The 57,100-nt window shown below is 58.4% G+C and carries 54 protein-coding genes, 1 tRNA gene and 1 pseudogene (1 of these 56 cut by a window edge); 32 read left to right on the top strand and 24 right to left on the bottom strand.

Annotation, left to right across the window (positions count from 1 at the left end; genetic code table 11):
- Both ABRP64_RS04750 and ABRP64_RS04745 read right to left on the bottom strand, forming a co-directional pair.
- A protein-coding gene (locus tag ABRP64_RS04750; RefSeq protein WP_284851803.1) for a MogA/MoaB family molybdenum cofactor biosynthesis protein crosses the window boundary here: on the bottom strand, nt 1–135 show its beginning. The gene continues 474 nt to the left of window position 1, outside the view; the window shows 135 of its 609 coding nt (coding positions 1–135); it begins with the start codon at nt 133–135; its stop codon lies beyond the left edge, outside the window.
- 61 nt (nt 136–196) lie between these two features.
- Nucleotides 197–1,699, bottom strand: a complete 1,503-nt coding sequence (locus ABRP64_RS04745; protein WP_349865632.1) for a S1C family serine protease — start codon at nt 1,697–1,699, stop codon at nt 197–199.
- A 315-nt stretch (nt 1,700–2,014) separates the two neighbouring features.
- Between ABRP64_RS04745 and ABRP64_RS04740 the strand changes: the two are divergent.
- Nucleotides 2,015–3,389 (top strand): annotated as a pseudogene (locus ABRP64_RS04740) (MFS transporter).
- Between the two features lie 173 nt (nt 3,390–3,562).
- Here the strand turns inward: ABRP64_RS04740 and rpmF are convergent.
- Both rpmF and ABRP64_RS04730 read right to left on the bottom strand, forming a co-directional pair.
- On the bottom strand, nt 3,563–3,736 hold the full coding sequence (gene rpmF / locus ABRP64_RS04735; RefSeq protein ID WP_005279913.1) for a 50S ribosomal protein L32: 174 nt from the start codon (nt 3,734–3,736) through the stop codon (nt 3,563–3,565).
- 15 nt (nt 3,737–3,751) lie between these two features.
- Nucleotides 3,752–4,021 carry a type B 50S ribosomal protein L31 gene (locus tag ABRP64_RS04730; protein ID WP_005279912.1) on the bottom strand — a complete coding sequence of 90 codons (270 nt, stop codon included), beginning with the start codon at nt 4,019–4,021 and terminating at the stop codon, nt 3,752–3,754.
- Nucleotides 4,022–4,537: 516 nt separating this feature from the next.
- On the opposite strand from ABRP64_RS04730, the gene rpmB reads away from it, so the two are divergent.
- The 6 genes from rpmB to ABRP64_RS04700 all read left to right on the top strand — a co-directional run bounded on the left by rpmB (nt 4,538) and on the right by ABRP64_RS04700 (nt 7,467).
- The gene (gene rpmB, locus ABRP64_RS04725; protein WP_005279911.1) at nt 4,538–4,774 is read left to right on the top strand and encodes a 50S ribosomal protein L28; all 237 of its coding nucleotides are present in this window, start codon (nt 4,538–4,540) and stop codon (nt 4,772–4,774) included.
- 2 nt (nt 4,775–4,776) lie between these two features.
- Nucleotides 4,777–4,941 carry a 50S ribosomal protein L33 gene (gene rpmG, locus ABRP64_RS04720; RefSeq protein ID WP_023025964.1) on the top strand — a complete coding sequence of 55 codons (165 nt, stop codon included), beginning with the start codon at nt 4,777–4,779 and terminating at the stop codon, nt 4,939–4,941.
- A gap of 3 nt (nt 4,942–4,944) precedes the next feature.
- Nucleotides 4,945–5,250: a 30S ribosomal protein S14 gene (gene rpsN / locus ABRP64_RS04715; protein WP_005279906.1), complete on the top strand. Its 306-nt coding sequence runs from the start codon at nt 4,945–4,947 to the stop codon at nt 5,248–5,250.
- 15 nt (nt 5,251–5,265) lie between these two features.
- Complete coding sequence (rpsR, locus tag ABRP64_RS04710) at nt 5,266–5,520, top strand: 30S ribosomal protein S18 (RefSeq protein WP_005279904.1); 255 nt, start codon at nt 5,266–5,268, stop codon at nt 5,518–5,520.
- Between the two features lie 332 nt (nt 5,521–5,852).
- Nucleotides 5,853–6,635: a putative nucleotidyltransferase substrate binding domain-containing protein gene (locus tag ABRP64_RS04705; protein ID WP_349865630.1), complete on the top strand. Its 783-nt coding sequence runs from the start codon at nt 5,853–5,855 to the stop codon at nt 6,633–6,635.
- A 112-nt stretch (nt 6,636–6,747) separates the two neighbouring features.
- Nucleotides 6,748–7,467 (top strand): TetR/AcrR family transcriptional regulator, encoded by a 720-nt coding sequence (locus tag ABRP64_RS04700; RefSeq protein WP_284851800.1) that lies wholly within the window; start codon nt 6,748–6,750, stop codon nt 7,465–7,467.
- An 80-nt stretch (nt 7,468–7,547) separates the two neighbouring features.
- On the opposite strand, the gene ABRP64_RS04695 is transcribed toward ABRP64_RS04700, so the two are convergent.
- Genes ABRP64_RS04695 through ABRP64_RS04675 form a run of 5 tightly spaced genes read right to left on the bottom strand, consistent with a single transcriptional unit; the run spans nt 7,548 to nt 13,182 of the window.
- Nucleotides 7,548–8,159: a hypothetical protein gene (locus ABRP64_RS04695; RefSeq protein WP_284851799.1), complete on the bottom strand. Its 612-nt coding sequence runs from the start codon at nt 8,157–8,159 to the stop codon at nt 7,548–7,550.
- Nucleotides 8,160–8,191: 32 nt separating this feature from the next.
- Entirely contained in the window at nt 8,192–9,172 is a 981-nt protein-coding gene (locus tag ABRP64_RS04690; protein WP_284851798.1) for a hypothetical protein, read from the bottom strand.
- Nucleotides 9,173–9,203: 31 nt separating this feature from the next.
- Nucleotides 9,204–10,736, bottom strand: a complete 1,533-nt coding sequence (gene purH, locus ABRP64_RS04685) for a bifunctional phosphoribosylaminoimidazolecarboxamide formyltransferase/IMP cyclohydrolase (protein WP_349865627.1) — start codon at nt 10,734–10,736, stop codon at nt 9,204–9,206.
- Between the two features lie 27 nt (nt 10,737–10,763).
- Nucleotides 10,764–11,372, bottom strand: coding sequence for a phosphoribosylglycinamide formyltransferase (gene purN / locus ABRP64_RS04680; protein WP_349865652.1), 609 nt, complete (start codon nt 11,370–11,372; stop codon nt 10,764–10,766).
- Nucleotides 11,373–11,394: 22 nt separating this feature from the next.
- Nucleotides 11,395–13,182 carry a cell division protein PerM gene (locus ABRP64_RS04675; RefSeq protein WP_284783441.1) on the bottom strand — a complete coding sequence of 596 codons (1,788 nt, stop codon included), beginning with the start codon at nt 13,180–13,182 and terminating at the stop codon, nt 11,395–11,397.
- A 517-nt stretch (nt 13,183–13,699) separates the two neighbouring features.
- Here ABRP64_RS04675 and ABRP64_RS04670 point away from each other — a divergent pair.
- The 4 genes from ABRP64_RS04670 to ABRP64_RS04655 all read left to right on the top strand — a co-directional run bounded on the left by ABRP64_RS04670 (nt 13,700) and on the right by ABRP64_RS04655 (nt 17,526).
- Complete coding sequence (locus tag ABRP64_RS04670) at nt 13,700–14,455, top strand: M23 family metallopeptidase (RefSeq protein WP_284770605.1); 756 nt, start codon at nt 13,700–13,702, stop codon at nt 14,453–14,455.
- 247 nt (nt 14,456–14,702) lie between these two features.
- Nucleotides 14,703–15,578, top strand: a complete 876-nt coding sequence (locus tag ABRP64_RS04665) for a histidine-type phosphatase (RefSeq protein ID WP_349865626.1) — start codon at nt 14,703–14,705, stop codon at nt 15,576–15,578.
- 15 nt (nt 15,579–15,593) lie between these two features.
- On the top strand, nt 15,594–16,343 hold the full coding sequence (locus ABRP64_RS04660) for a histidine-type phosphatase (RefSeq protein WP_349865624.1): 750 nt from the start codon (nt 15,594–15,596) through the stop codon (nt 16,341–16,343).
- Nucleotides 16,344–16,767: 424 nt separating this feature from the next.
- Nucleotides 16,768–17,526: a M23 family metallopeptidase gene (locus ABRP64_RS04655; RefSeq protein ID WP_349865622.1), complete on the top strand. Its 759-nt coding sequence runs from the start codon at nt 16,768–16,770 to the stop codon at nt 17,524–17,526.
- On the opposite strand, the gene pcrA is transcribed toward ABRP64_RS04655, so the two are convergent.
- The gene (gene pcrA, locus ABRP64_RS04650; protein WP_284783438.1) at nt 17,523–20,054 is read right to left on the bottom strand and encodes a DNA helicase PcrA; all 2,532 of its coding nucleotides are present in this window, start codon (nt 20,052–20,054) and stop codon (nt 17,523–17,525) included. The two genes, ABRP64_RS04655 and pcrA, sit on opposite strands and share 4 nt — an antisense overlap.
- 118 nt (nt 20,055–20,172) lie before the next feature.
- On the opposite strand from pcrA, the gene ABRP64_RS04645 reads away from it, so the two are divergent.
- The 3 genes from ABRP64_RS04645 (at nt 20,173) to pgi (ending at nt 23,643) form a co-directional block, all read left to right on the top strand.
- Nucleotides 20,173–20,496 (top strand): chorismate mutase, encoded by a 324-nt coding sequence (locus tag ABRP64_RS04645; protein WP_005279891.1) that lies wholly within the window; start codon nt 20,173–20,175, stop codon nt 20,494–20,496.
- Between the two features lie 65 nt (nt 20,497–20,561).
- Nucleotides 20,562–21,908: a Na+/H+ antiporter family protein gene (locus ABRP64_RS04640; protein WP_349865620.1), complete on the top strand. Its 1,347-nt coding sequence runs from the start codon at nt 20,562–20,564 to the stop codon at nt 21,906–21,908.
- Nucleotides 21,909–22,005: 97 nt separating this feature from the next.
- Entirely contained in the window at nt 22,006–23,643 is a 1,638-nt protein-coding gene (gene pgi, locus ABRP64_RS04635) for a glucose-6-phosphate isomerase (RefSeq protein WP_284783432.1), read from the top strand.
- A 203-nt stretch (nt 23,644–23,846) separates the two neighbouring features.
- Here pgi and ABRP64_RS04630 read toward each other — a convergent pair whose 3' ends face one another.
- The 3 genes from ABRP64_RS04630 to ABRP64_RS04620 all read right to left on the bottom strand — a co-directional run bounded on the left by ABRP64_RS04630 (nt 23,847) and on the right by ABRP64_RS04620 (nt 30,110).
- Nucleotides 23,847–24,272 carry a YccF domain-containing protein gene (locus ABRP64_RS04630; protein WP_349865618.1) on the bottom strand — a complete coding sequence of 142 codons (426 nt, stop codon included), beginning with the start codon at nt 24,270–24,272 and terminating at the stop codon, nt 23,847–23,849.
- Nucleotides 24,273–24,307: 35 nt separating this feature from the next.
- On the bottom strand, nt 24,308–25,114 hold the full coding sequence (locus ABRP64_RS04625) for a DNA-formamidopyrimidine glycosylase family protein (RefSeq protein WP_284783429.1): 807 nt from the start codon (nt 25,112–25,114) through the stop codon (nt 24,308–24,310).
- Between the two features lie 70 nt (nt 25,115–25,184).
- A complete protein-coding gene (locus ABRP64_RS04620) occupies nt 25,185–30,110 on the bottom strand; it encodes an Lhr family ATP-dependent helicase (protein WP_349865617.1) in 4,926 nt (1,641 codons plus the stop codon).
- Between the two features lie 35 nt (nt 30,111–30,145).
- Between ABRP64_RS04620 and ABRP64_RS04615 the strand changes: the two genes are divergently transcribed.
- On the top strand, nt 30,146–30,904 hold the full coding sequence (locus tag ABRP64_RS04615) for a 3'(2'),5'-bisphosphate nucleotidase CysQ (RefSeq protein ID WP_284770596.1): 759 nt from the start codon (nt 30,146–30,148) through the stop codon (nt 30,902–30,904).
- Here ABRP64_RS04615 and ABRP64_RS04610 read toward each other — a convergent pair.
- Entirely contained in the window at nt 30,901–31,569 is a 669-nt protein-coding gene (locus tag ABRP64_RS04610; RefSeq protein ID WP_284785401.1) for a TetR/AcrR family transcriptional regulator, read from the bottom strand. The two genes, ABRP64_RS04615 and ABRP64_RS04610, sit on opposite strands and share 4 nt — an antisense overlap.
- Nucleotides 31,570–31,676: 107 nt before the next feature.
- Here ABRP64_RS04610 and ABRP64_RS04605 point away from each other — a divergent pair, with 107 nt between their 5' ends.
- The 11 genes from ABRP64_RS04605 (at nt 31,677) to ABRP64_RS04555 (ending at nt 41,714) form a co-directional block, all read left to right on the top strand.
- Entirely contained in the window at nt 31,677–32,570 is an 894-nt protein-coding gene (locus tag ABRP64_RS04605) for a Rossmann-fold NAD(P)-binding domain-containing protein (RefSeq protein WP_284785399.1), read from the top strand.
- A gap of 48 nt (nt 32,571–32,618) precedes the next feature.
- A complete protein-coding gene (locus ABRP64_RS04600; RefSeq protein WP_349865614.1) occupies nt 32,619–33,446 on the top strand; it encodes a thymidylate synthase in 828 nt (275 codons plus the stop codon).
- Nucleotides 33,446–33,976 (top strand): dihydrofolate reductase, encoded by a 531-nt coding sequence (locus ABRP64_RS04595; RefSeq protein ID WP_349865612.1) that lies wholly within the window; start codon nt 33,446–33,448, stop codon nt 33,974–33,976. Before ABRP64_RS04600 ends, ABRP64_RS04595 begins: the two co-directional genes overlap by 1 nt.
- Entirely contained in the window at nt 33,976–34,257 is a 282-nt protein-coding gene (locus ABRP64_RS04590; protein ID WP_005281926.1) for a glutaredoxin domain-containing protein, read from the top strand. Before ABRP64_RS04595 ends, ABRP64_RS04590 begins: the two co-directional genes overlap by 1 nt.
- A gap of 114 nt (nt 34,258–34,371) precedes the next feature.
- A tRNA-Arg gene (locus tag ABRP64_RS04585) sits at nt 34,372–34,447 on the top strand.
- A gap of 112 nt (nt 34,448–34,559) precedes the next feature.
- Entirely contained in the window at nt 34,560–35,162 is a 603-nt protein-coding gene (locus tag ABRP64_RS04580; RefSeq protein WP_349865610.1) for a DJ-1/PfpI family protein, read from the top strand.
- A 207-nt stretch (nt 35,163–35,369) separates the two neighbouring features.
- The gene (locus ABRP64_RS04575; protein WP_284785647.1) at nt 35,370–36,005 is read left to right on the top strand and encodes an MptD family putative ECF transporter S component; all 636 of its coding nucleotides are present in this window, start codon (nt 35,370–35,372) and stop codon (nt 36,003–36,005) included.
- Nucleotides 36,002–36,727 carry an energy-coupling factor transporter transmembrane component T family protein gene (locus ABRP64_RS04570; protein ID WP_349865608.1) on the top strand — a complete coding sequence of 242 codons (726 nt, stop codon included), beginning with the start codon at nt 36,002–36,004 and terminating at the stop codon, nt 36,725–36,727. The genes ABRP64_RS04575 and ABRP64_RS04570 overlap by 4 nt, the downstream gene beginning before the upstream one ends.
- On the top strand, nt 36,724–38,193 hold the full coding sequence (locus ABRP64_RS04565) for an ABC transporter ATP-binding protein (RefSeq protein WP_349865606.1): 1,470 nt from the start codon (nt 36,724–36,726) through the stop codon (nt 38,191–38,193). Before ABRP64_RS04570 ends, ABRP64_RS04565 begins: the two co-directional genes overlap by 4 nt.
- A gap of 7 nt (nt 38,194–38,200) precedes the next feature.
- On the top strand, nt 38,201–39,949 hold the full coding sequence (locus ABRP64_RS04560) for an ABC transporter ATP-binding protein (RefSeq protein WP_349865605.1): 1,749 nt from the start codon (nt 38,201–38,203) through the stop codon (nt 39,947–39,949).
- The gene (locus ABRP64_RS04555) at nt 39,942–41,714 is read left to right on the top strand and encodes an ABC transporter ATP-binding protein (protein WP_349865604.1); all 1,773 of its coding nucleotides are present in this window, start codon (nt 39,942–39,944) and stop codon (nt 41,712–41,714) included. The genes ABRP64_RS04560 and ABRP64_RS04555 overlap by 8 nt, the downstream gene beginning before the upstream one ends.
- 144 nt (nt 41,715–41,858) lie before the next feature.
- Here the strand turns inward: ABRP64_RS04555 and ABRP64_RS04550 are convergent, their stop codons facing one another.
- The 4 genes from ABRP64_RS04550 to ABRP64_RS04535 form a co-directional block, all read right to left on the bottom strand.
- Nucleotides 41,859–42,179 carry a hypothetical protein gene (locus ABRP64_RS04550; protein ID WP_284609596.1) on the bottom strand — a complete coding sequence of 107 codons (321 nt, stop codon included), beginning with the start codon at nt 42,177–42,179 and terminating at the stop codon, nt 41,859–41,861.
- 316 nt (nt 42,180–42,495) lie between these two features.
- Complete coding sequence (locus tag ABRP64_RS04545) at nt 42,496–42,768, bottom strand: hypothetical protein (protein WP_349865603.1); 273 nt, start codon at nt 42,766–42,768, stop codon at nt 42,496–42,498.
- 2 nt (nt 42,769–42,770) lie between these two features.
- Entirely contained in the window at nt 42,771–43,217 is a 447-nt protein-coding gene (locus ABRP64_RS04540; RefSeq protein WP_284609597.1) for a DUF2871 domain-containing protein, read from the bottom strand.
- A gap of 201 nt (nt 43,218–43,418) precedes the next feature.
- Nucleotides 43,419–43,649 carry a hypothetical protein gene (locus ABRP64_RS04535; protein WP_349865602.1) on the bottom strand — a complete coding sequence of 77 codons (231 nt, stop codon included), beginning with the start codon at nt 43,647–43,649 and terminating at the stop codon, nt 43,419–43,421.
- A gap of 724 nt (nt 43,650–44,373) precedes the next feature.
- Between ABRP64_RS04535 and ABRP64_RS04530 the strand changes: the two genes are divergently transcribed.
- Nucleotides 44,374–44,676: a malonyl-CoA-ACP transacylase gene (locus ABRP64_RS04530; protein WP_284770581.1), complete on the top strand. Its 303-nt coding sequence runs from the start codon at nt 44,374–44,376 to the stop codon at nt 44,674–44,676.
- A 701-nt stretch (nt 44,677–45,377) separates the two neighbouring features.
- On the opposite strand, the gene ABRP64_RS04525 is transcribed toward ABRP64_RS04530, so the two are convergent.
- Nucleotides 45,378–45,716: a P-II family nitrogen regulator gene (locus ABRP64_RS04525; RefSeq protein ID WP_284609876.1), complete on the bottom strand. Its 339-nt coding sequence runs from the start codon at nt 45,714–45,716 to the stop codon at nt 45,378–45,380.
- A 27-nt stretch (nt 45,717–45,743) separates the two neighbouring features.
- A complete protein-coding gene (locus ABRP64_RS04520; RefSeq protein ID WP_284770580.1) occupies nt 45,744–47,066 on the bottom strand; it encodes an ammonium transporter in 1,323 nt (440 codons plus the stop codon).
- A 309-nt stretch (nt 47,067–47,375) separates the two neighbouring features.
- On the opposite strand from ABRP64_RS04520, the gene ABRP64_RS04515 reads away from it, so the two are divergent.
- From ABRP64_RS04515 to ABRP64_RS04495, 5 genes are all read left to right on the top strand, one after another.
- Complete coding sequence (locus ABRP64_RS04515; RefSeq protein WP_284770579.1) at nt 47,376–48,407, top strand: ABC transporter substrate-binding protein; 1,032 nt, start codon at nt 47,376–47,378, stop codon at nt 48,405–48,407.
- Between the two features lie 6 nt (nt 48,408–48,413).
- Nucleotides 48,414–50,030 (top strand): ABC transporter permease, encoded by a 1,617-nt coding sequence (locus ABRP64_RS04510; protein WP_349865601.1) that lies wholly within the window; start codon nt 48,414–48,416, stop codon nt 50,028–50,030.
- A 2-nt stretch (nt 50,031–50,032) separates the two neighbouring features.
- Nucleotides 50,033–51,061, top strand: a complete 1,029-nt coding sequence (locus ABRP64_RS04505; RefSeq protein WP_349865600.1) for an ABC transporter ATP-binding protein — start codon at nt 50,033–50,035, stop codon at nt 51,059–51,061.
- An 88-nt stretch (nt 51,062–51,149) separates the two neighbouring features.
- Nucleotides 51,150–51,578: an OsmC family protein gene (locus ABRP64_RS04500; protein ID WP_284770576.1), complete on the top strand. Its 429-nt coding sequence runs from the start codon at nt 51,150–51,152 to the stop codon at nt 51,576–51,578.
- 78 nt (nt 51,579–51,656) lie between these two features.
- Complete coding sequence (locus ABRP64_RS04495) at nt 51,657–52,562, top strand: DUF1906 domain-containing protein (RefSeq protein WP_349865650.1); 906 nt, start codon at nt 51,657–51,659, stop codon at nt 52,560–52,562.
- Between the two features lie 2 nt (nt 52,563–52,564).
- Here ABRP64_RS04495 and ABRP64_RS04490 read toward each other — a convergent pair whose 3' ends face one another.
- The 4 genes from ABRP64_RS04490 to ABRP64_RS04475 all read right to left on the bottom strand — a co-directional run bounded on the left by ABRP64_RS04490 (nt 52,565) and on the right by ABRP64_RS04475 (nt 56,770).
- Entirely contained in the window at nt 52,565–53,494 is a 930-nt protein-coding gene (locus ABRP64_RS04490; RefSeq protein WP_349865599.1) for a hypothetical protein, read from the bottom strand.
- Between the two features lie 39 nt (nt 53,495–53,533).
- A complete protein-coding gene (locus ABRP64_RS04485; protein ID WP_349865598.1) occupies nt 53,534–55,177 on the bottom strand; it encodes a monocarboxylic acid transporter in 1,644 nt (547 codons plus the stop codon).
- On the bottom strand, nt 55,178–55,525 hold the full coding sequence (locus ABRP64_RS04480; protein ID WP_284770573.1) for a DUF485 domain-containing protein: 348 nt from the start codon (nt 55,523–55,525) through the stop codon (nt 55,178–55,180). It lies immediately after the preceding gene.
- 291 nt (nt 55,526–55,816) lie between these two features.
- Complete coding sequence (locus ABRP64_RS04475) at nt 55,817–56,770, bottom strand: hypothetical protein (protein WP_349865596.1); 954 nt, start codon at nt 56,768–56,770, stop codon at nt 55,817–55,819.
- Nucleotides 56,771–57,100 lie beyond the last annotated feature (330 nt).

Here is a 57,100-nt window from a genome sequence, read left to right as displayed (position 1 = left end):
CGCCGCCAACCGGTCCTCTTTCTCACTGGCCAAGAGGTAGGCATCATCCGGCTCCGCCACATCCTGCAAAGCGTCTGTGGAAGCCGAATCCTCCAAACTGGTGGAGTCGGTCAAGTCGTGCTGGGAGTCTGCCATTTTTCTCCTTCAAAGAAACATCGGGGGCGCAATGCGGACACGGCGCGGGCTGCATTTTAATCTACTCGCCTGTCAGGGTTACCTCTACCTGACGAGTATCATCCGAATTTCCATCGGATACTTCCAAGGTGACGGTCGCACCGAAGTCCTGGGAACGCGCGGCTGCGATAAGCGCATCGGCGTTTTCAATCAGCCGGTCATTGACGCGGGTGACGATATCGCCCTGCTTCAAACCTGCTTGATCCGCTGGTCCCCCTGGCTCGACCTCTGCAATGCGCGCGCCATTTCCGTCATCGCGCGCCAGGACCTTAACCCCCAAGGTGGGGTGGGTTACGTGGCCTTTATTGATGAGCTCATCAGCCATGCGCTTGGCAAAGTTGGAAGGAATGGCAAACCCGAGGCCGATAGATCCGCCCTCACCCGAGGTTTTATCGGACAACGACGCAATCATCGAGTTCATACCAACGATATTGCCCTCCATGTCCACCAAGGGACCACCGGAATTGCCGGGGTTGACGGCGGCGTCGGTCTGGATGGCATCGATAAGCGAGGACTCGCCACCCTGCTGAGACGCGCGCACCGGGCGGTTCTTCGCGGATACGATGCCGGAGGTCACCGTGGCATTAAGCCCGAGGGGCGAGCCGACGGCGACTACCTCTTGGCCAACCGCTACCGCATCCGAGTCACCGAATTGGAGGTGTGGCAAGTCGTGCACGTCCTTGATCTTGATGATGGCAACATCCGTATTGGCATCGGAAGCCACGAGATCGGCTTCGTGCTTGCTGCCATCGTTCAAGGTCACCTGCATAATGCCGCCCTGCTCTGCACCGGCGATGACGTGGTGGTTGGTCAACACATAACCATCAGAAGAAATGATGGAACCGGAACCTTCCGCAGCCGAGGTCCGAGTAGCGGTCTGAATGGATACCACGGCCGGCAAAACCTTGGCAGAAACCGCTTCCACCGAGCCTTCCTCCGGCTCCTTGCCCATGCTGTTGGCGGCCGGTTTACTATTGAGCGCCTCATTGACCACGGACGTGCCGCTGCTGGATTGATTCTTTCCCACGACCACGCCGGTAATGGAGCCTACAGCGATTGCCGCTACCGCAGCGATTGCCATCGCGGCACCCAGCCCGATCTTCTTTTCCTGCTTTGGCTGCGGCGGCAATGGCGTTACCCCAGGCACGGGCAGCTGGCCGGGTTGATTATTCGCAGGCCCCTGCTGGGAATACTCGCCTTGCTGGGTAGCGAAGCTAGAAGTTTCATGCTGCCCGTGGGTAGCACCCGGCTGAGCGCCGCCAAAGAGGCGATTGCTGGGCGGGGTGTGCTGCGCGTGCTGCGGCGCCTCGTTACCGTGTGGGGAGGCTTGTGCCTCCTGCTCGTTGATGCGCGGCTGGTTCCAGCCTTGGGAATAGGTTCCGTTGGAATACGCGGATCCAGTATCCTGTTGCCCTCCGCGCGGCTGGTTATACGGCGCCTGCCCATTGTTCGCGCCGTTGGGTTCCTGCGGGACACCGTGCGACTGACCATTATTGCCGCGGTTGTCATCATTCCTCATGTTCATAGGAACACTATGCCTCGCTTCACTTAGTCACAACTTAAACTACTCTGCCAACCTACTAGAAGTTCCTGTGAAGTTACTGTAGGCAATAAGCTGGTCAAACTCACCACACCTGTCGCCTCCCCTGCGTTCGCACTCGACTCCACCATCACCCCGTTAGACATCCTCCCACCCCGCGGCGCACCGCTGTGAACAGAATCACCGAAGAATAAAATCGATCCATAGTTATGTTAGCGCACTTTTATATTTAACTTAAGGTTAGCCTTACTTTAACCTTAAGTTCAATCTTTTTCATCTTTCCAACCCAAGGAGTATGCAGTGCTGACATGGCTCAAATCTCCCCGCCCACGCCCTCAATTACCTAAAGAGGACGTTGATAAGAAATTCCCCCGGCCTTCGTTTCCAAGTCTTCATGGGAATCTTCCTGGGTTACGCGGGCTTTTACCTCATCCGCAACAACATCTCCACGATCGCGCCGCTGCTGCTGGAAGATAACGGGAGCATCGACAAGCCTGCAATCGGCATCATTAGTAACGCCGTGTTGATTTCTTATGGCTTATCCAAATTCTTTTCCGCCATACTCGCGGACCAGTCCAATGCGCGTTACTTCCTGCCCATCGGACTGAGTCTATCCGCACTGATGAACCTGATAGTCGGCTTCGTCCCGTGGGTCTCAGCATCCGTCGGCGTCTTTGCCACCGTCATGTTCCTCAATGGTTGGTTCCAAGGCATGGGGCACCCACCATGCGGCCGCGTCATCGTGCAATGGTTCTCCACATCCGAGCGCGGTTGGAAAGGATCGCTGTGGAATACCTCGCACAATGTGGGCGCAGGCGTACTACCGCTGCTGGTAGGCGTCGGCTTGGCAATGACCGGCAATCAATGGCAGGTAGCCTTTTGGCTCCCCGCCGTCGCGGCGCTGATCATCGCAGCCTTAGCCTTCCTGCTCATTCGCGATAATCCGCCTTCAGAAGGACTGCCGACGGTCGATGAATGGCGCGATGATCCTGCCAAGGTTGCAGACATCAAGCGGCAAGAAGGCGATGGAATTTCTACCAAGGACCTGATTTTCAAATACGTCCTGCGCAACCGCATCATTGTGCTCCTGGCCATTGCCAATGTATTTGTTTACGCACTGCGCTACGGCGTGCTCAACTGGATTACGACGTACCTCGCCGAAGTCCACCACATGAACATCAATTCCGGTTTGATCGCCTTCGGCGCCTTCGAGCTCGCAGGCCTCCTGGGCACCATTCTCTGCGGTTGGATGTCCGATAAGCTCTTCCACGGCAACCGCTCTAAGGTCATCTTGATCTTTATCTTGGCTACGGGCTTGTCCATCGCCGGCTACTGGCTGGCACCAGTGGGCACCCCGTTCGCGGTTATGGTTACCTTCATCGCACTCATCGGTGCCTTCATCTACGGTCCGGTTGGCCTCATCGGTTTGCAGGCCCTCGACCTCTCCCCGCGCAATGTGGCAAGTACCGCTTCCGGTTTTACGGGACTTTTCGGCTACCTGCTCGGTGCCACGCTCGCCTCGACCGGTGTGGGCTACCTGGTCAAGTACGCCGGTTGGAATGTCACCTTCATGGTCTTCCTGCTCTTTACCATCCTCGTTTTGGCCATCTTCCTCTTTATTAATAAGGAAGAAGTCCGCCTCACCGAGGAGCGCAAGGCCGCCCTCGAGGCATAGGCCTTCGGCTTAGGAGAACGCACTGTGGCTGCGCGTTCCCCGCACCACCTGCCGCCCACCCCGGGCCTGCAGGTGCTTTTTGATGCCCCCTAGAATCTAAGCGGGTCTAAAACATCGCAACCCCCTCGCAGTCACTAATAAGCAACCGGGAGGGGGCGAGGATGAAAGCAGGCTTAGAACTGCTCTACGTCAACCAGGCCGAGCTTAGCGGCCTTGACCAGACGGCGCGGGATGCGCACGGTCTGACCGTCAATGGTGACTTCCTGGAGGGCGACGTTGTCAGCCTTCCACTGGGAACGACGTGCGTGGGTATTCGCACGGGACTTCTTAAACTTAGGAGTTGCCATTTTCTCTTCTTCTCCTTACGCGTTCTTCTTCTTGCGGCGAGCCATAGCACCGAAGCGCTGGTTGAAGCGCTCGACACGGCCAGCGGTATCCATAACGCGCTGTGCACCAGTCCAGAACGGGTGGGACTCAGCAGTAACGTCAACGACGATGAGCGGGTACTCGTTGCCGTCTTCCCACTCAACGGTGCGAGAAGAGGTAGCGGTGGACTTGGTCAAAAAGGAGTGACCGGTACCAGCATCACGGAAGACCACTGGGTGGTAATCCGGGTGGATGTCTTTCTTCATATATATTCCCTCAGGGTTGGACTACGGGTCGGTTCCGCACACTGGATTGCTATGCCGGTACGGATCGTGCCCGAGTTGGGATGTACAGTTACAGCTCGCCCGGCGCCACAAAGCGCGCCGGCCGATAACCTGAATTATCCTACATTCCACGGCCATATATACGAAATTGCTCGCCTGTGGCAACCACAGTCGCCACAGGCACACATATGCGCCCCTTTCGTTATAGTAAGGCCTCATACCTCCCCAATGCTTTGGGCGCTGTCGCTTGATCATCGGCAGAAAGCCGACACCTTTATACGTAGGGGCATCGCAGCAGCGATTAGGTATATCGCGAGTAAGGCTGTAAGATTTGCTCTTGCTGTTGTCAAAACATACGTATTACGCCCCGTCTACTGGTTTTTGACGACGATGCCGCACCTGCTCACACCTCACTTTTTGAGCACTGCCACCCTCACACGGCAGTCGGCACGTAGTCGTTTATAGCCACGATGTGGGCGGCTAGGAGAAAGAAGACCCATGTCGGCTATTTGCCAGGTAACGGGCCGCAAGCCGGAATTCGGCAAGCAGGTCTCGCACTCGCACCGCCGCACTTCGCGCCGTTGGAACCCCAACGTGCAGCGTCGTCGCTACTACCTGCCCTCTGAGGGCCGTACCATTACTCTGAATGTTTCCACCAAGGGTATGAAGATCATTGACCGCGACGGCATCGAGTCCGTTGTTGCCAAGATCCGCGCACGTGGGGAGAAGATTTAAGTATGGCACGTAACGATATTCGCCCAATCATCAAGCTGAAGTCCACTGCGGGCACCGGTTACACCTACGTGACCCGTAAGAACAAGCGCAATAACCCGGATCGCATCTCCCTGAAGAAGTTCGATCCGATCGCCCGCAAGCACGTCGAATTCCGCGAGGAGCGATAATTCATGGCTAAGAAGTCCAAGATCGCTAAGAACGAGCAGCGCAAGGAAATCGTCGCCCGCTACGCGGAGCGTCGCGCTGAGCTCAAGAAGATCATCAAGAACCCGAACACCCCGGATGAGGAGCGTTTGGAGGCTCAGTTCGAGCTGAACCGCCAGCCTCGTGACGCTTCCCCAGCCCGCGTTCGTAACCGCGACGCAGCCGATGGCCGCCCACGCGGTTACCTCCGCAAGTTCGGCCTGTCCCGTGTCCGTATGCGCGGCATGGCTCACCGTGGTGAGCTGCCGGGCGTTCGCAAGTCCAGCTGGTAAAGGGGTAATTGCACAATGGCTAATAAGCGCAATAACCAAAAGAAGTTCCGTATGGAGCAGAGCCGTCGCCCGAAGAAGAACCCTTTGAAGGCTGAGGGCATTGAGAAGGTGGACTACAAGGACACCAAGACTCTGCGTCTATTCATCTCGGATCGCCACAAGATCCGTTCCCGTCGCGTCACCGGCTTGACCCCGCAGCAGCAGCGTCAGGTTGCTACCGCAGTCAAGAACGCACGCGAAATGGCTCTCCTGCCGTTCACCACCCGCTAAACAGTAGCTGGGTATCAACAGCGCACTTTTGCCGCTGGCAAGTGTGACACGGTAAAAGATCCATAAACTTTCGCCGCTCCGCCTTTCGAGGTGAGGCGGCGAAAGTCGTTTTAGAGGTCTAGTTTCGCGCTACACCGCAAGCGCCACACCCTCGTTCCAGCACCAGCAGGAAAGCTCCGCCACGGACGCCCAGAGTTCCGGACACGGCGTACCCGCCGCACGCTCCCCCGAGCGCTACTGCGATATCGCATAAGTGTTACATTTATAGCAATCCTGCGCCGCACAATTTTTAGATGCGCACCGCTTTGCAATGAGTGAAAGGCAGTGACTGTATGGGCCTGCATCAATCCCTTCTCGATCTTTCGGAGCTTGCTCCCCATTGCCAGTCCCGGGCAACTGCTCGCGGCTTATTGGCAGAGGCGCAAGATGTCTTACGCAATGCGGTAGCACACCAAGACGATGAGATTGAATTAGCAAACTGGTTTTCGCGGCTGCTGACGGACATCGTGCGCGCACCAGGCGTGGACGCGGATATCCGGTTGACCGGCGCGGCGGCGCGCGGGGATCAGCTTCCCAGCATGCCCATCGAGTGGATGGGAGAAGACAGCGACTTGGAGTCCGTCTTTCGCGATGTGGGTCTAGAGGCGCACCAAGCAGCCGATTCCATGGCAGCGCGCGTCGATGCCGGTCTGCCTTTAGGCCGCGGCGGCGAGCAGGCTTTGCTGGAGGAGGCGTTGTCCCAGCGTCCGCCGTTGCTTCAGCGCGTCGGCGGTTTGCCCGATCGCAGCGCGGCCGTGGACATTAAGTCCATGTTGTTGTCCCCCATCGCCGCCATTGCACGGTGGGCGGCACCGAGCCCGCGCCCCACGGTCGATCGCCTTGCCATTGGCCAAGAGCGCGGGATGCTCACCGCGGAGGACGCAGAGACCTTGGATCTTGCGTGGCGCACAGGGTATTCGGTAGAAATGCGGCGCTGGTTCGACAACGTGCACGGCCGCGAATCCACGCTGCAGGATCTCCCGCCGCTGGAGCGCACGGCTTATGGCACGGCCTGCCGCATGGTATCTGCGACCTTCGAGTCCATCTCCCAACGCACCGCGGATGGCGCACATTAGAATCGCCACAAAGTTTTTGTGGCTACGCATGCGGTCCGCGCCGGCGGGCTGCAGGGCTGTAGAGTTGTTGAGTAAAAGCATTTTCTGCTGAGAGAAAGGAGGCGTCCGCCGCATGTCAGGAAACGTCGGTAGGCCGCGTAAACATAGCCCCCGCCGCAGAGGCAATAGCGCCCGGGAAGAGATTTTGGACGCCTCCTCAGAGTTATTTACCACCCAGGGCTTTGCCACGACGTCGACCCACCAGATCGCGGACGCGGTGGGCATCCGGCAGGCATCGCTGTACTACCACTTTCCCTCCAAGACGGAGATTTTCCTCGCGCTGCTAAATTCCACCATTGAGCCCTCGCTGGAGTTAGCCGATGAGCTGGTGGATTCTGATGCCGAGCCCGAGCAGCGCCTGTGGTCGTTGGTCGCCGCGGAATCGCGCCTGTTGCTCACCAGCGGTTGGAACGTCGGCCGGTTGTACCAGTTGCCGGTGGCCAATTCGCCGGAGTTTTCGGAGTATCACAGCTCCCGCGAGCGGCTGCAGAACCACTTCCGCACCACCGCCGCTGCCATTGTGGGCGATGCGGATCCCCGCATCGAGTTGCCCTTCCACATCGCGCTGTCGGTCATCGAGATGCGCCCCAATAACGGCACGCCTCCTTATGCCGCGGCCCAGTCGGTTCCGGAGACTGCCGCCATGCTTGCCGATGCCGCCCTTGCCGTCCTCGGCGCCAACGTCCCCGAGGACGCCGAGGCCATGACGCTTGAGCTGCTAAAGAACCGCAATGACTCGATTTCTGCGGCTGCGGCGGCAGCGGCGGACCGCAATAAGAAACAGTCCCGTTAACCTCGTTATGGCGCGTTAACCTCTCCCATGAGGTTAACGCTAACCATTTCCTTGTGGCGTCGTTAACCACTTACCAGTGGTTAACGTTGCCAGGATTGAGTAAAGTCCGCGGTGGCGGCCAGTCCGCCGCCTTCGCGCACGCTAATCCCGCTGGGGGTTACAACGATGGTCGATGGTGTGGCATCCACGTAGTAATTGCCGCCGTCTTGGCCAATGATTGACCCAGTAAATTCGCCACCAAAGATGGTCGAGCGGTACGTCAGGACGTTTCCCTGATTTTCACAGATAATGGCCCTGCCGTCTGGGCCTTTGCCGGCAAAGACGACGCGTTCATAACGGTGGCAATTGGCATAAGTATTGGTATCGGTCCAGCCGTATTCACCCAAGCCGTCGATGAGTTCATTTCCGCCGCCATTATTGTTTTTTGGTGGCTGTGCCTGCTCCTGTTCGGTCTCGGTCACCGTGACCACCGGTGGATCTTTCTCCTGGGTTTCCGGGGATTTGGTCGTCGAAGTTGCCTCTGCGGCAGTATCCGTCGTGCTTTCGACGGTGGTCATGCCGCCATCGCCGGAAAAGTCGGGTTGATCCCCATCCGAGCCAGTGCTGCAGGCGCTTAAAACAATGCCCGCGGTCGCTACCGCGCCGAGGTGCAATCCCCAACGCAAACGTGGAGTTAAATGAAAGTGCGGCATGATAAGTCCTTTCTCACAAGCCAGGGATGGAGCTAACAAGCTGGGGTGGGCCAAGCAACGTCGGCCTTGGAGAGATCGAGCGCCATGCCCGAAAGTAATGGTTGGGCGGAGGCGTACTGACCATCCGGGGCCGAGGCGATGAGTGCTACCGCCACCTCGCGGCCGCCGATGGTGGCAAGACCCATCTGCCGCACATCATAGCCGCCGGCGGTATCTGGGCCCCAGCCACCTTTGAGGGCGGCACCCTCTAGGTTGCGCAGGCCATAGCTTTGTGCGGGGTCGGGCGTAGACATCGCGGTGAGGATGGGTTCGGCACCGTTGACGCAGCGCAGCTTTGCCATGAACGCGGCCTGGTCGCCCACGCTCCACTGCGTTTGCCCGAAGGCGCTGAATTCCGGGCGGGTGACCTGGCTTTGGACCTGCGTGGTGGTATCGCCGGCCTCGCCAAGCACTTGTTGCACGGCCTGGGCGGCTTGTGCGCCGCCGCCCAGCGCGTCCCAGGCGGATTGAGCCGCCTCATTATTGGAATAGGTAATCGCAGACGTCACCACGTCGGGGCCGATGAGCCCTGCGCGATGGGCCGCGATGAGCACCGGCACCTTGGAGGTGGACCAGGCGGTTTCGGGCGCGGTGCGCCCGGCGGCAACGGTAGTGGTGCCATCCGATACCGCGATGCCTACATTCCCGTAGTTGGCGGCGATGCGGTCGAGCTCGCGCTGCAGGTCACCAGCCACAGCCGGCCCGCCATCTTCGGCAGCTTTCGCGGCATCGGATTGGGCATCAGCCGGCGCAGCCTCATCCTGCGCTGCGGCATCGCGAGGGCTATCCGCCGTATCCGCCGCGCTCTCTGTAGAGCGCGGCGTCGTCTGCTTGGCGATGCCCGGCTCTGATTCCGTCTCCTGCTCGCCCTGCCCGCACGCGCTAAGACACAGCGCCCCGGCCAAAAGTAGGCCACCAAACGCCATGCGTCTCGGTGCAGTACGCCTTGGTGCGGTGCGTGTTGGTGCGAGCATGGCCGGGATCCTTAGGTTTCAGGCGCTATCGCTAGTGAGCGAAGTGGCGCGTTCCAGTGAGATACATCGTAACACCAGCGGCCTTAGCTGCCTCGATAACTTCTTCATCGCGGATGGAGCCGCCGGGCTGGACAACGGCTTTGACGCCGGCATCGAGAAGCACCTGCAAGCCATCGGCGAAGGGGAAGAAAGCATCGGAGGCGGCGAAGGAGCCTTGGGTGCGGTTGGTGGCATCGGCAAGCGTATTGGCGCGCTCGACCGCAAGCTTGGCGGAATCCACGCGGTTGACCTGGCCCATGCCCACGCCCACGGTCGCGTTGTCCTTGGCCAGCAGAATCGCATTGGACTTGACCGCGCGCACCGTGCGCCAGGCGAATTCGAGCTGAGCCAAGTCCTCGTCGCTTAGGGCTTCGCCCGCTGCTAGGGTCCAGTTTTCGGGCTTATCGCCCTCGGCCTGGTAGGTATCCGGTTCTTGGCGCAGCACGCCGCCGGAGATGTACTTGCGCTCCTCGCCCTGTGCTTCTGGCTCGGCCAAAAGCACGCGCAGGTTTTTCTTGGACTGCAGAATCTCCAGCGCCTTTTCCTCATAGGCGGGTGCGACGATGACCTCGGTAAAAATACCCTTGACCTGCTCGGCCATCTCCTCGCTAACCTCGCGGTTGACGGCGATGACGCCGCCGAATGCGGACATCGGGTCGCAGGCATGCGCCGCTCGGTGGGCCGTAGCGATGGACTCGTCCGATACGGCGATGCCGCACGGGTTGGTGTGCTTGATAATAGCCACGCAGGGGCGCTCATGATCCCAGGCCGCGCGCCAGGCAGCATCGGCGTCCTGGTAGTTGTTGTAGCTCATCTCTTTGCCGTTGAGCTGCTTGGCATTGGCCAAGCCCTTGGTGCCAATCCGGGTGACGGTGGCGGCCTGGTGGGAGTTCTCGCCGTAGCGCAGCGAGGTGGTCTCCTCGCCGTCGCTGAGCTGGTCCACGAACCACGCGGAGACCACCGCATCATAATTAGCGGTGTGAAGGAAGGCATCGCGGGCGAGACCACGGCGCTGGTCAAGGCTAAAGCCCCCCTCTTCAACGGCCTGGGTTACCTCGCCATAGCGCGCCGGATCCACGACCACGGCAACGGACGGGTGATTCTTGGCCGCCGCGCGCACCATGGAAGGTCCACCGATGTCGATCTGCTCCACGCAGCCATCGAAGTCCGCGCCGGAGGCTACGGTTTCCTGGAAGGGGTACAGGTTGACCACGACGAGCTGGAAGGGCTCTACCTCAAGCTCGTTGAGCTGCGCCAGGTGGTCTTCCTTGCGAGTATCGGCCAGGATCCCGGCGTGCACGCGCGGGTGGAGCGTCTTGACGCGGCCTTCCAGGCACTCGGGGAAGCCGGTGAGCTTTTCAACCGGAGTGACCTCGATTCCCAGGTCTGCAATCTTCTTGGCGGTGGAGCCGGTAGAGACGATCTTTACGCCTGCCTTATCAAGTGCGCGGGCCAGATCCTCCAGCCCCGTCTTGTCGTACACGCTAATGAGTGCGCGCTTTACCTGCTTGCGGTCTTCGCTCATGAGGAGGATTAAGCCTTTCGAAAAGTCTTAGTCTGCGAGTTGAATAAAAAGTTCCTCGCCGCGGGGCTGCGCCGCGCGCAGCACATCGACGATGAGTTCGCGCTCTACCTTTTTAATGCGTTCGTGGAGGCTGGCCTCATCATCGTCTGCCCGCACGGCCACCGGCCGCTGTGCAATGATGGAACCGGTATCCACGCCCGCGTCCACGAAATGGACGGTAGAACCTGTGACCTTCACGCCATACTCCAACGCATCGCGCACCCCGTGCGCGCCCTTAAACGCAGGCAATAACGCCGGGTGGGTATTGATGGTGCGGCCTTCGAAGCGGCGGAGGAACCCCTCCCCCAAAATCTTCATAAAGCCTGCAGAAACAACAATGTCTGGCTGCGCAGCAGCTACTGCATCAGCCAGACATGTATTCCATTCGGCACGGTCGGCGCCCATTTCCACGATCTCAGTATCGATATCGCGTTCTCGGGCGCGGTCAATACCTCGACACGGCTTATCCGCTACCACCTTCACCACACGGTAGTGCTCATCTTGGGCATCCAAGATGGCTTGCAAAAGCGAGCCCGTCCCAGAAACAAGCACGACAACTCGTAGACGGTCAGTAGCATCAGTAGCGCGTGGTGGCATCGGTGAAGTCACGCGCTATAGCCTAGTCCCTCTTCCCGCTTTCAGTAGAATCTGCCGCTTCCGATTGGGGTGCTTCGCCGCCTTCTACCGCACCAGCGCCGTGCTCGTCTGCGTCCTCTTCCACGATCTCACCTTCCAGGATCTCGGGGTCTTCAGCTGCTTCGTGCTCGCTGCTTTCCGATGCCCCCTCTTTCCCACCATCGCCCGCGGCGTCCTCCGCATCAGCGCCGTCGTCGCCGTCTTCGACGACCTCCCCTTCGATGACCTCGTCCTCGGCGGTGTCTGCGGTGTCCGTGGATTCTGCGGCAGCGTCATCGTAGTCGGCTGCGTCGTCCGCGTCATTCGCCGCTGACTCGGAGTCCTCACCGTCACTCGATTCCGATTCGTCCTCGTCCTTGTCCGTGTCGCTCTCGCCCACATCGGCATCAGCATCGTCGCCATCAGCCTCATCGGCCTCGGCCTTGTCTGCATCAGGCTGCTCTGCATCAGCGGTGTTCTCGGAAGCGGTATCTTCTGCAGACTCTGCAGCGTCTTCTGAATCCTCTTCGGCGGACTCCGCCGCCGAAGACTCCACCTCGGCTGCGCGGGCGTCGCGCCAGTTCATGAGCGCAAAGGCCGCCGCGACGGCCAAGCCCACCAGGGCGATCCACAGCGCGGCGAGGCCGGCAGCGGTCCACAGGTGCGGGCCAGTGTGGCCGTAGTAGCCCAGCGTGCCGCTGACGAGGTAGCACGCGAAGAACATGATGACCGCGGTAGCCACTGTGGCTGCGAGCGCCTTCTGGAAGGATGGGCGCTTCTTATACAAGGACAGCGTCGCGGCGATGAGGGGAACCACCATGAACACAACCGCCCACCCCGGCGAGGAAGCCGGGATGCCACCAGTAATCGGTAGCGGTGGCAGCGGAACAAGGTGTGTACTAAAGAGGCTTACCTGTGCCTCCCCTGCCGAAAACTCCGAGCCCACCAGCACTGCCCCGGTACTGACGATGGCATTGGGGATATACAGCAGGCTCAACAAAATAAGGGTGAAAATGCCCAGCCCAGAGATGGACGGATATTCATCCATCATCTCCCCTTGGCGCGAGAAGTTGACGATGAAAACGAGCACGAAGACTACCGCCGCACCAATGGCGAGGTAGGCAAGGTAGCGCAGGGCGATAAGGGCGGCATCGACAAGCAGCGGCGGGGCGTCATAACGCTTGGCCAAGGCACGCCACAGGCGGGCGCCCATGCCAGCCGCCATCGCGGCCAAGTGCACGACGATAACCCGGGCCAGCGCGGCAGCAAGGTTGGGCGGGGACACATCGAAGACCTTGCCGGCATCCCACAACATCACCCAAGCAATGCAGGTCAACACCACGGGAACGCCCACCACGCAAGCGACAAGTATCGCCAGGTCCTTCACGCTGACTTTGTGTTTCACCGCGGCGCGCACGCGCACCGCCACCACCGTGGCGAGGATGAGGGCGGGCAAGGCTGGGAGGAACGACAGGTCCACCCCGGCCGCGGATACCGGCGCGAGGTTAAAGACCATCCAGGCTTCCGCCACAATGGTGGGCAACCACGCGAGCGGTGAGCCGAAAAGCAAGAGCGCACCGAAAGCGAGCGCCACAATAATAAGGACGACAATAATATTCGGCAGCGCCGCCGACATGAATAATTGGCGAATGCGCCCGGCCTTCGTCAGCGGAGCCGGCGTGCGACGGGCCTTCGCCTTCGACCCGGCTTTGCGGGCGACGCGTTCTGCAGAATTATGTGGCTTCTGCGTCGCGGTGGCGTGGGGTGCACGAGGGGCGCGCTCTGTCTGCACTGTCCGGCCCCGCGCCTGGCTACGCGGGCGGGGCGTTGACCGAGATTGGGGGCTGGTGTTTTTGTTCATCGGCGTCCACTTTGCCACCTTTTCCGCGCGGTAGCGGGGTGGCGCGACGAGGCACCTCCAAAATCACCGTGGACTTCTTCAGTAACTACTGTAGACATATATATAAGGAATGAAGTTTTCCCCCTTATCCCCCACTGGTCACAGTAATTTCATGCGGGGGCGCTTCCACAACCGGCACCTAAGGTGCACTATTACAGACTCGGGGCTACCGCGGGGGCTTGGCTTTAAGAGATCTATATCGCACCATGCGTAAAATTCTCCAGAAGTTGCCTGCATGTAGGCTTATTCCAGATCGGCCCGAGAAAAAATCAACTTTTGGCTTGCTGTTATCTTTTTGAGACGCTACTGTTACATCTCGTTGGTAACAAGAAGGTCACAATCTCGTAACTACCCCAGAGACGATGTAACGCTCTTTTTGAAGATTGTGAAAGATACGAAAGAAGATTTAATGCGAAGCAAAGTTCAGCGTGGCGCCGGCCGCCATCGCAAGATTGTCACCTCGCAGACCACCAAGGGTCGTATCGCTGTCATGACCGTTGCAGCCGGTGCCGTATCCACCGCCGGCGTAGGCGGCGCAGCTGCCGCTAACGTTGAGTCCGACAACACTGCAACTACCACCACCAAGACGCAGTCTGTTGACTACAAGCTTGCCGCTGATACTTCCGAGGTTAACAACGCCCCAGCAGGCTCCTCCGATGCTGCACCGCAGATCCTCAACGTTGCTGAGGCAAAGCCGGTCACCAACTTGGTGGACCAGCTGAGCAAGTCCATCCAGGCTTCCGCTGACCGCGCCGCCGAGGACCTTGCCGCTCGCGCCCCCTCCATTGCCCGCCCCGCTGAAGGCGCCTTCACCTCCGGCTTCGGGCCGCGCTGGGGTTCGTTCCACGCCGGCGTTGACATCGCCAACGCCATTGGAACCCCCATCTTCTCCATCATGGACGGCACCGTTATCGATTCCGGCCCTGCCTCCGGCTACGGCCAGTGGATCCGCATCCTCCACGATGACGGCACCATGACCGTCTATGGCCACATGCAGACCCTCGACGTTGCCGTGGGCGAGCACGTGCGTGCCGGCCAGAAGATCGCCGGTATGGGCTCCATGGGCTTCTCCACCGGTTCTCACCTCCACTTCGAGGTTCACCCGAACTCCGGTGACGCCGTTGACCCACAGGCATGGCTGGCCGAGCGAGGCATCCAGCTCTAAGAGCCTTCTTCCCTTCTTGTTAAAGCGCCGCAGACATCCTCTGCGGCGCTTTTGCTATACCTACTGTCTCATCCACCTCCGCTCGCTCGCAGCAGCAGAATTCAATCCCAATTCGCGGATGCGTCGCACACTCCGCCGAGAGCCGAAAAGTATTCCCGCAATTTACCTACATGCCATGTGATTGCAAGATGCGGCCCTTAAGCTGTCAGCTGTCTTTTTATCCAGCTCTCCAGCAAGGAATACTCATATGCGTACACGCACTCTCTCCCTCATCACTGCCCTGAGCTGTACCCTCGCGCCCGCACCAGCTCTAGCTTCCGAAGGCGCCACCTACTACTCCACCAAGCAGCATTACCAGCCACAGGGATCAAGCTACGCCGAAGCCCCCAGTGGGTTTCACCAGATTTACACCTCAACGGTAGATCGCCACGGATCCCGCGGCCTATCAAGCTTTAAATACGATGACCTCGCGCAGCAGATGCTGGAGTATGCCCAACAACGCGATCAGCTTACCGAGCTCGGTACAAAGCTCATCCCGCAAGTAGAGGCCATGATAGCGGTAAACCGAGAGCTATCCGGTGGCCCTGGCCAAGAAGCCGGTTATGGAAACCTGACGGAAGTGGGACGAGAAGAGCTCAGGGGCATCGGCAAGCGCAATGCACAGCGCAATGCGGAGCTACTGGGATCGATTGCCGCCGAGGACCTCAAGGTGAGCTTCACTTCCTCTGGAGAGGACCGCGCCAATGACTCTGGGTGGAACTTCGGGGAAGGTCTACTGGAACAGTCCCCTTCACTGGCCACACACTTGGACGATGACACGAAAGATGGCCACGTTAATATCGCCGCACGCCCTGACCTGATGTACGCACACAAGGATAAAAACGCTGCATCCTATCAGCGCTATACAGAGTGGAAGGACTCTCAGGCTTTACAGGAAAAAGTACAACAGGCCTACGCCAAGCCAGAGTCGCAGCAGGCTGCACGCAGCTTGCTGGCTAAGATTTTTACGCCAGAATTTATCAACGGTTTAGCAGATGGCTCCGTTCGCTTTTCCGCCCGAGAAAAGGACGATAAATCCGTTGAGGGCATCGTTGACGCCGCCTTGCAGTTCTACAACCTCTAAATCATCGCTCCAGCTTTGGAGCACGAGGAAAAGGCCCCGGCGGAGGGGTGGATCTTTGATGAGTACATGGACGATAACAGCGGACCAACCTTTGCGTACCTGCTTGACGTAGAAGACTTCTATGAGAAAGGCCCGGCTATCCAGGGCCAGACGATTGCCTACGACAACTATGAACCACTGCTTGAGGAGATGATTAGAAACGTTCAGGACCGCGCTGCTGGCGGCGACGTGGCGGCCAATTATCGCTTCGGCCACGCCGAGACCATCATCCCGCTGGCTGCCCTACTGAAGCTGCCTGGTTCCGAACAAGGTGTCCCAGAGGATGATTTATACAGCTGGGATAACTCCGCATGGCGTGGTGATACCGTCTCCCCGATGGGCGCGAATATTCAATGGGACGCATTCCAAAATGATCGCGGAGAGACCCTTGTGCGGATGCTCCACAACGAAAAGGAAATCCCGTTCCACGATGGCTGTGAGCCTATTGCCGCTGACTCAACGTTTTATACTATCGAGGAGCTCGCCGATTGCTTACCCTTAGGCTCCACCTCAGATCACTCTCAAGCCCACCTCATGGATGCTGAAGACGCTGCAGATCACCAACTACCGGTTGCTGATTCCCTCTCTTCCAAGCCGCAGTTCTGGGGGATCATCGGTGTCATTGCGGGCGCACTGGCCATCGGTATAGGAATCGGTGCGGTCAACGCTTTCGGCCCACAAATTCAACAACAACTGCACAAATTTGGTAGCCAGCTCCCCTTCTAACGCCCTTAGGAATGACCCTGCCCGACAGGGACCCCAAGACGCTTTCAGCCGAGTCCAGTACAGGGCCTTGTCGCAGGTAAATGGCAGTTTTCCGGCTCGACACCGACAAGCCCATCCCAGCACCCCCGCCAGCTACCCCCAGAGCTTAAACCAGTACTTCAAACCCGCAACTTTGGCCACTTTCGTAACACGCGCAACAAGCTGGCATGTTCGAAACTTTTCGAATAATCGTGGTTTCTACCAGCATTTTTCCAGATTGCGCGGTACCCATGGGCAGGCTAACTTTTAACTCGTTGCCACAAGCGAGCACCAAATGGGGTATTTCCATTCCCTCGGCGTGTCGCACAGGGCAGTTGAAAGACGCGAAACCTTCAAGGTTTGCGCGCCTCGAGACCATGCACAGCCATGAAAAGGACTTAAACTTATGAAGCGCATGAACCGCGCACGCAGGAATGTAGCGCTAAGCATCATCACGCTTGGCACCGTTTTTGCTACCGACACCTCCGCTTTTGCTGCTGATCCAGTGGCCAGCGTGGACGTTTCCAATGGCTCCTCTGAGCCGCAAGCCACCAACGTTGATAACGCAGGCGTGATCGACGCCGCCGTCGGCCTCGCAAATACCGCCGTTGGTGTACTCAACGGCGATGCGGTCCCGGAATTTAGCCAGAATGAATCCGGCGGAGTCAACATCGTCTTGGACCCCTCCTCCGTTCCAGGCCTGCGGGAAGCCTTCGCTCCCGAGGGAGACCGCTCCGGGCTGACCCCTGAGCGTGGCAAGGACGCCGCTGGCAATACGGTGGTCTTTCCCACCTCCGGCACCTTGACCTCGGGTTTCGGTATGCGCTGGGGCGCGATGCACAACGGCATCGACGTCGCTAACCCAGTCGGAACCCCGATCTACTCCGTCATGGACGGCACAGTCATTAACTCCGGTCCAGCACAAGGCTTTGGCAACTGGATTCGCATCCAGCACGTCGATGGCAGCATCTCTGTCTACGGCCACATGCCCGCCAACTCGCTGCGCGTCAATGTGGGAGACCACGTTTCTGCCGGCGACCACATCGCGGACATCGGCAATGAGGGCCGCTCCACCGGCCCGCACCTGCACTTCGAAATCCACCCAGGCGGCGGCGCAGCCGTTGACCCAGTGGGCTGGTTCGACGAGCGCGGGATTTCGGTCTAGAGCTTTTCCATCGGCACACCGCCGATGAGCATGAGCCGCACCTTGCCAGAGGAACCGAAGTCCACGGTCACCGTGGCGCGGGCGCCGGAACCGGCCGTTTCAATCACGGTTCCAAGCCCGTACTTCGCGTGATTGACGCGGTCTCCTACAGCAAGGTTGAGGTTCTTATTCTTCGGCATGGAATTAGCTGCAGGCTGGCGAGTGCGTTGCGAAGGGGAAGACGTAGCGCGCTGGCCAAACCCAGCACCCCCACCGCCGGAATAGCCGCCGCTAGAACCGCGGCGATAGCTCCGGCCATATTGATAGTCATCGGCTCCCCAGTAACCGGTGAGATCACTATCAGAATCCTCTCGCCGCCAGTCGATGAGATCCTCTGGGATCTCGGCGAGGAAGCGACTGGCGGGATTGGTTACCGGATTGCCCCACGCAGAGCGCAAGATGGCGCGCGTGAGGTACAACTTTTCGCGGGCGCGAGTAATGCCCACGTAGGCCAGGCGGCGCTCTTCGCTTAATTCCTTCGGGTTACCCAGCGAGCGCATGTGCGGGAATTGGCCGTCCTCCCAGCCTGCGACAAAGACGACGGGAAACTCCAAGCCCTTGGCCGTATGCAGGGTCATCATGGTCACTACCCCGGTCTCAGAATCCGGAATCTGATCCGCATCCGCAACTAGGGAGACCTTCTCCAAAAAGGCTTGCAACGAGCCCGGCGCGGCTTCGCCTTCTTCTAATAGCTCATTGGGTTCGACGGCATCCGCACCAGCAGCGGCCAACTGGTTGGCAGCCTCCGAGGTAAATTCGCGGGCTACGGACACCAGCTCATTGAGGTTATCGAGGCGCGCGCCGTCCTGCGGATCATTGGAGTTTTCTAGCTCCGCCTTATAACCGGTGGCATCCAGGATTGCGGTGAGCAGTTCGCCCAAATCGGGCTGGCCGGTCACCTCATCGCGCATGCCTGGGATTTGTGCGCGGATTCCATCCATCATGTCGTTGAATTTGGTAACGGCATTAACGGCGCGGGTGCCGAGGCCGGGGACGTCGCCCCGGGGGACATCGGCAAGCGCCTTGCCAAAGCTTATCCCCTGGTTTTCCGCGTGCAGGGCAATCTGGCCCTGGGCCTTATCGCCGATGGCGCGCTTGGGGACGTTGATGATGCGGCGCAGGCTCACCGTATCGTCGGGGTTATCCATAATGCGCAGGTAGGCCACCATATCGCGGATTTCGCGGCGTTCGTAAAAGCGCGTTCCGCCAACGACCTTGTAGGGAATGCCGGAACGAATGAAGATATCCTCCAGCGCACGGGAGGCATTATTGGTCCGGTACATCACGGCGATATCGGAGTAGCTGTGGCCCTTATCCGCCAGCGCATCAATCTCCGCGGCGATAAAGCGGGCTTCATCGTGCTCATTATCCGCCACATACCCCACGATGGATTCGCCATCGCCGTGCGCGGTCCACAGGTTTTTCTCCCGCCGGTTCTCATTTTTCGCAATCACGGCATTGGCCGCGTTCAAAATGGTCTGCGTGGAGCGGTAGTTCTGCTCCAATAAAATGGTGTGTGCCTGCGGGTAATCGCGCTCGAATTCCTCGATATTGCGGATAGTGGCGCCGCGGAAGGCGTAAATGGACTGATCGGAATCACCCACTACGCACAGCTCTGGGGCATCGGGGCCCAGCTCGCCCTTGCCCACCAACGCTGCAACCAGCGCGTACTGGGCGTGGTTGGTGTCCTGGTACTCATCAATCAGCACGTGCTTAAACCGGCGGCGATAAAACTCCACCACCTGGCGGTGCTCGGTGAAAATGCGCACTACTTCCCCGATGAGGTCATCAAAGTCCACCGCATTGGCCGCGCGCAGGCGGCGCTGGTACTCGACGTAGACATCCGCCACGGTTGTCTCAAACGGATTCTTGGTCTGCTGCGCCTTTTCTGCCGCCTCAGCCGGGCCCACGAGCTCGTTCTTATGGTTGGAGATCTGGTTCGCCAGCACGCGCGGGGTGTATTTCTTCAGATCCAGCTGCATGTCCTTGGCAATCATGGATAAAAGCCGGCGGGCATCGTCGCCATCATAAATGGTGAAGTTGGTATTTAGTCCAGGTACAAGCTGCGCGTTCTGGCGCAGGATGCGCACGCAGATGGAGTGGAAGGTGGACACCCACATGCGCTCGGCCACCGGACCTACCAGAGAGCCCACGCGCTCTTTCATCTCCGCGGCGGCCTTATTGGTAAAGGTAATGGCGAGGATTTCCCACGGGTTAACCCCGCGATGGCGCATAAGGTACGCGATGCGGCGAGTCAGCACCGCGGTCTTACCGGAACCCGCACCGGCGACGATCAGCAGGGGCCTGCCGGTGTGGGTAACCGCCTCTAATTGCTGCGGGTTCAATCCTTGGGTTAAAGGATCGGATTCCGCGGGCCTGGGCGTGCTACCAAAGGGATTCTGGCTAGGGGCAAAGCCGCCACGGGAGGTAGTGCCAGATGCGGGTTCGCGCGGGGTGGAAGAAGGGCTAAATGGAGAGTTATTCGTCATAATGCCTACCAACCTACTAGCCCCACCGGACATGGCCCGTATTTGCGGCGTACACAGCGTTTTCTAAATACCTAACCGAGTGGCACCTTGGCACGGCGAAGTGGCACAATAAGAGACCATGACCGCTGAAGATAATGAATCCATCGTTGACAATGGCTTGGATATCCGCACGCCCACTGGCACGGATGATCCCCTATCTGATGCGGAAATCCAGCAGTATCGCGAGGAAATCAACCGCCTGGATCAGATCATCTTGGATGCGGTCAAGCGCCGTACAGAGGTCTCCCGCGCGGTGGGTCGCACCCGCATGAGCTCCGGCGGCACGCGCTTGGTACACACCCGCGAGATCGCCATCCTCAATGAGTTTCGCGCGGAACTTGGGGAGGAAGGCCCCACCATCGCCTCTGCCCTACTGCGCATGGGCCGCGGACGCCTAGGCTAAATCCACCACTCAAGCCCTCGGATTAATTACGAGCTCACCCATACTATGCAGTACGCTTTCGGGGCATGAATGCAGTACTCATCGCCGTCATCGTCATGCTCGCGCTCGCCCTCCTGCGCGTGCACGTGGTGGTGGCGCTTTTCATCGGCGCAATCGTCGGCGGCCTCCTATCCGGCATGGGCCTGGATGCCACCATGCTCGCCTTCCAGGACGGGCTCGGCGGCGGCGCCAAGATTGCCTTAAGTTATGCCCTCTTGGGCGCCTTCGCGATGGGCGTTGCCTCCGCCGGGCTACCGCAGATCCTGGCCAGCTTTCTCATCGCCAAGCTCGGCGGCACCGGCGAATTAGATCCCAAGGCCGCGGCCACCACCAAGTGGATGCTCGTTATTGGCCTTATCGCCATGGCCGTGATGAGCCAGAACCTCATCCCCGTTCACATTGCCTTCATCCCGCTGCTCGTCCCACCGCTATTGGCGGTGATGAATAAGCTCAAGCTGGATCGACGCCTTATCACCACGTGCCTGACCTTCGGCCTTATCACCACCTACATGTTCATTCCGGTGGGCTTCGGGTCCATCTATTTGAACGATATTTTGCTCTTCAATATTGAGGAGGCGGGTCTGAATACCTCCAATATCAATATTATGCAGGTCATGGCTATCCCCGCCCTGGGCATGCTCACCGGCCTGCTCATCGCCATCTTTATCAGCTACCGCGCCCCGCGCAAGTACGAGGACCGGCCTATTGCCGCTAAAGAGCACCAGGAAACACCCTCGATGTATAAAATCTGGGTCTCCATCCTGGCGATTATTGCCACCTTCGCCGTCCAAATCATCATGCAGACGCTCGATTTCGAATCCGATGGCCTGCTCGTCGGCGCCCTGACCGGCCTGGGTATCTTGCTCATTTCCGGCGCGGTGGATTGGAAGCACGCCGATGACGTTTTTACCAACGGCATGAAAATGATGGCGCTTATCGGCTTTATCATGATCACCGCGCAGGGCTTTGCCTCCGTCATGACGGCGACGGAGGAAGTCGGCCCGCTTGTCGATGCCACCGCCAACCTCTTTGGCACCAATAAGTTTCTCTCCGCAGGCGCCATGCTTTTAGTCGGCCTGGTGGTCACCATGGGTATCGGCTCGTCCTTTTCCACCTTGCCCATCATCTCCGTTATCTACGTTCCCCTGTGCGCCTCGCTCGGCTTTAGCCCCGCGGCCACGGTAGCGCTCATCGGTACGGCAGGCGCGCTTGGCGATGCCGGCTCCCCCGCCTCCGATTCCACCCTCGGCCCCACCGCCGGCCTCGGCGCCGATGGCCAACACGATCACATCCGTGACTCCGTCATCCCCACCTTTATCCACTTCAATATTCCACTTCTTATCGCCGGCTGGGCGGGCGCCCTCATCCTCTAAATGCCACACTCTTCGCGGTGCCGTTGGCACTCATTCTCGACTACGGTGGGAGGGGTACACATTGCCAATGCGCTCATCGCCAGAAAGGCCAATTGCCATGGATATCACCGCATCGCCCCAGTGGAAAGACCTGGTCAAGGTATTTGAAGATAAGCAGGACATGCTCCTGCGCGATCTCTTCGCCACAGACGCGAACCGCGCCGAGAACTACACCTTCGACGCCGCCGGCCTGCACGTGGATTTATCCAAAAACCTCATCGATGAAGACATCCTCCAGCACCTAGTCGAGGTCGCCCGCGCCGCCGATGTGGAAGGCCGCCGCGATGCCATGTTTGCAGGCGAGCATCTCAATAACACCGAGAATCGCGCTGTGCTGCACACCGCCCTGCGCCTGCCGGCAGAAGATGACCTGCACGTCGATGGCCAAGATGTCGCCGCCGATGTCCACGAGGTCTTGGGCCGCATGCGCGATTTCGCCACCGCCCTGCGCTCCGGCTCTTGGTTGGGGCATACCGGCCACACCATTAAAAAGGTGGTCAATATCGGCATTGGCGGTTCTGACCTCGGCCCCGCCATGGCCGCAGAGGCTCTGCGCTCCTATGAGGTGGCCGGCATTTCCGCGGAGTTCGTCTCCAACGTGGATCCTTCCGATATGGCCGCCACCTTGGACGGGCTCGATGCCGGCTCCACCCTTTTTATCGTTTCCTCCAAGTCCTTTACTACGCAAGAAACCCTGACCAATGCGCACGCGGCCCGCCGCTGGCTCATCGATCAATTCGATGGCGATGAATCCGCCGTAGCCAAGCACTTCGTGGCCGTATCCACCAATGCGGAGCAGGTGGAGAAATTCGGCATCGATACGGACAACATGTTCCCGTTCTGGGATTGGGTGGGCGGTCGCTACTCCCTCGATTCCGCCATCGGCCTGTCCTTGATGTGCACCATTGGCCCGATGGACTTCATGCGCTTGTTGGAAGGTTTCCACGCCATGGATGAGCACTTCCGCACCACCCCGCTAGAGCGCAATGTGCCCGTTCTTATGGGCCTGCTGGGCATCTGGTACACCAATTTCTTTGGCGCCCAAACCCACGCCGTCTTGCCGTATGCGCAGGACCTCGGCCGCTTCCCGGCCTACCTACAACAGCTGACCATGGAATCTAACGGCAAGTCCGTGCGCCGCGATGGCACCGCGGTCACCACTGGAAACACCGGCGAAATTTACTGGGGCGAGCCGGGTACCAACGGCCAGCACGCCTTTTACCAACTCATGCACCAGGGCACCCGCCTCATCCCGGCGGACTTCATCGGCTTTGCCCGCCCCAAGGAGGATTTCCCCACCGCGGACGGCACCGGCTCGATGCATGACTTGCTCATGGGCAATTTCTTCGCCCAAACCAAGGTGCTGGCCTTTGGCAAGACGGCTGAAGAAATCGCCGCCGAGGGAGTTGACGAAGACCTCGTACCGCACAAGGTGATGCCGGGCAACCGGCCCACCACCACGATTATGGCCGAGGAGCTTACCCCCTCCACCCTGGGCGCGCTCATTGCGCTCTACGAGCACATCGTCTTTACCCAGGGCATCATCTGGGATATCAACTCCTTCGACCAATGGGGCGTGGAGCTGGGCAAGCAGCAGGCCAATGACCTGGCCCCCGCCGTCTCCGGCAGCCAAGAGGTAGATTCCGGCGACCAGTCCACCGATAAGCTCATCGGCTGGTACCGCGCCAACCGTTAGTTCCGGCCCGAGCGTGCCCGTGCCCAGGCGCCCCGGGCACGTAAAAGTGTCCAAAACAACCGCGTTCTTAAAAATATCGCCCTCAAAAAGAGACAAACGCGGTTGTTTTGGACATGTTCGTGCCTAAGCACCACAGATCACTAAAGCGCCCAGCCGCGAAGCAACATTTCGCTTCGGGCCGGGCGCTTTCAGGCGAGGTGAATTTACAGCTTCACCATGGGCTGCCAGCCGGCCGGGATGTGCTTCGAGCTAACAACCTTGCGGCCAAAGGGGAAGCAGGTCACTGGAATCATCTTGAGGTTGGCCCAGGCAACAGGGATACCGATGATGGTAATCGCCTGGATGACCGCGGTAACAACGTGGCCAATGGATAGCCACAGGCCTGCAATGACGAACCAAATGACATTGGAGATGGAAGACATTCCGCCGGTGCCCTTGCGGGGTTCAACCACGGAGCGGCCGAACGGCCACAGGGCGAACTGGCCCATGCGGAACGAGGCCACGCCCGCCGGAATCGTCACGATGAAGATGCAGGCGATGATGCCGAAGAGGAAGTAACCCAGCGCAAGAACGATGCCGCCGGAGAGTAACCAGATGATATTAAATACAAGATTTAGTAGTGATCGCATGCCCGCCAGCTTAGCGCGAAAAGCGTAAAGGAACCTTAGAGCGGCTGGCAGTGCGGGCAGAACCAGATGATGCGCTCTAATTCTCCCTCATCCCCGCCGCGGTCAACGCCGCCCAGGGAATCTTTCTGAATAATGGTGCCGCAGCGCCGACAGCGCTTGCGGTTGCGCCCAAAGACATAGGTGGTCTCCCCGGCCCGGCGCACGCCGGTGGTCACGCGGATGGGCGAGTTCCGGTTGGCCCACATGATGCGCTTGCCGATGTCCAATACCTGTTCCACATCCACTTCTGCCACCGGGGTGGCCGGGTGAACGCCGGCGAGAAAGCAGATTTCGGCGCGGTATTCATTGCCAATGCCCGCCACGACCTTCTGGTCTAATAGCGCCGTGCCGATGCTGCGCTCGGGTCGCGCGCGCAAGCGGCGCACCGCCTCTTCGCGGTCCCAGTCGGGGTCCAAGATATCCGGGCCAAGGTGCGCGATGCGGCTAAAGTATTGATCCGCGTCGAAGATATCGACAATGCCCAACCAGTGGCCCACCAGTTCAATATCGCGCGGTGAATGGGCTAGCTGCAGCACGATGCGCGCGCTATGGCCGGGCTTGCGCCAGCGGTCGCCGGCGTAGTGGATGGCCCAAGTGCCCTCCATTTTTAGGTGGGTGTGCACGATGGTCTGGTCGAATTGCATGAAGAGGTGTTTGCCATACGGCCACACGCGCTCACAGATGGTGCCGATGAGGTTAACGGTGGCGTGCTGCGGTACGCGCACGGAACAGCCGGTGACCTCGCGCCCGGCCATAAACTGCAGCCGGCGCGAAAGTTGTAGGACGGAATCGCCTTCGGGCATGGGGGCTGGCCTCCTTCCGTGGGCCTCAGACACTGTGGCCCCACCAAAATACACCTGCAGGCAGGTGGCGCTAGCGACGGTACCCGCCGCGCGGGCGGAAGCCACCGGAGTTGCGAGGTGGCGGGGGCGGGGGCGGATCGTCGAAGCTGAGCTCCTCGATGGCCTCGGAGGCGCGCCTGCCGCCGCGCAGGCCACCGCTCGAGCCATCACGTGAGTCACCCCTTGAGTTGTCCGGTGAGCCGTCCCGCCCCCCGCGGCGCGGAACGCGCGGCGGCGCAGCCTGCCCGGCAATGCGCACGCCCTTCGGCGTGATTCCGGCCCCCAGCGAGCGCAGGATGCTAGCCGCCGGGGTGTGATGGATGGGGTTGCCATTGCACTTCTCGATCACCAGCGGCGACATGTGCCCGGCGGCGATGAGTTCTGTGAGCGCGGATAGGAGGCGGGCGTAGACGTCGGTGGTCTCTATCCCGTCGGGAAGGGCGTCGATGAACGTGGTCAAGGTCTTTCCGCCGCGGGTGAGGTGGGCAATGGGGAGGCCATCGCAGAGCACGACCAGTGCCCCGGCGGAGCGGGCCGGCCCGCCGGTAGCCTTGCCATCGGCTCCATCGCGCTGCGGCCAAGGCAACGCCGCGCCGTAGGGGTTGGCGGGGTCCACGGCGGCGAGCACGAAAGTCTCTGGATCGGTGGTGCCGGACGGCCAGCCGGTGACGTCGGGGGAATCCGCCAGGCCGCGGAGGCGATCGATAATGGCCGGGGTGGAAAATTGCGCCGCGCCGAGATCTTCGATGACATAGCCGCGCATGGCCTTGCCGGATTCCTCAAAGCCGGACAGGACCTTATAGGCCAGCGCGAAGCCGCCGAGGACGTCCTCGGCCACCACGGAACCGCGGGTGACCACACCGTAGCGATCCAACCAGGCCTCGCCGTGCGCCACGGACCGGGAGGTGGCATCTTGGGCGGCGGGCACCGCCAGCGACCAGCGGCCGAACATATCGGGTGGGGTCTGGCCAGCGCTTCCGTTGGCGTTTTGGGTCTGGGCAAACGAGGTGCGACCCATGCGCAGCCGCGAGCGCGTGGGGCGCCGCTTGGAGCGGTGGGCGGTAGAACCGCGGCCGGCGCGGGAGGCCCCTCGCCCGCCTGCCGATAAGCGCGTGCGGATGGGTGCGAAGGAATCCGGGCTGGCCAGGCCCATTTCCACCAGCCCCCAGAGGGCCTCACGAGTCTCCTCGGCGGTACCGGGGACCTCGGTGGCGATATCGGAAAAGAGGAAGCCGCCGCCGCGCTCGAGCACGCCTAACATGGCGCGCTGCAGCATGCTTACGCCCTCCGGATCGGTTTCGGGGGCGAGCTGGGCGGCGTAATCGGTAGGCAGCAGCATCACCCACGGGTCGGCTGCCCCGGCCTTTCCGGCGCCGACGATCATCACCTCGCCATTGGCGGTTAGCTCATCTAGCATGCGGGGCGAATAATCCCCCACGCGGGCGGGCAAAATGATGGATTCCCAGGCAGAAGCCGGCAGGCGCACCCCGGCGAGCTGCTCGATAGCTGAAAATACGCCATCGGCACCGCGGAGTGCCGGCCGCTTCCCTGCGGGCGCAATGCCGTGCCATTCCGGGAGGAAGCGAGCGAAGGCGGCGCCGGAGACCGGCTCGGTATCCGCGCGCGCAGCCGCAAGCGAGCGCGAGCGAATGGTCTTTAATACCTCGGCGGCGCAGTACTCCTGCTCCTCTATTCCCTGCCGGTAGTGGCCCTCCACGATCGAATCCAGGCCTGTCAGGGTGGTGTGTGCAGCGGAGACGGAAATTCCGAAGGCAGCGGTTAAGTCCGCGAGCACGAACGGGCCGCGGGTGCGCGCCCAGCGGCTGATGAGCTGTGGGAGGGCATCGGCAAGCGTGGCGACCTGGGCGGGGATGCCGGGAGGGATGGGAACACCGAGGGCATCGCGAAGCAGCGCGGCGTCCTGGGACTGGGCAAGGTGCTCGCGCCCGCCGATGCGCACCCGCATAATCCGCGTGCCCAGGCTATCCAGGGCGGTAAAGGGAACGTCGGTATGCTCGCCCAGCTCCTCGACCGGGATGGGGCCGAGCACGCGGAGTAGATCCGCGACCTCTTCGGTGGTGCGCGCCCGGCGCGAGGGTGCGGTGCGCTGCAGCTGGGCATGGACCTCGTCGATGATCGCGGGATCCAAGAGCTCTCGCAGCTCCACCGTGCCCAGCAGCTTGGCCAAGAGCGCTGGGTCAAGGGCGAGGGCCGCCGCCCGCTTTTCCGCCAGCGGGGAATCGCCCTCATACATGAAGGCGCCGGTGTAATTAAACAGCAGCGAGGAGGCAAAGGGCGAAGGCTGCTCCGTGGTGACCTCCGCGATGTGCACGCGGCGGTGGCCCAGATCGCGCATGACCTCCTGCAACGCCGGGACATCGTAGACGTCCTGCACGCACTCGCGCACCGTTTCCAAGATGATGGGAAAGGACGGGTACTGGCGGGCGACGTCCAAGAGCTGCTCGGCGCGCTGGCGCTGCTGCCACAGCGGGGCGCGCTTGCCGGGATTGCGGCGGGGCAAAAGCAGCGCGCGGGCCGCGCACTCGCGGAAACGGGAGGCAAAAAGCGCGGAATTGCCCACCTGCTCGGCCACGACATCGGCAATATCGTCGGCGTCGAAGGCAAAAATCGTGCCATCGGGATCGGCCTCGCCCTCTGGCAGGCGCAGCACGATGCCATCATCGCCGGCCACCGCCTGCGGGTCCATGCCGGTGCGCTCCCCCACCCGCGCGCCTACCGCCAAGGCCCAGGCGGAGTTAACCGGCCGGCCAAAGGGGGTGTGCAGTACCACGCGCCAGTCCCCCAACTCATCCTTGAAGCGCTCGAGCACGAGCGTCTTTTCATCCGGAATAATGCCGGTGGCCTCCTGCTGTTCGCGCAGGTAGGACAAGATATTGCTGCGGGCATTCTCATCAGCATCCGCGATAATGCTCGGGTCCGTATTCACCTCGCGGCGGTACTCGCCTAAAGCTTGGCCGAGCTCATAGGGGCGCCCGGCGCCATCGCCATTCCAAAACGGCAGGCGGCCCGTATGCCCCGGCGCGGGCGTGACTAGGACCTGATCGCGGGTGATCTCCTCGATGCGCCAGCTGGTCGCGCCCAAGGTAAAGACATCGCCCACGCGAGATTCGTAGACCATCTCCTCATCAAGCTCGCCCACCCGGCGCGGGGCCTTCCCGGACTCCCCACCGCTATAGAGGAAGACGCCAAACATTCCCCTATCCGGGATGGTGCCGCCGCTGGTCACGGCCACGCGCTGCGCCCCTGGGCGCGGGGTCATCACGCCGGATACGCGGTCATACACCACGCGGGGTTTTAGCTCCGCAAAATCCGTGGATGGGTACACGCCGCTGACCAGGTCGATCACGGAATCATAGACCTCGCGGGCCAGCTCGCGGTAGGGATGGCTGCGCTTGACGATGTCATACCAGTCATCCGCGCTTAAGCCCTCCTCGCCCGCTGCAGCGACCGCCGCCACGGTCTGCTGCGCGAGCACATCCAGCGGGTTGCGCGGGGTGTGCATCTTCTCGATCATCCCGCCGCGCATGCGCGACACCGTCAGCGTGGATTGCACTAGGTCCGCGCGGTGCTTGGGATAAAACGCGCCGTGCGAGACCGCGCCCACATGGTGCCCGGCGCGGCCCACGCGCTGCAGGCCCGAGGCCACCGAGGGCGGCGATTCTACCTGTACCACCAAATCCACCGCGCCCATGTCGATGCCCAACTCCAGCGAGCTCGTGGCCACCACGGCCTTGAGCGTGCCTTCCTTCAGCATCGTTTCCGTCATCGCGCGCTCGTCCTTGGACACCGAGCCGTGGTGCGCCCGCGCGATGACTGCCGGCGCCTTGCCCGCAACGTGCGAGTGCGCCATCAACTGGGCAGGATCGCGCCGTGTTTCGGGCGAAAGCGAATCCGGGTCATATTCCTGCGCGTAAAGCTCGTTGAGGCGGCTGGTCAGGCGCTCGGCGCTGCGCCGCGAATTGACAAAGACCAGCGTGGAGCGATGCGCCATGATGTCCGCATAGAGGTCCTGGGTAATAAACGGCCAAATGGAGTTCGCGGTGGGCAACGCGGTGTCTTCTTCCCCACCGAATTCCTCCATGCCGTCGCCGCTGCCTTCCGGCCCGCCGGTAATGCCAATGGCATCATCAACGGTGAGCTCCCCAATGGTCGAGCCCGCCTCCGGCGTGGGAAGATCCGACATATCCTCTACCGGCACGCGCACGTCCAGGTCCCACTTCTTGTGGGCCTCAGGCGCCACGATTTCCACCGGGCGATTGCCGCTCAAAAAATCCGAGACGGCCGAAAGCGGGCGCACCGTGGCAGAAAGCCCAATGCGCTGAAAGTCGCCTGCAATTTCTTGCAGGCGCTCCAGCGTCAGGGCGAGGTGCGCGCCGCGCTTGGTGCCGGCCAGTGCGTGGATTTCATCGATGATGACGGTCTCGACGGTTTTCAAAATCCCCGCCGCCTTTGAGGTCAGCATCAAATATGCCGATTCCGGGGTGGTAATGAGGATATCCGGTGGCTTGCGCACCTGCCGGGAGCGCTCTGCCGAGGGTGTATCGCCCGAGCGCACGCCCACGGAAATATTCGGCGTCTCCAGGCCCAGCTTTTCCGCGGTGTGCGCAATGCCGGTCAGCGGCGCCCGCAGGTTATTTTCCACGTCCACGCCGAGCGCCTTGAGCGGCGAGATATACAGCACCCGCACCCCGGTGGCGGAGCCTGCGGCGTTTCCTACCGGCAGGGCCAGTTGTCCTTCGCGCTCCACCAGGTTATTCAGCGCCCATAAGAACGCCGCGAGCGTCTTACCAGAACCCGTGGGGGCAACCATTAGGGCGTGATCCCCGCGGGAAATCTTGTCCCAGGCCTGGGCTTGTACCGCGGTGGGAGCGGCAAAAACGTCCTGGAACCACCGCGCCACTTGGGGGCGAAAGCGCTCGAGGATGTTTTCTGGCATGACCACACTCTAGTCCCCGTTGTAATGTGGGCACCATGACCGTCGAGATTTCTGATTCCCGCCTGACCAATTCGCTCGCCCAAGGCTGCGGCGAGATTTTAAAGGGCGTGCGCAATGGTGGCCTGCTGCGGGGCCTTTCGCTTGGCGATGCCGGCGATGACGCCGCCCAAGAATGGATCGCCCGCGTATTAGAACAGCACCGGCCCGGCGATGGCGTGCTTTCTGAAGAGGCCTCCGATGACCTTGCCCGGCTAAAAAAGAAGCGCGTCTGGATCGTGGACCCGCTTGACGGCACCAAGGAATTTGCCACCGGCCGCCAGGACTGGGCGGTACACATCGCCCTCGTTGAGGACGGCACCCCGGTCCACGCCGCGGTGGGCCTGCCGGATTACGGCGTGACCTTCAAGTCCTCCGATGTGCGCGCCGTCGCCGGCCCGCTATCCAAGAAGTTCGTCATCTCCCGCAACCGCCCGCCCACGGTGGCCGGCTACATCGCGGAAAAGATGGGCTATGAAACCGAGGGCGTCGGCTCCGCCGGTGCTAAGGCCATGCACGTGCTGCTGGGCGATTATGACGGTTATATTCACGCCGGCGGCCAATACGAATGGGATCAGGCCGCCCCAGTAGGCGTTGCCCTGGCAGCCGGCCTGCACTGCTCCCGTCTCGATGGCAGCCCCATCACCTTCAATAACGAGGACACCTTCATCCCCGATCTGCTCATCTGCCGCCCCGAGCTCAAAGACGAGATTCTGGAGCACGCCGCGGCCTTTGCCGAGGAGAATGGCGGCTTTTAGAGCCCCAACTCATCAGCGAGCCGCGCTACCGCCCGGGCATGGAACTCGACGAACTCGCTCAGAGTATCGCGCCCTAGGTAGCCGAAAACCTCGGCGTTAATCAGCCCGATGATCCTCACCCAGGCCTCCAGCGCCATTTCCATGGCGTCCGCGCTGAGCTCGGAGCCCATGTCTTTCGCGGCTGCCTCCATATCTGCATCCAGTTGGCGCGATCGCTGCCCCAGCGACGCGACCGTGGACTGTTCTAGCAAGGTGGCGAGGCGGCGGCTAACTTTGGTACCTGCTGCTATCGTCTCGGCGGCTGGCGCTTGATAGCCCACAATCGGGGTGCCGTAAATCAGCCCCCACCGTTGCGGAAATTCAAGGGCCCATTGCCGCATCGCATCAAAGAGAGCAATAAATCTCTCACGCGGTTGCGCACTCGGACCATCGCGTCGCGCCACTGCCCCATCAAGCGAGTCAAAAGCATCAACGATGAGGAGAGTAATAAGGCTCGCCCTATCCGGTACGTAGCGGTAAATACCAGAAGGAACGATTCCTAGTTCACGGGCTATGGCCCGTAGGTTCAGCGCCTCTACACCACCACTAGCTAGTTGCTGCCGCCCCAGCTCGATGATGCGGGTCATCGTCTGCTCTCGGGCGCGCTCGCGTGGGGTTTGTGCCATGAGCAAACTATAGCAACCCACAAAAGAGAGCACTGCTCTTGCTTTCAGTGGCCCCGCCTTATATTTTTAGAGAGCACCAGTCACTAATATGAATAGGACTCCGGATAATGAAATACCTCATCACTGGCGCTGGACCCGTTGGCCGTGCGGGTGCCCGCGAACTCACCGCCCGAGGCCATGAATGCATCATCATGAGCCGCCACGGTTCCACACTCGACCTAGGCCCACACGTACAGCACATCACCGCCGATGCCACCCAAAAAGAGTCCTATCCCGCAGACATCGACGGCATTGTCCACTGCATCCACGCCGCTTATAACGCCGAGGCATGGCGCACGCTCCTAATCCCCGCCGAGGACACAGCCCTCCGCGTCGCCACCGAACGCGATATCCCCATAGTATTCCCAGAATCCATCTACGGATTCGATCCAGCCTACGAAACGGTTTCACCAGATACCCCTTTAACCAAATCCACACAAGGAAAACCCGGTGTGCGCGCTGCGCTCATCAATACTCGCCTCACCTCACCTGCCCGCACCGTATCGGTAGTGGCCGCTGATCTATTTGGCCCGGATTCTGGCCCGGGGTGCGTGTATCACCAACTAATCATCGGCAAACGCATTCCCCTCGCACTCTTCAACGCGCATACCACGCATTCGGTTACCTACCTTCCGGACTTTGGCCGTGCGCTTGCCGATGCCATCCTTGACCCCACCAGGCCACCCATCATTTCTGTACCCTGCGCCCCTGCAATTACCCAAGCGGAGTTCGCATACCTCGCCGGCTGCCGGCACTCGCCCATAACGCTGCGTCCGTGGATGCTCAAGCTTGGCGGGCTCTTTAATTCCGACCTTCGTGGTCTTTTGGAGATGCGCTATCTGTGGGAGCGTCCCTCCATCTTGAGTGGTGCTGGCGTCCAGTGGGAAGCTACCCCGATCGAGCAAGCGATCCGCGAAACCCTTCGCACGGACAGCCCCACTACCAGCACCAACAAGAAATAGATTTTCCGACTATCCCCATGGCTTTCTAACGTTCTACACTGGGGCACCATGAGTGATACGTCCACCGCCTCTAGTGCCACTATCAATACCCCATATGAGAATCTCCTCCGCCGCGTCCTCGAAGAAGGCACGGCCAAAGGCGATCGCACCGGCACCGGCACGCGCTCCATTTTCGGCGCGCAGCTGCGCTATAACCTGGCGGAATCCTTCCCGCTGCTAACCACGAAGAAGGTCTACTTTCGCGGAATCATCGGCGAGCTGCTGTGGTTCCTACGTGGCGATTCCAATGTGAAATTCCTGCAGGATAATAACGTGCGCATTTGGAACGAGTGGGCCGATGAGAATGGCGATTTGGGCCCGGTCTACGGCGTGCAGTGGCGCTCTTGGCCCACCCCGGATGGCAGCCACATTGACCAAATTCAGCAGGCGCTCGATACTCTAAAGAATAACCCGGACTCGCGCCGCAACCTGGTCTCCGCGTGGAATGTATCGGAGCTCGACCAGATGGCGCTTATGCCCTGCCACCTGCTTTTCCAGCTTTATGTGGCTAACGGCCAGCTCTCCCTGCAGGTCTACCAACGCTCAGCGGATATGTTTTTGGGCGTTCCCTTCAATATCGCCTCCTATGCGGCGCTGACCCACATGTTTGCCCAGCAGGCCGGTCTTGAAGTGGGCGATCTCATTTGGACCGGCGGCGATTGCCACATCTACAACAACCACGTGGAGCAGGTACAGGAGCAGCTTTCCCGCGAGCCGCGTGAGTACCCGCAGCTTAAACTCAACAAGGCGAAGGACCTCTTCTCCTATGACTTCGCCGATTTTGCGGTGCAGGGCTACGACCCGCACCCGGCCATCAAGGCGCAGGTGTCGGTCTAATGCTCGGCGCGATCTGGGCGCAGTCCCTGGACGGCATCATCGGCGATGGCGCGCAGATGCCCTGGCACGTGCCGGAGGACCTCAAGCACTTCAAGGACGTCACCATGGGCGCGCCGGTCATCATGGGCCGCAAGACCTGGGAGTCCCTCAACCCCAAGTTCCGCCCCCTGCCCGGCCGGGAGAATTACGTGCTCTCCTCGCGCGCGCCCGGCACGTGGTCAACTGGTGCTACGGTAGGCAGGACGATGCCCGCGCTTGCCGATGCCTGGGTCATCGGCGGCGGCCAAATCTACACCGCCGCCTTGGACCAGGTGGACCGCATCGAGGCCACTCTCATGGGCGTAAACATCGGCGATATCTATGGCGAGGACGCCGTCTTTGCCCCGGATATCCCCGATACGTTCGGCTTGGCCTACAGCACGGACTGGCTCACCTCTGACACGGGGCATTTAGAGCTTCCCGAGCAGCCGGCCAGCGAGCTACCCATGAAGTACCGCTTTTTAACTTACGATAGAAAGGACGCAGCATAATGACTGTACAAGCACCCGAAACCAACGCCGATGTCACCATCTTCTACGCCGACTGGTGCCCATTTTGCGCCAAGCTCATCAAGAACTTGGATCGCACCGAAACCCCCTACGAGCTCGTGGACGTAGAGGGCGATAACGCCGATGACATCAACGAGTGGATCAAGTCCGTCAACGACGGCAACCGCATCATCCCCACCGTCTTGTACTCCGACGGCACCCACGAGACCAACCCGCCCGCATCCTCCGTGCGCAATAAGCAGGAAGAACTGGCACAAGCCTAAACCTCATAGCTAAGGCTGCTGGCCGGACCTATACAAATGGCCGCGCACGCAGCCTTTTGGGGCGCACTCGCGCCCCACTGCTATGATGATCCGAGTTGCATAAGCAACACCCCCGCCCCAGTAGCTCAGGGGATAGAGCACGGCTCTCCTAAAGCCGGTGTCGGAAGTTCGAATCTTCTCTGGGGCACCAATTTGTACCCCTCTGACCTGCATCAGAGGGGTAGATTTTCCACGCTTCTGCTTATTGACCCCGCGTACCAAAACACTAAGGTCGTCAAAATCGGTTTTGATACGGTTTAGTCATGAGCCAGACGCGTCCGCACAACATTGGCATCGTACTTTTTGATGGGTTCGAGTTACTCGATGTTTTTGGCCCCGCAGAAGTACTCGCAAATACACCAGGCCTTGAAGTCAACTATCTGTCAAAACATGACAGCCCGGTAAGCAGCGCTCAAGGCGTACGAATAGTTCCAACAATGCGTTTTGAATCCTTCTCTGGAGATACTCTGCTTGTGCCAGGAGGACGCGGTACACGCTCACTTGTTCAAGATCCAGAATTCCTCCGCCAGCTAGCTGCCCTTGCAAGCTCGGCAGACATCATCACCTCAGTTTGTACTGGGTCGGCGCTACTCGCCGCCGCGGGCTTATTAGAAAACCACAGCGCTACCACCAATAAAAGCGCGTTCGACTGGGCTAGAACGCACGGCCAGAAAATTGAATGGAAAAAGCAAGCTCGATGGGTCCACGACGGCAATCTCTGGACATCATCCGGTGTGGCGGCAGGAATTGATATGGCGGTGGCCTTCATTACTCACTTCTTCGGTGAAGAAACAGCACTCTCAGTGACCAACCATATTGAGCTCATCGTCAACAGCAATCCCGATAACGATCCGTTTGCTGTCTGATTTCATTCGGTCCAAGCATGCAGAGGCGGTAAACCTTAGTTTCCTCATATCGATAAGTAGTTATTTTATGATCCCTAAAAGAACCGCTTATCTGCATTCGCCCCATTAAGGGTAAATCTTCAGATCGAGCTAGAAATAGCTTATAAACAGTATTATACGTTTTAGGTAAGCCTTACTTTCCCTACTGTTCGTGAATCGAGGTTTACCATGACCCAACAGTCCTCTACGCCCGCACGGAATACAAGCTCATCCAGTGGGTCGACGGCACGTTTAAACACCAGAGATCTCATCAACGCTGGCATCTTTGCTGCACTTTACTTTGTAATCACTTTTGTAACCGGGATGGTTGGATTCGCAGGACCACAATTCATGTTCATTGGCTGGTTCATCGCGGCAATCGCAAATGGAATCGTGCTAGCGCTTTATGCTGCCCGCACGCCCAAAATGGGCGCTTTCACCCTTGTCGGCGGTATTAACGGATTAGCATTCATGCTCACCGGGCACTACTTCTGGACCTTGCTGGGAAGCATAATTCTTGGGTTTATCGCGGATTTGATTATCACAAAAAGCCACCTCGGGATTGCCAAGTCCTTCCCTATTGCCTATGGCGTCTTCTGTGCCTGGGTTTCTTTGCCTTTTATCCCGCTAATTCTGGATACGGACTCATACTACGTCGATATCGCAGACCAAATGGGCCAAGAATACGCCGATGCTATGTCGGATATCTTCCAGCCATGGACCATTGGAGTACTGGCCATTTGTGCGCTCATCGTCGGCTTTATCGGAGGAAAGGTCGGAGTTCGCGTCAGCCGCAAACACTTTGAAAGCGCTGGCCTCCTGTGAGCCTGCGAAAACAAGGCGTGCTTCGTCGACCTTCGATCGATCCACGGACCGTGCTGCTTTCTGTTCTAGTAATCAATGCGGTAGCTCTCAGCCACGGCCACCTACCGACGCTGCTGATTTCTATCGCCTTCAGCTCCATCGCACTAGCTACAGTAAAGCCACACTATGGTCTTATTTGCCTGTGCGCTTTTGCATTATCCTATCTAGGGTATTGGGGCCTTTTACAGCTTCCTGGCTCCACATTTTTCGCTTTTTCGGCGGCAGTTTTTTCGTGGCTAAGCCGTTTTGTCATCAGCATGTCCATCGGCGCATTCGGCTTGCTCACTCTCACACCATCCACGTTGACCTCAGCACTGCGGGACCTGCGTTTACCAGGCTGGGCCACCATTCCACCGGCGGTATTCCTGCGCGTTTTGCCGATCATCGTGGCAGAAGCCAAAGCCATCCGCGATGCCATGATCCTTCGTGGCCTCCAACCCGGAGTAAAAAGCTGGTTCACACAGCCCACACAATCGTCCGCGATGCTGATCATCCCCTTATTAGGCGCCGTCGTCCGCGCTGGTGATGAGCTCGCTGCCTCTGCTCTTGTCCGCGGATTGGGAGGACCCACACGCCCAACCACCACCGCTGATCTTTCCTTCAAGCTTGTCGATGCAACTGCAATAGCTGGGTTGGGCCTCGTTGTTGCCTCTGTCTGGCTTCCCACGGAGGTCCACTTATGAACGAACGCAGTGTCGCAACCAGTGTAAACGCCCATAACGTTTCTTTTACATATCCATTGGGCGCTCGGCCAGGCATTCAAGGTGTATCTGATGTGTCTTTTTCTGTCTCTCCAGGACAGTGCCTACTGATTACCGGTGATTCCGGATCGGGAAAGTCCACGGTACTCAAGTTGATCAACGGACTCATCCCCCATTTCAATCCAGGAGAGTTACAAGGCACCATCACTATTATAAAGGATGACCAGGCTTTTAACCCTGCGCAGGAACCGCTCTCCCGCGCCATCGAGTTCAGCGCCTCAGTATTCCAGAATCCACGGACGCAGTTTTTCACTGAAAGCGTCAATGCAGAATTAGCCTTCGGGCTAGAAAACCTTGGTATGGATCCCGCAGAAATTGAGTCGAGGATTCAATCAGCGGTCGAGCTACTAGGCATTAACGATCTTCGGGGCCGGCGATTCAAAGAATTATCCGGTGGCCAGTTACAAACCGTGGCATGTGCATGCGCGCTTGTGTCCCCTGGCAGTCTCGTGCTTCTCGATGAACCCACGTCCAATCTCTCCATGGAAAGCATCGATATTCTTGCACGCGTGCTAGACCGCTTGAAGGAATTAGGCACAACGATCATTATCGCTGATCACCGTCTCTTTTTCTTAAAAGATATCGCTGACCAAGTTATTTACTTGACTCAGGGAAAAATAACGCGGAGTTTCCACGCTCAGGAGTTTTATGCCTTAGACGAACCCGAACGCAAACAATTGGGGCTGCGCAGCTTACACCACGTTCCCCTGCCCGCGAGCGTGCCGGTACCGCCCATGCCCGAAAACGCCGATCCCCAGCGGAGCGGACTCGAGTTAAGCAACATCCGTTTTTCTTATGGCACGCATGAGGTGCTAAACATTGACCACGCATTTTTCCCCAGCGGCGAAGTCACCGCCTTAATCGGGCCCAACGGTGTTGGCAAAACCACCCTCGCCAGGATCATTTGTGGTCTTGCTTCTCCCAAACGCGGCGGTAGTCTCCGTTTGAACAGCAAACGAGTAGGAGCAGCAGCTCGGAGGCGCAGCGCGTACATGGTGATGCAGGATGTTGGCCGCCAGCTATTCGCTGCCACCACCGAAGAAGAGGTCACGCTCGGACTGGCAAAGAAGAAGCAGGACACTGTCGATGTCAACGAGATTCTCCATCGCCTCGATCTGGAAGAGATGGCCCAACGGCATCCGCAGTCTCTGTCCGGTGGGCAACGGCAACGTTTAGCCATAGCTTCAGCCCAAGCCGAGCAAGCAGAGGTCTACATCTTCGATGAACCTACCTCTGGGGTGGGCTGGCGCCAACTGCAATCCATCTCTGCGCTGCTTCGCTCTCTTGCAGCGAGCGGCGCGGTGGTCATCGTTATCACCCATGACCACGAATTCATCCAAGAATCAGTCACCAGAATCATCGATATGACTGACATCAACAAGAATTGAGAAAGAAATGTCTGAGATAAAACAAAGTTCCACAGAATCAAGCGGAACCCACGCACCAGAATCACACGGTGCGTCACCGGAAGAAGAGGCTCGCGCAAAACAAAAAGCCGGCCAGGTCGCTCTAAAAAAGCTACTGGCCCCAGTGCAAACAACCATCTACTTCGCACAGTTTCTCGCGCTTATATCCTCGGTACTCGCCGTAGCACCCTACGTCGCGTTGGTGGCACTGGGAAATGCTCTAATCGACGGCAATACTGATGACGTCGCGTCCATTGTGAAATGGCTCCTTGCAGCATTTTTGGGCCAGCTATTCTTCTATTTCCTTGCCCTTACGATCACCCACTTCGCTGACGCAAAGCTGGTGGGGATCAACCGGCGCCGAATTATTACCGCTATTGCGAAAGCACCGCTGTCTTGGTTTAGCCAGACTAATTCCGGCAAAGTCCGCAAAGCAGTCGAGGACGATACGCTAACTCTGCACACCCTGACAGCCCATGCTCCTGTAGAGCAAGTTGCCGCAATCTTCACGCCTCTTGCGCTTCTAGTTTATGCCTTTATCTTGGATTGGCGCCTTGGCCTACTTTCTATTGTCACTGTGCCCATTTTCCTAGCAATCCAGGCGTATTCAATGAAAGATATGGGCACAAAAACTGCGGAAATGGACGATTATCTTGGAGAGGTTTCTGCCACTGCAGTGGAGTTCTCCGAAGGTATTTCCGTCGTCAAGGCTTTCGGCACCGTTGGCAAAGCCCACGCTCGGTACCGCGAAGCTGCTAAACAATTCGCTATCTTCTATTACGAGTGGGTACGTCCGCTTCTTCGCGTTAGCGCAATTTCAGAATCCGTGGTGGCGGTTCCCGTGCTCATCCTTATCAATATAGGAGTCGGTTCTCTGCTAATAGCCGGGGACTATGTCACGGTTGCTGAAGTCATCGCCACAACGTTGATTGCACTGGTGATCCCAGGCACGATTCAAACCGTCGGCCGCATGATGTGGTCTTACCAGCTCGCTGGCAATGCGGCGTTGCGCCTCGATGAAGTCATGACAATTTCCCACGTGAATGAAGGCTCAAAGAGCCTCGATGCCAGTAGTCAAGACATGGAGGTGGAATTCCACAAGGTCAGCTTTAGCTACGCCCCAGACACACCAGTCCTCCAAGACTTTTCTGCGCAATTAAACGCAGGCACTGTCACGGCATTGATTGGCCCCTCCGGGTCTGGCAAATCCACAGCAGCAACGATGCTGGCGCGTTTCCAGGATCCAGATTCGGGCACAATCACTATCAACAACGTGGATATCCGTGATCTCACTTTCGACAGTTTGTACCGCACTGTGGCTTTTGTCTTACAAGATCCTCACTTACTGCGCATGAGTATTCGGGAAAACATTCGCCTTGCACGCCCAGAAGCTCGCGATGAAGAGATCTGGCAAGCAGCAGAGGCCGCGCACATAGCTGCTGATATTCGCGCTTTACCAGCTGGGCTCGACACCGTTGTTGGTGAGAACATCTCTTTATCCGGTGGACAACAGCAACGCATTTCTATTGCCCGGGCAATTATTACCAATGCCCCAATCTTGATCCTGGATGAAGCTACTGCGGCAACCGATCCTGACTGCGAAGCAGAAATTCAAGCGGCTCTGGCCACACTCGTAAGAGACAAGACCGTCTTGGTCATAGCCCACAAACCGGAGTCAATCCAAGGCGCAGACCAAATAATCCGCCTCAAGCCTGTGAAGGATAATTCTCATGTCTAATGCCACCACGCCTGCTAGTTCGCGGCTTCGTGATCCGTTACTTACTCGCAGTGTCAAAAAGCTGCAAAGTCCTGTAGGTCATAAGCTCAATAAAAGGCATGCTTGTCTATCGCTTATCGTTGGCGTGCTTGACGGCCTCGCCGTTCTCACGCTCGTGCCACTTACAAAGGCACTCGATGGGGATACGACGATCGCACCATGGATGTGGACGCTTTTGGCAATTGCGCTCGTAGCTTTTGCGCTACGATTTTTCGCAACCATGGCCTCTTACCACACGGCCTTGGATTTCATCCGAACCGCGCACACGACTGTGGGCGATAAATTGGCAACGCTACCGCTCGGCTGGTTCATACCGGCTAATACCGGCGGGCTATCTCGTCTCGTCTCAGATCGTTTTATGGTGGCGGCCGAGACTCTTGCACATACTCAAGGCATGGTGTACCGCGATGGTGCAGCACTTATGACCCTGTTGGTTGGAGCGTGTTTCTGGAATCCGCGGTTGGGATTGGTCTTTCTAATCATCGCACCATTGGCGCTCGTGGTGATGCAGTTGGCTGCATGGATTCGTGAGAAAGCATCGAACCGCGCACTCGGGCCGAGTAAAGAGCTCTCCCAGCGCATCGTAGAATTTGCTAACCGCCAGCCGGCCTTGCGCGCGGCGGGAAAATCACAAGGGTTTGCGCCGCTTGAGCAAGCACTAGAAATCGATCATAAAGCACGGATACGCGAGCTATGGGTATCCACATTAGCTTTGCTACTCAACGGCATAGTAGTGCAGATCTTCATCGTGGCTCTCATTATGGTCTCCGCGGATCTTGCCGTTGAAGGCGCCCTATCGCCACTAGAAACAATTGCGATCATCGGAATCAGCTTGAGGTTTACCCGCACGCTTGAGCAGCTGGGCTCTTGTTTCGTCGGTTTAGACGCAGGCCGTATCGCGCTCGCAGAAACCGAGCTCATCACCGATGCCCCTTCCCTGCCAGAACCCACTACTCCGCGCACAGGAGACGGTTCGGGCAGTGTTGAGCTGCGCAATGTCACGTTTGGATACGGAGATAAGCCGGTATTGGTCGATGTCGCCTTCCACGCCCAACCGGGCACCGTTACCGCCATTGTCGGTCCTTCTGGCTCCGGAAAGACCACAATTGCGCGCCTTATTTCGCGATTCTGGGATGTAGATTCCGGAGCGGTGATGGTTGACGGCGTAGATATCCGCGAGCTTGGAACCGAACAGCTAATGTCCAGACTTTCCATGGTCTTTCAGGACGTCTACCTCTTCGATGACTCGTTAATCGCTAATATCCGCGTTGGTCGTCCCGATGCCTCCGATGAGGAAGTCTTCCGCGCAGCTGATCTTTCAGGCGTGACGTCTATTGCGAACCGGCTAGGGTGGCACACTCCGGTTGGTGAAGGAGGACGGCTTCTGTCCGGCGGCGAGCGCCAGCGCGTATCTGTTGCTCGCGCGCTGCTCAAACAAGCGCCGATTGTCCTCTTTGATGAAGCAACTTCCGCACTCGATGCAGAAAATGAGGCAAATATCCTTGCCGCAATGGACGAGCTACGGGAGAAGTCTACTTTTATCGTGATCGCCCATAAGCTGGATACAATCAAATCTGCTGATCAAATCGTAGTCTTGGATGAACACGGGCACGTCAGCCAGCTGGGCACGCATTCTGAGCTTTCCGATGTCCCCGGTATCTACCGTCACTTCTGGCAGCAACGCAAAGCAGCACGCGGGTGGAAAATCAGTTCGGGACGCGATTAACGCGGGCACCGAGATCGACATTGTTTGCGGAGGGCACCCTTCTCCCCCGCAGCACGGCGCACCCTAAGTGCACCAACAAAGCCCAGAGCGAGGAACGCGGTATCGGCGACGAGCGACCATTGCGCGGCGTTGGCATGCCCTCGCTTAAGGCCTGCACCACTGTCCCAAGCGCACGGTGCTCTGCGTTGCGGAGGCGAGCCCCAGGCCAAAGCCGTACAGGGTCAGCGGTGCGGCGATGATCCAACCATTCGTATCCGGCCTCATAAGCAGGACGAGGACAAGAACACCGACGACTTCCAAGCCGAGCCCGATGAGCACGGTGCCAGGTGCCCCGAAACGCGCCGCAACGTGACGGGCTGCCGCACCGGAGAGAATGCACCGATTGCCATGGCTGACAGCGCGAAGCCCACGGCCGAAATCGCGAGCGTCACCGGCACCGGTGAGATGGGCGCGTTTTCTGACCACGTTCAGCTGAAGATGCTGAATGAGGATTGGGATTCCCACCAGCCTAGGTCGGGGCCCTCAATAATCGCGAATACCAGGACACCCATTCCGTCAGCGCACCACCGGCAAGCGGTCCGAGCGCTGCAGCCCCAGAAATCACCGCGCCCTACACGCCAAAGGCTGCGGCGCGGTACTTGCCGCGGAATACGGCATTAACCGTGGAAAGCGTGGACGGCAATGATGAACACGGCGCCGATAGCCTGTACTGCGCGCGCGGAGATCGAAGTGGCGGCGGAGGTAGAAAATCCCGCCAAAACGCTGCCTGCCACAAATATTGTCAGGCCGGTGAGGAAGGCACCCAGGTATCAGCAATCTTGCCCGTTGATAGCAGCAGCGCAGCTAATAGCACCGCATAGAGGCTATTGACCCACTGCGCCTGCGTCAAGTTAAGCTGCAGGTCAGTGATAATCGAGGCAATGCCACGCCGACGATAGTGCCATCTAGAACAATGATGCCCAACCCGATGGAAAGAACCGGCAGGCTTATCCAATCGCGGCGAGTAGGCGCCGTGACGTTTTCTTGAGCGTTCTTGAGCGTTGTGCTCGCTCATAGTTAGGCGTTCACCGAAGCTTTGGTGGTGCCCTCATCTGGTTCCTTGATCGCCCGGCCCAAATTCACGAGGAAGACCGTCAGCCCCACCGTGATGAAGATGTGGCCCAAACCAGCGATGCCGGAAATCATCTCATTGGATTCCTTGCCCAGCACCGTCAATATGCCGTGTGAAATTTGCATGCCGACGGTGAGCACCACGCCTACGTTGTAGAGCCAGAAGAACGAGTTGAACAGCTGGTGGTGCCGCGACAGTGCAAAGACCTTTTCCAACGCCAAGAAGATAAGGAATAGCATGAAGCCTAGCGCCAGCAAGTGGGTGTGAGCCACGCTTAGCTGCGTATATTCGCCTTCCGGGAAATCTTGTAGCTTCGTAAACTCCCGATAAAACAAGCCGGCGACCAAGCCCAAGACGAGGTAGAAAATCGCTGCCCTGTACAAAGCCTTCATATCATTACTCCTTCCCAGTCATCGCTGTGACTGGATAGCCGAGGGGATCAAGTTCTCTAAATACATATCTTGCCCCGACTTGTCCGGCTTTGAATCGCAGAGGCGGTTGAAACTTCAATCAACCAGTAGGTTGATTGGAGGCTTGTTTCCCTCGTGTCCTCTTCATTCCCGCAAGGAGTGTGCCCCAGAAAACTAGCACTTCTAGCGCTCGGCTTTTACATTTTTCTTTTCAAATACAGGACCGGAACGGGCCAGCGCGAGGATCACTAGCACGGTTCCGATGCCCACTAAAAGCAATGGAACCACAGCATTACCTGACTGCTGCCCAGCATCGGCAGCATCAATTCCGGCGCTAATTAAAATAGGCGCCGCGATGACCAAAACCACACCGAGAAATCCGGTAGCCAACGACAACTGCAATTTCCGATTCATCACTTATCCTCATTCTTTCGACGCCGTTCGGAAGCATAATCCGCCAGCGATAAAACGACACCTATGAGCAAAATTGTGACCACTAAAGCAAGTGTCCGGTGATAGTCATTAAACAGAACCCCGAGCACGATGGCTATCAAGGCTGACACGCAAAATGGCCGGAAATGATTCCACAAGCTTCTCATGGTTCTCAGGCTACCTCCGCTGCCAGTCAAAATGCATGTGCAGGCTCAGGCTAAGGGGCTGGTATCTCCTCTCAAAAGTTCGCTATTCACTTCACCCAAGGCATTACTTATATCTCCTTGAATGGACCTGACCCCCATTTGGTGGACACCTGATATCCAACGGGCCTGACCCCTGTTTGGCGGACACCCGATATCCAGCCCAACCGGGTTGGAAAAATAGTAATCTACCGCCCTGTCCGGGTATTCCGAACAGGGGTCCAGTCCTACATCCACCCACTGGAGTACTTCCCAAAGGAAGAGCCGTTTCAGGAGCCTGAAAACAAAGACTAGTTTTGGTATAATAACCAATTTGGGCTCTTGTGCTGGAAGGAACCAGAAAAACTGGCCCTTGGTCAGCACAGTTTTTGAGCTAATCCGAAGTTAAGTTACGGTTGTAACCGTTAATTTTGCAGGTGAGCGAGTGTTCTATACCACACTCACCCATACCATACGCCCAACAGAAAGGTATTCAGATTATTACCACTATTCTTGCTGGACTATTGACTGCAAGCACTGGCTTAATCGGCCACAGCACTCCAATCGAAAAAGCTTCCCCTATAGCCCAGCATCAAGACCATGCGGCGGCGGCCACCCCCGACCGCGATACCTCCGACGTGCAAACGCTAATCGATGATGCCGAAGAACAAGCTGGCTACAAATTCATGACTATCCGCTATGATGGAAAATTCGCGCATATCGCTTTAGATCCCGAAAAATACAACCCCGACAGCGATAACGCGACATTTAAAGCAGCGACCCGGCTGCTCACCAAGAAGGGTTATAAGGTCACTGCAGTTCTCTAAACTGTTCACCTCCACTGCCCTGGCCCCCAGTTTGCTCGCCAAACGGGCCGTTACGACCCTGTTCACGCAGCTGCGCGATGGTCGAACCTAAAGATTGACGGGTTGCTTTGACAATGCCGTTGGGGGTTAAGTAGCAAAAAGGGGATGAGGACATTTTTAGGAGTATTCACAGTAGCAGCTTGCGTCAGCGTTGATTGATGCTTAATCCGCCGTTGATGCCAGGACCGGTGATTACGACGTCCTTAAGCGCGTAAGGCAGCGTGAGAACTAGCGCAACCGACAACACCAAACCAGACACCGCTGTATCCTGCGAGGAACTAACCTGGCGCACGATGCTCTACATTACGGAGGCTTGCCCGGAGTCATCGACGGGAATAACCCCAAAGCACCGTGCCGATCAGCTGCACCGAGGCAAAACCAAGGCCTGGAACGCCAAGGAACAGCGGTGCGCCAATGGGCCAACGGGACCTACCCCGGGTAGTGGAACTGTTGGGGTTAGGCCCATCCTCTCGTACCGCCACACGATCCGCACAGATCGGATGTACACTAAACGAGGGTAACCTCACACAAGGCCTGGCCCCGGAAAGTTGACACATCGGGGTCGGGCTCTCGGATTTTTCCTCACGTTGAACTTAAAATAAACTGGTTTGCCACGACTCTTCTACTTCTATAAGCAAGCAGATCCACCGCGCATTTGAGGTCTAAATAGCCTTCTCGCCACGCTCGCCGGTGCGGACGCGGATCACATCTTCGACGGAAGCTATCCAAATCTTGCCGTCGCCGATTTCGCCGGTGCAGGCGGCATCGACGATGGCATCGACAATCGCTTCGGCGTCATCGTCTGCCACGATGAGCTCGATTTTGGCCTTGGGCACAAAGGAAGTGGCGAATTGGGCGCCGCGGTAGATTTCCTTGTTACCGCGTTGCTGGCCAAAGCCTTCGATTTCAGTCACCGTCATGCCCGGTGAGCCGAGCTTTTGTAGGGCTTGCTGGATATCATCAAGCGTAAAGGGCTTGACCACGGCTGTCACGAGTTTCATTGTTGCTCCTAGGTATCGCTGGGCGTTTTAGTTGCGGCTGGTGGTACCGCGCATGGCACGGCCGCCAATGTCATAGCCGGTCTCACGGTGACCACCAAAGTCAATGCCGTCGGTTTCAATCTGGTCGGTCACGCGCCAGCCAATCGTCGCCTTCAAAATCACCGCGATGATGGCGGTAATGACTGCGGCGAAGACCACGGCGATTGCGGCGATGAGGATCTGTACGATGAGCAGCTTCCAGCCTTCGGCGCCGCCACCGGTGAAAATGCCGCGGTCATTGGCAAAGAAAGCAACCGCCACGGTGCCCCACAGGCCGGCGACCAGGTGGACGCCCACGACGTCGAGGGAGTCATCGAAGCCGAAGCGGAACTTCAGACCCACGCCCAGGCAGCCCAGCATGCCGCCGAGGGCGCCCATGATGAGCGAGGTCACCGGGTTCAGGTCGCCCGCGGCAGGGGTAATGGTGACAAGTCCTGCGACCACACCGGAGGCAGCACCCAGGGAGGTGCAGTAGTTATCGCGCAGTTTTTCCACGAGCAACCAGCCCAGGATTGCCGCAGCCGTTGCGGCGGTAGTGTTGACCCAGGCCAGGCCGGCGAGGCCATCGGCTGCGAAGGCGGAACCGCCGTTGAAACCGAACCAACCAAACCACAGCAGGCCGGCACCGAGCATGACCATGGGCAGGTTGTGGGGGCGCTGCACGCTCTTCGGGAAGCCCTGGCGCTTGCCCACGACAATCGCTAGGACTAGTGCGGCCGTACCTGCGGAAATGTGGACGACGGTACCACCGGCAAAGTCAATGGGGGCCACAAGCGCTTCCCCGCCCTCGCTGCCAAAGATCCAGCTGGTGACGCTGCTTTCGCCCTCACCCAGGATGCCGCCGCCCCAGACCATGTGGGCCAGCGGGAAGTAGACAAAGGTTGCCCACAGGCCGCTGAAAAGCATCCAGGTACCGAACTTCACACGGCCGGCGAGTGCACCGGAGATAATCGCGGTGGAAATAACGGCGAAGGTGAGCTGGAAGCCGATATCGATGATATTGGCGTAGCCTTCCGCACCTTCGAGGTATTCACCATTGGCATCAAAGATGGAGTCCTTCAGCCCGAAGAACTCGAAGGGGCTGGCAACGATGCCGCCCCAGGACTCCGTGCCGTAGCTCATTGACCAGCCCCAGAGGATATAAATGATGCTGACTACCGCTAGTGAGCCGAAGGACATCAACATCATGTTGAGCACGCCGCGGCGCTCTGTCATGCCTCCGTAAAAAAGTGCCAGGGCTGGGGTCATGAGCAGCACGAGAGCCGCGCTCATGAGCATCCAGCTCGCATTGCCTGCGATCACCGAATCCATTATTTCTCCTTGTAGGGTTCCTTCATTGCTTTTCATAACGGTAGTACTACAGGTATATAAATATCTATTGACCTATAGATTAATCCCCCATGTGGGGTTACCTTAAGCTTGTCACCTCCTGGTTTCCCGCTTTTCACCACTAAAAGGCTGCCCATTCGAGCGAGGTTCCTTGGCGAGCCCTCCCTCCACAACATCCGCCCAGGAGCTCAAAGAATTTACTGTACGTTCACATCGATCCTAAGTTGCCTTAACTTCAGTGCAGTTAGATAGACGTTCCTGTTAACTACTCTCTCTGGAGGAACTTCCCCAATGAAGCCGAAGCACTCATCTCTCGCTGCCCTAGCCCTTGCTTCAACCGTTCTTCTTAGCTCGTGCGGTGAGCCTGCGACCGACGATGAAGATACGCAGGCCGCAAGCGATTCAACCACCATTACCGTCTATACCTCAGAGCCGGAAGAGAAGGTCGATGAAATCAATGCCGCCTTCAATGAAGACAACCCCGATATCGAGGTCAAGGTGTACCGGGCCGGTACCGGCGATTTGAACGCGCGCATTTCTTCGGAGAAGAAATCTGGCGATATCGAAGCAGACGTTTTCTGGGCGGCTGATGCTCCTACCTTTGAAAATTACGCCGAGGATGGCGATCTCATCGAGCTTGCCGATGTCGATTCCGATGACGTCATCGACGAGGCCAAGGACGACGAGAATTTTTATGTCGGCACGCGCATTATCCCCACGGTCATTGCTTATAACACCGACGAAATCGCAGAAGGCGATGCCCCGACCTCGTGGGCGGATCTCACCGATCCGAAGTACAAGGACAAACTCGTCATGCCTAACCCGGCGGTCTCTGGTGCGGCAGCCTTCAATGCCTCAGCATGGAAGAACAATCCAGACCTCGGTGAAGCGTGGATCGAAGACCTGGGCAAGAATTCTCCGATGATCGCAGAGTCCAATGGCCCTACCTCCCAGGAAATCGCTTCCGGTTCTAGGCCCGTGGGCGTGGTCGTCGACTACTTAGTCCGCGACCTAGCGGATAAGGGATCCCCAGTTGCCCTTGCCTACCCCACCGAGGGATCACCGTATATTTCTGAGCCTGCGGGCGTATTCAAAGACTCCAAGGAGCAAGAAGCGGCACAGAAGTACATCAACTTCCTGCTTTCGAAGAAGGCTCAAGAAATCGCCGTCGATCAGTCTTACCTCCCGGTGCGTGAGGATGTGGGAACTCCAGCGGGCACCCCTGAACTCGCAGACATTGAGCTCATGGACCAAGACCTGAAGAAAATCACCAAGGATAAAGACGCCGCCGTCGAGGTATTCCAAAAGGCAGTGGCTTCCTAGTTCTTGATGGCTCGCTTGTTGAAAAATCCCTCCGTGTCCGCGCTGCGCGTTGGCGTGTGGCTCATTGCCCTTGGCCTGTTCATCGCGCCTTTGGCCCTTGTTGTCTCCCTTGCACTGGGTGGAAACCAAATTCCCGTCCTGCTAGAGCAAGGGCTCGGTATTGCTACATGGAATTCGCTGTTCACCACGGCGCTTTCGGCTCTCGCCGCCGTCATCATCGGCACCGTTATTGCCATCGCGCTAGACCGCACGGATGTCTACGGCTCTTCGGTACTGCGCCTATTCCTGCTCTCGCCGCTCTTGGTTCCGCCATTTATCGGAGCGATCGCCTGGATTCAACTATTCGGCCCGAATCAGGGCTTGAATAAACTCTTTGGGTTCGAAATATGGAATATCTACGGCGCAGACGGGGTCATAGCGCTGATGACCATCCACTCTTTTCCCACGGCATACGTCATCATTTCTTCGAGCCTGCGCTCCATCTCTCCCGATTTCGAGCTAGCCGCCCGAGTATCTGGTGCTTCCGTGATGACTGTTCTGCGCACGGTCACCCTTCCGCTCCTGCGCCCCGCCCTGTTATCCGCGTTTACCCTCACGGCAATTGCTAATCTGGCGGATTTCGGAATTCCTGCCATTATCGGCTCGCCGGCTCGATTCGAAACGCTCGCAACGATGATTTACCGGTTCATTGATTCCGGCACCGTATCGAACCCCTTACAGGTGGTCTCGACCATCGGCGTCGTCCTCTTATTTTTGGGAATCGGCGCAGTCATCATGGACTACCTCACCTCCCTGAAAAACTCGTCTTCTACCCATGACTCCGGAAGCCCGGCGCGCTTTGCGCTGCATTCAGCGCGTTGGCCGGTCACGATCATCATGTGGGTGTGCGGACTCGCCATTTCCATTGGCCCAATCCTTGGTTTGGCTTACCGCGCGTTGCTGCCAGCCCCTGGAGTTCCGTTTACATTAGAAACCATCTCGTTGGCGAACTTTAGCAGTGCTTTATCCAACCCGCGCGTTCTCGACGGCCTTACCAATTCCGCATTTCTGTCAATAACCGCCGCGATTATCTGCGGGATTCTTGGCTGGGTCATCGGAATTCTAGTGACTCGGACCCAGGCGCGGGGAAATACCCTTTTAACACTTTCTGCGCTCCTGCCGAGCGCGCTGCCGGGGCTCATCATCGGCGTCGCCTGGCTGATTGCCGGGCGCTATACCGGGTTATATAACACCATTTGGATAATCCTTATCGCCTACGTCTGTGCTTTTACCGCACTCGTTGTCCAGTCCGTGCGTGCCCCGCTAATAAGCACCCCGGTCACCGTGGAAGAAGCAGCGCGCATTTCTGGCGCCACGCCTCTTAAAGCGCTTTTTACTACCACCGGCGCAATGACCATTCCGGCGGCAATCTCCGGTGCGGTGCTCGTCGCGGTGACCGCGATTCGAGAACTTACTATTTCCGTACTCCTCGTCGCCCCTGGAACTACAACGCTGGGTGTGCAAGTCTTCAACCTGCAACAGGCAGGAAATTATAACCAGGCATCGGCACTCGCTTTGCTCTTTGCGCTGCTAGGCATCATTGCCCTCGCACTGACTATCCGCGCTCCTAAGGTAAGGACTTAATAATGGCGAAAATTGCAGCTTCCCACCTCACGGTCACTTTTCCGGATGGAACCACCGGCCTGCGCGATATCAACCTCTCCATCGAGCCTGGGGAACTCATTGCACTCGTTGGCCCGTCAGGCTCCGGTAAAACCACGCTCCTGCGCACCATCGCTGGTTTTATTTCTCCATCGTCAGGTGAGCTTTACATAGATGGCCGGCAGATGACTGATATTCCGCCGGAGAAACGCGGCATCGGCATGGTCTTCCAACAGCACGCGATCTGGCCGCACATGTCTGTAAAGGACAATGTTGGCTACCCGCTGCGCCAGGCGAAAGTAGCAAAGGCCGAGCGCGAAGAGCGCATATCTGAGACTTTAGCTCTCGTGGGCCTGCCAGGATTCGAAGACCGTACACCAGACAGCCTTTCTGGCGGGCAGCGCCAGCGCGTTGCCCTGGCCCGGGCGATCGTCGCTAAACCCAAAGTTTTATTACTGGATGAGGCGCTTTCCGCCCTCGATGAACCATTGCGCGATAATTTGCGCCGCGAGCTGGTAGCCCTGACACAAAAGCAACGCCTAACCACGGTGCACGTCACCCACGATCGCGCCGAGGCACTGGCAATCGCAGATAGAGTCGTGGTTCTAGACGGCGGCGAAATCCAGCAGATTGCTACTCCGCAACAGCTGCTGGAAAATCCCGCTAGCCCGGTGGTCGCGGGATTTATTGCGGATGCCACGATTGTCCAGACCACTATTTCAGGAAGCCGCGTCGAGTGCCCAACTCTTGGTATCTCTTGGCCGTTGAGTGACGTAACCGTGCGAGGAGAAGGCACTAAGGCCGCCATCTTGCCGCACCACGCGACGATCGTGGAGGAAAACCATCCAGGTGCCACGGTTGCTGCGGTGGTTGACTCCGCCATTTTCGAAGCCGGACACTACTCCGTTACCGCCTCCCATGAATCTGGGGTCACGTTCCGGACTACCGCAGATAATAAACCAGAGCTTGGACAATCGGTGCGTATCCGCTTCTCGCCGCCGTTGATATATTAAGTGCGCACTGTGTCCGATTTCCTATCGCTGCATTTAATCCTTTGCTGCAGCGTGGCCTATATCCCGAGCCTGGCTTAAGCTTTAAGCCATGAGTGAAATCACGAAGCAGTATTCCGTTGACCTTACCCGCGTAGAAAATTCGGTGTACCGGGCCACCAATGCGGACGGCGCCAGCATCGAGTTCGGGCGCGGCGAGGGCCTGTTATCTCCGGTAGAACTCCTGCTGGCTGCCGTCGCCGGATGCACCGCGGTGGATGTGGATGTCGTGACCTCCCGGCGCACCGAGCCGGAGTCTTTCCGGGTGCGCGCAGAGGGCGACCGCGTGGATGAGGATGGCGCCTCGCGGCTTTCCGATGTCCGCGTCTCCTTCACCCTCGCCTTCCCTTCCACCCCGGACGGCGATAAGGCCCGCACGCTCGTGGATAACCTCATCCGCATCTCCCACGAGAAGGACTGCACGGTATCGCGCACCGTGGAACACGCCACGAACGTGGAATTTAGCAACGAGTCAAAATAAACACGATTCCCCCACCATCTCCTGCTATGGTGCATTTGTTAACTATTGTGACTAATGCGATCACTGCAGGAGCTTTTTATGTCACCGTCTCTGTCTCGTCGCGGCCTCTTGAAGGCAAGCGCCCTTGCCCTTACCGCCGGCGCCATTGGTGCGGCAGCCCCCTCTGCCGCCGCCCTCGGCCCGGTGCGCGGCACCATTATCGATTTTTCCTCCGGCGTCCCCTCCCCCGCCGCCATCAAGCGCGCGGGCCATATCGGTGCCATTCGCTACGTTTCCAATAAGCGCCCCGGCGCGGCCTGGATGACCGGCAAGCCGGTCACGCTCCAAGAGGCTGCCGCCAATGCCGCGGCCGGCCTGCCCACGGCCTCGGTCTATCAATTCGGCCGCGCCGAAACCGCCGATTGGAAGCAGGGCGCGGCCGGCGCCGCCATCCACGCTCCGCAGGCCATTTCGCTGCACAAGGCCGCCGGTGGACCCACGCACCGCCCCATTTATATCGCCATCGACGATAACCCCACCCGCGAGCACTACACCCAGTTCATCCGGCCATACCTGCAGGCGTTTTCCAAGGCGCTGTCTATAGCCGGTTACCAGACCGGCGTTTACGGCAACTACAACACCATCGAGTGGGCCAGCCGCGATGGGATTGGCACGTTCTACTGGATGCACGATTGGGGTTCCAACGGGAAAATCCACCCCAAGACCACCATTCACCAGCTTCCGCAGTCGCGACAGCAGACCATCGAGAACGTCATCGTCGATGTCAACGAGGTCTACGCCAGCGACTGGGGCCAATGGACACCCGGCTCCAAGCAGCCAGGCATCCAGGATCTCAGCTCTACCCTGGACGAGGCTATCCCCAATATGCCGGATTTGCCGCAGCTCACCGCGGATGGGGTGAGTTTTAAGGGGTCATCGCTAAGCAACGAGCAAATTCGCGGGCTTGCCGATGCCGCCCAGGACATCGCCAAGGCCATTAAGTAGGCCTATTTCCCCTTGGGCTCGGAGGACTTCTTTTCGCCCTTTTTGCCCTCGTCCTTCTTCTCGCTCGAGGTCGGCTTTTCTGAGGTTGTCTCGATGGGTGGGACGTCCTCGCCGTTCTTGTACTTCAGGAACCGCTCGGTGGCCTTGCCCAGATTCTCGCCGTTGATTTCGCTCTTCACGTAGTCCGTGAGGTCATCGGCGGATCCATTAATGGATGCCGCGGCGACGAAGTTCTTACCAAAGGACACCGAGGAATTGATCGACTTATCGTTGGACCAGCCCCACTTGCTGCCCACCACATTAGAGAGCTTCGCGGTGCCATAATCTTGGTCATAACCATCTTCTGAGACGGGATCCGCGTGCGACATCGCCACCAGCACGGGGTGGGTCTCATCGCGCTTGATGAGCTGAGAGATAAAGCTGGCTACGTCATAGGTGGAGGTTTCCGAATAGCCCCAAGTCTCGCCCGCCTTGGTGGATTCCAGGTGGTATTCCTTGGCAATTTTATCGATGGAATCCGGGTACTTTTTAAACAGCTCCTCGGCGCTCTTATCAGAAGAGCTGGCAATCATGCCGAGCGCCTCGTATTTGTCCTCATACTCGCCCTGCTCAATGACGTAGGTGGCGATGTAGAGCTTGATGAGGCTGAGCGCCGGGCGAGGATCGTGTTCTGCCGCAGAGCCCATATACATGCCATCGTGCAGACGAATATAGCTAATGGAATGGTCCTCATCCCCCTTGAGGAACTCATTGATGCGCGGAGGCACCTTTGAGGCTCTGTGCGCGGTGATCGTGGTGTCTTCGGCTTTAGCGGTGCTATCTCGCTCGCTATTGCTACACCCAGCAACCGTAGAGCAAGCAAGCATGCACACGGCAAGGGCGGCACCAGCCTTTACTGATGCCGCCGCGTTGAGAGAGGACGGATTAAACACGTCGAACCATATTACCGGTAATTGCTACTTTGCGGGCAATTAGTGCTGGACTGGGGCCTCGACGCCCACACCGGTCAGGGAACGAACTTCCATTTCTGCCGCCAGCTCGTCCAAGTTGTCCGGCTTGGTCACGATGGAGACAAACCAACCGACGAAGAAGGACAGCGGGATGCTGACCAGACCCGGCGAGGTCAGCGGGAAGATAGCCCAGTCCGCGTTCGGGAACATGGCGCTTTCGGTGCCGGATACCGCTGGGGAGAAGAAGATGAGAACCAAGCAGGAGACAACACCGGTGTACATGGAGGCCACGGCACCCGCGGTGTTGAAGCGGCGCCAGTACAGCGAGTACAGGATGGTCGGCAGGTTAGCCGATGCCGCCACTGCGAAGGCCAGGGAGACCAGGAAGGCCACGTTCTGGGTCATCGCCAAGATGCCCAAGATAATGGAGACGATACCCAGGATTACCACGGTGGCCTGCGAGACGCGCACCTGCTCTGCCTCGGTGGACTCACCGTTGCGAATGACCGCGTGGTAGATATCGTGCGCGATAGAGGCGGAGGCGGTAATCGCCAAGCCCGCCACCACGGCAAGCACGGTAGCGAAGGCCACGGCGGAAATAATCGCCATGAAGATGGAGCCACCGATTTCCAGTGCCAGCAGCGGTGCCGCGGCGTTCGCTCCACCTGGTGCGTTCAGGATGCGGTCCGGGCCAACCAGTGCAGCTGCCCCGTAGCCCAGAATCAGGGCCATCAGGTAGAAGGCACCGATGATAACGATGGCCCAGGTCACGGAGCGACGAGCCTCAACGGCGGTCGGCACGGTGTAGAAGCGCATCAGCACGTGTGGCAAGCCGCCCACACCCAGCACGAGGGACATACCCAAGGAAATGAAGTCCAACTTAGCGGCGGTAGAGCCACCGTACTTCAGGCCCGGCTCCATGATTTCCTTGGCCTCATAACCCTTTTCATGGAGGTAATCGGAGGACGCGTGCATATCAACCGCGGTGCTGAACATGTTGCTAAAGCCACCGCGCAGGGAGATAAACACCATGATGCACATGATGACCACACCGGTCACCAGCAGGACGGCCTTAATCATCTGCACGTAGGTAGTACCCTTCATGCCGCCGACCAAGACGTAGAGGATCATCAGCACGCCGACGATGCCGACAACGACTGCCTGCCACTTGAATTCATGGATGTTCAGCAGCACGGCCACCAGCGAACCGGCGCCGGCCATCTGGGCAATGAGGTAGAACAGCGTCACGAAGAGTGTGGCGATGGACGCGGCCACGCGCACCGGCTTTTGCTTCAGGCGGAAGGACAAAACGTCCGCCATGGTAAAGCGGCCCACGTTACGCATCGGCTCGGCCACGAGCATCAGGGCCACGAGCCAGGCGACGAAGAAGCCGACGGAGTACAAGAATCCGTCGTAGCCGTTGAGCGCCACCGCACCGACGATACCGAGGAAGGACGCAGCAGAAAGGTAGTCACCGGAAATGGCCAAGCCATTTTGGCGGCCGGAGAACGAGCCACCACCGGTATAGAAGTCAGACGCCTTCTTCGTGGACTTGCCGGCGCGGAGCACGACGGCCATGGTGACCACGAGGAAGATGCCGAAGATGGAGATATTCAGAATCGGGTTACCGGCAGAAGTTTCTTGTGCAAGGTAAATGGTAGTCATTTACTTGGCCTCCAACTTCTCGCGAATAGCAACCGATTTAGGCTGAATATTCTTATTGGCATACTTCACGTAAATCCAGGTGATGATGAACGTGGTGAGGAACTGGGCCAGGCCGAAGACGAGGCCGACGTTCCAGCCGCCATCGCCAAGCTCAATGGCCATAAAATCAGGCGCAAACACGGCAGTGAGCACGTAGACGATGTACCACACGAAAAACGCGACGGTCATGGGAAAAGTGAAACTACGATAAGCGCTGCGCAGCTCGCCAAACTCTTCACTATCGCGCATTTCTATGTAGTCGGCTGCCGTAAGGTCACGGCGCTCGACTGGAGCAGTTGTATCACTCATAGAAGGGTTGTCTCCTTGGGTGAGAGAGGTTCTGTACAAACGAGGCGCAATGTGTTATTCATCACCACCCGCGTTGCTATGTAAGATACAGAACAATTTTTGCAAAGCAGTAAATATTGCCAATACACCCCACAAAAACTCCCCCCTTTTAGCCCGATAGGTTCCGGTGAACTGGGCTAATATTCTTTGCAAATCACCCCCTCCACCCAGGATTTAAGTGGTTCGCAAATTTTGTTAACTAGACATTAACTGACATTCGCAGTGCTACCGCCGCTCTAATCCTCGCGTGCATTAAAAGCGTTGGCGAAAAATAAAAACAATTCCCACCACAGTTACCACGGCCCATACGATAACTTGGTTTAGCTCCGCAGAAATAGTCTCACTGTCTATGGGCAGCGAAAACATCAAGTCTGCTAAGCCTGCGGAAGCAAAGACTAGGCCGAAAACCTCCAGAATACTTTTGCTCTTCGCCTCGTGTTGTTGCGTAGCAAAATCAATTCTGGCTCTAGCTAGTTCCAAAGCATCCGCAGCGTTATCCATTTCTACTGCGAGCTCACTGGTACGGAAAATATCATCCACAATGGCGGTAGCATCATGGGGTGAGTTAGCACCCAAACGCTGCCCCACCCGCGATCTAATCTGTGAAAATTCTTGACCATCTAACAACAGCTGCAATCCAACTTTTGAATTAGCACGTACCAACGGCGTATCGGAAGCACGTTGATTCAGCCGGTAAGCGGTAAGCCATGTGGATTGGATCCGAAACTCAGAGAGGGTGACCAAGTCTTCCAATAAAGTCCCAGTGCGCGGACATACCACCACGCTGGACCAAGAAGAATAGAAATCACCTTTCGTGGCTTCACACACCACTGGCTCGGGACATTCTTTCGTATTGGCGCGAATCAAGGACTCTACGTGTTCGGAATCTGGTAGTGCTTTGGTAGCCTGGGAAATGCTGCACCCCACAGAGCGAGGATGCAAAAGTGCGGAGAGCAGCAGCCTGTCACTCTCCGGTGAGGTAATAAATGCTGACAGAGAATAGGTGAAGAATCCGTCGACGTGTGCACGGACATCCAACTTGGATTTCTTGGCCAACTTCCTACGCAGCGTGGAAATCAGCTCTTTCCCTTCAGCTACTGAATCGGGGATCTCCCCCATCTCTATGGCCCGCTGGAATTCTATGCGCCCGATCAGTGCATCGACTGCTTCCGCATATGCAGAAGCAGAAGGATAGGAGTATCCCACTCTGACCACCCCGTATCCAGACTCCGCAATATAAAAAGCAAGTCCTGCTTTTTAAAAATGCCTACGCAATTGGGAGTCACAACGCGCACATCTATCTGATTGAACCGGCCAGTTACATCGATCCAGCCGCACTCGGTACAGGTACGCCGTGCGACATCGGCAAGCTGCTGTGAGCGCACTGGGGTCCCCAGCTCGAACGGGAGAAATTCATAGCGCGTAAGCATTAGCGCAGTACGAAGTCGCGCCCGATAAAGGTTGCGTCCACTAGTGTGGTGTATCTGTAACTGACGGTGGGCCCCTTATGAATGAGGCTGGCGACCACCGTAGTAC

This window comes from Corynebacterium sp. KPL4015, from assembly GCF_040225725.1.
Classification (GTDB): Bacteria; Actinomycetota; Actinomycetes; order Mycobacteriales; family Mycobacteriaceae; genus Corynebacterium; species Corynebacterium rhinophilum.
This window is presented reverse-complemented; position numbering and strand designations above follow the sequence as displayed.

Coding starts and splice junctions, on each gene's coding strand:
- ABRP64_RS04745 (WP_349865632.1), bottom strand. CDS start 1,699: ATGAACATGAGGAATGATGACAACCGCGGCAATAATGGTCAGTCGCAC.
- rpmF (WP_005279913.1), bottom strand. CDS start 3,736: ATGGCAACTCCTAAGTTTAAGAAGTCCCGTGCGAATACCCACGCACGT.
- ABRP64_RS04730 (WP_005279912.1), bottom strand. CDS start 4,021: ATGAAGAAAGACATCCACCCGGATTACCACCCAGTGGTCTTCCGTGAT.
- rpmB (WP_005279911.1), top strand. CDS start 4,538: ATGTCGGCTATTTGCCAGGTAACGGGCCGCAAGCCGGAATTCGGCAAG.
- rpmG (WP_023025964.1), top strand. CDS start 4,777: ATGGCACGTAACGATATTCGCCCAATCATCAAGCTGAAGTCCACTGCG.
- rpsN (WP_005279906.1), top strand. CDS start 4,945: ATGGCTAAGAAGTCCAAGATCGCTAAGAACGAGCAGCGCAAGGAAATC.
- rpsR (WP_005279904.1), top strand. CDS start 5,266: ATGGCTAATAAGCGCAATAACCAAAAGAAGTTCCGTATGGAGCAGAGC.
- ABRP64_RS04705 (WP_349865630.1), top strand. CDS start 5,853: ATGGGCCTGCATCAATCCCTTCTCGATCTTTCGGAGCTTGCTCCCCAT.
- ABRP64_RS04700 (WP_284851800.1), top strand. CDS start 6,748: ATGTCAGGAAACGTCGGTAGGCCGCGTAAACATAGCCCCCGCCGCAGA.
- ABRP64_RS04695 (WP_284851799.1), bottom strand. CDS start 8,159: ATGCCGCACTTTCATTTAACTCCACGTTTGCGTTGGGGATTGCACCTC.
- ABRP64_RS04690 (WP_284851798.1), bottom strand. CDS start 9,172: ATGCTCGCACCAACACGCACCGCACCAAGGCGTACTGCACCGAGACGC.
- purH (WP_349865627.1), bottom strand. CDS start 10,736: ATGAGCGAAGACCGCAAGCAGGTAAAGCGCGCACTCATTAGCGTGTAC.
- purN (WP_349865652.1), bottom strand. CDS start 11,372: ATGCCACCACGCGCTACTGATGCTACTGACCGTCTACGAGTTGTCGTG.
- ABRP64_RS04670 (WP_284770605.1), top strand. CDS start 13,700: ATGCGAAGCAAAGTTCAGCGTGGCGCCGGCCGCCATCGCAAGATTGTC.
- ABRP64_RS04665 (WP_349865626.1), top strand. CDS start 14,703: ATGCGTACACGCACTCTCTCCCTCATCACTGCCCTGAGCTGTACCCTC.
- ABRP64_RS04655 (WP_349865622.1), top strand. CDS start 16,768: ATGAAGCGCATGAACCGCGCACGCAGGAATGTAGCGCTAAGCATCATC.
- pcrA (WP_284783438.1), bottom strand. CDS start 20,054: ATGACGAATAACTCTCCATTTAGCCCTTCTTCCACCCCGCGCGAACCC.
- ABRP64_RS04645 (WP_005279891.1), top strand. CDS start 20,173: ATGACCGCTGAAGATAATGAATCCATCGTTGACAATGGCTTGGATATC.
- ABRP64_RS04640 (WP_349865620.1), top strand. CDS start 20,562: ATGAATGCAGTACTCATCGCCGTCATCGTCATGCTCGCGCTCGCCCTC.
- pgi (WP_284783432.1), top strand. CDS start 22,006: ATGGATATCACCGCATCGCCCCAGTGGAAAGACCTGGTCAAGGTATTT.
- ABRP64_RS04630 (WP_349865618.1), bottom strand. CDS start 24,272: ATGCGATCACTACTAAATCTTGTATTTAATATCATCTGGTTACTCTCC.
- ABRP64_RS04625 (WP_284783429.1), bottom strand. CDS start 25,114: ATGCCCGAAGGCGATTCCGTCCTACAACTTTCGCGCCGGCTGCAGTTT.
- ABRP64_RS04620 (WP_349865617.1), bottom strand. CDS start 30,110: ATGCCAGAAAACATCCTCGAGCGCTTTCGCCCCCAAGTGGCGCGGTGG.
- ABRP64_RS04615 (WP_284770596.1), top strand. CDS start 30,146: ATGACCGTCGAGATTTCTGATTCCCGCCTGACCAATTCGCTCGCCCAA.
- ABRP64_RS04610 (WP_284785401.1), bottom strand. CDS start 31,569: ATGGCACAAACCCCACGCGAGCGCGCCCGAGAGCAGACGATGACCCGC.
- ABRP64_RS04605 (WP_284785399.1), top strand. CDS start 31,677: ATGAAATACCTCATCACTGGCGCTGGACCCGTTGGCCGTGCGGGTGCC.
- ABRP64_RS04600 (WP_349865614.1), top strand. CDS start 32,619: ATGAGTGATACGTCCACCGCCTCTAGTGCCACTATCAATACCCCATAT.
- ABRP64_RS04595 (WP_349865612.1), top strand. CDS start 33,446: ATGCTCGGCGCGATCTGGGCGCAGTCCCTGGACGGCATCATCGGCGAT.
- ABRP64_RS04590 (WP_005281926.1), top strand. CDS start 33,976: ATGACTGTACAAGCACCCGAAACCAACGCCGATGTCACCATCTTCTAC.
- ABRP64_RS04580 (WP_349865610.1), top strand. CDS start 34,560: ATGAGCCAGACGCGTCCGCACAACATTGGCATCGTACTTTTTGATGGG.
- ABRP64_RS04575 (WP_284785647.1), top strand. CDS start 35,370: ATGACCCAACAGTCCTCTACGCCCGCACGGAATACAAGCTCATCCAGT.
- ABRP64_RS04565 (WP_349865606.1), top strand. CDS start 36,724: ATGAACGAACGCAGTGTCGCAACCAGTGTAAACGCCCATAACGTTTCT.
- ABRP64_RS04560 (WP_349865605.1), top strand. CDS start 38,201: ATGTCTGAGATAAAACAAAGTTCCACAGAATCAAGCGGAACCCACGCA.
- ABRP64_RS04555 (WP_349865604.1), top strand. CDS start 39,942: ATGTCTAATGCCACCACGCCTGCTAGTTCGCGGCTTCGTGATCCGTTA.
- ABRP64_RS04545 (WP_349865603.1), bottom strand. CDS start 42,768: ATGAGCGAGCACAACGCTCAAGAACGCTCAAGAAAACGTCACGGCGCC.
- ABRP64_RS04540 (WP_284609597.1), bottom strand. CDS start 43,217: ATGAAGGCTTTGTACAGGGCAGCGATTTTCTACCTCGTCTTGGGCTTG.
- ABRP64_RS04535 (WP_349865602.1), bottom strand. CDS start 43,649: ATGAATCGGAAATTGCAGTTGTCGTTGGCTACCGGATTTCTCGGTGTG.
- ABRP64_RS04525 (WP_284609876.1), bottom strand. CDS start 45,716: ATGAAACTCGTGACAGCCGTGGTCAAGCCCTTTACGCTTGATGATATC.
- ABRP64_RS04520 (WP_284770580.1), bottom strand. CDS start 47,066: ATGGATTCGGTGATCGCAGGCAATGCGAGCTGGATGCTCATGAGCGCG.
- ABRP64_RS04515 (WP_284770579.1), top strand. CDS start 47,376: ATGAAGCCGAAGCACTCATCTCTCGCTGCCCTAGCCCTTGCTTCAACC.
- ABRP64_RS04510 (WP_349865601.1), top strand. CDS start 48,414: ATGGCTCGCTTGTTGAAAAATCCCTCCGTGTCCGCGCTGCGCGTTGGC.
- ABRP64_RS04505 (WP_349865600.1), top strand. CDS start 50,033: ATGGCGAAAATTGCAGCTTCCCACCTCACGGTCACTTTTCCGGATGGA.
- ABRP64_RS04500 (WP_284770576.1), top strand. CDS start 51,150: ATGAGTGAAATCACGAAGCAGTATTCCGTTGACCTTACCCGCGTAGAA.
- ABRP64_RS04495 (WP_349865650.1), top strand. CDS start 51,657: ATGTCACCGTCTCTGTCTCGTCGCGGCCTCTTGAAGGCAAGCGCCCTT.
- ABRP64_RS04485 (WP_349865598.1), bottom strand. CDS start 55,177: ATGACTACCATTTACCTTGCACAAGAAACTTCTGCCGGTAACCCGATT.
- ABRP64_RS04480 (WP_284770573.1), bottom strand. CDS start 55,525: ATGAGTGATACAACTGCTCCAGTCGAGCGCCGTGACCTTACGGCAGCC.